Annotated in this window: 62 protein-coding genes (1 of these 62 running past the window's edge); 1 reads left to right on the top strand and 61 read right to left on the bottom strand. The window is 38.4% G+C overall.

Features of this window, described 5'->3' with window-relative positions:
- From tsf to smc, 61 genes are all read right to left on the bottom strand, one after another.
- Positions 1 to 466 carry the 5' portion of a translation elongation factor Ts gene (tsf, locus tag H514_RS0118595; protein ID WP_027448317.1) on the bottom strand. Its footprint begins 419 nt before the window's first position, so the window shows 466 of its 885 coding nt (coding positions 1-466); it begins with the start codon at positions 464 to 466; its stop codon lies beyond the left edge, outside the window.
- A gap of 164 nt (positions 467 to 630) precedes the next feature.
- Positions 631 to 1,362: a 30S ribosomal protein S2 gene (gene rpsB / locus H514_RS0118590; protein ID WP_027448316.1), complete on the bottom strand. Its 732-nt coding sequence runs from the start codon at positions 1,360 to 1,362 to the stop codon at positions 631 to 633.
- A gap of 149 nt (positions 1,363 to 1,511) precedes the next feature.
- A complete protein-coding gene (locus H514_RS0118585; RefSeq protein ID WP_027448315.1) occupies positions 1,512 to 2,057 on the bottom strand; it encodes a hypothetical protein in 546 nt (181 codons plus the stop codon).
- A gap of 11 nt (positions 2,058 to 2,068) precedes the next feature.
- Positions 2,069 to 2,371, bottom strand: coding sequence for a hypothetical protein (locus H514_RS25020; RefSeq protein ID WP_027448314.1), 303 nt, complete (start codon positions 2,369 to 2,371; stop codon positions 2,069 to 2,071).
- Between the two features lie 41 nt (positions 2,372 to 2,412).
- A complete protein-coding gene (locus H514_RS0118575; RefSeq protein ID WP_051255222.1) occupies positions 2,413 to 3,804 on the bottom strand; it encodes a DUF342 domain-containing protein in 1,392 nt (463 codons plus the stop codon).
- A 22-nt stretch (positions 3,805 to 3,826) separates the two neighbouring features.
- Positions 3,827 to 4,606 carry a FliA/WhiG family RNA polymerase sigma factor gene (locus tag H514_RS0118570; protein WP_036842099.1) on the bottom strand — a complete coding sequence of 260 codons (780 nt, stop codon included), beginning with the start codon at positions 4,604 to 4,606 and terminating at the stop codon, positions 3,827 to 3,829.
- Between the two features lie 40 nt (positions 4,607 to 4,646).
- Entirely contained in the window at positions 4,647 to 5,048 is a 402-nt protein-coding gene (locus H514_RS0118565; protein WP_027448311.1) for a hypothetical protein, read from the bottom strand.
- Positions 5,045 to 5,542 carry a chemotaxis protein CheD gene (locus H514_RS0118560; RefSeq protein ID WP_027448310.1) on the bottom strand — a complete coding sequence of 166 codons (498 nt, stop codon included), beginning with the start codon at positions 5,540 to 5,542 and terminating at the stop codon, positions 5,045 to 5,047. Before H514_RS0118560 ends, H514_RS0118565 begins: the two co-directional genes overlap by 4 nt.
- Positions 5,535 to 6,173, bottom strand: coding sequence for a chemotaxis protein CheC (locus H514_RS0118555; RefSeq protein ID WP_027448309.1), 639 nt, complete (start codon positions 6,171 to 6,173; stop codon positions 5,535 to 5,537). Before H514_RS0118555 ends, H514_RS0118560 begins: the two co-directional genes overlap by 8 nt.
- A gap of 4 nt (positions 6,174 to 6,177) precedes the next feature.
- Positions 6,178 to 6,648: a chemotaxis protein CheW gene (locus tag H514_RS0118550; protein ID WP_027448308.1), complete on the bottom strand. Its 471-nt coding sequence runs from the start codon at positions 6,646 to 6,648 to the stop codon at positions 6,178 to 6,180.
- Between the two features lie 15 nt (positions 6,649 to 6,663).
- The gene (locus tag H514_RS0118545; protein WP_027448307.1) at positions 6,664 to 8,757 is read right to left on the bottom strand and encodes a chemotaxis protein CheA; all 2,094 of its coding nucleotides are present in this window, start codon (positions 8,755 to 8,757) and stop codon (positions 6,664 to 6,666) included.
- 15 nt (positions 8,758 to 8,772) lie between these two features.
- Positions 8,773 to 9,840, bottom strand: a complete 1,068-nt coding sequence (locus H514_RS0118540; RefSeq protein WP_027448306.1) for a protein-glutamate methylesterase/protein-glutamine glutaminase — start codon at positions 9,838 to 9,840, stop codon at positions 8,773 to 8,775.
- Positions 9,841 to 9,847: 7 nt separating this feature from the next.
- Positions 9,848 to 10,723: a MinD/ParA family protein gene (locus H514_RS0118535; RefSeq protein WP_324604055.1), complete on the bottom strand. Its 876-nt coding sequence runs from the start codon at positions 10,721 to 10,723 to the stop codon at positions 9,848 to 9,850.
- Positions 10,704 to 11,870 carry a flagellar biosynthesis protein FlhF gene (flhF, locus tag H514_RS0118530; RefSeq protein WP_027448304.1) on the bottom strand — a complete coding sequence of 389 codons (1,167 nt, stop codon included), beginning with the start codon at positions 11,868 to 11,870 and terminating at the stop codon, positions 10,704 to 10,706. The genes H514_RS0118535 and flhF overlap by 20 nt, the downstream gene beginning before the upstream one ends.
- Positions 11,870 to 13,900: a flagellar biosynthesis protein FlhA gene (gene flhA, locus H514_RS0118525; protein WP_027448303.1), complete on the bottom strand. Its 2,031-nt coding sequence runs from the start codon at positions 13,898 to 13,900 to the stop codon at positions 11,870 to 11,872. The genes flhF and flhA overlap by 1 nt, the downstream gene beginning before the upstream one ends.
- Before the next feature lie 20 nt (positions 13,901 to 13,920).
- A complete protein-coding gene (flhB, locus tag H514_RS0118520; protein WP_027448302.1) occupies positions 13,921 to 15,003 on the bottom strand; it encodes a flagellar biosynthesis protein FlhB in 1,083 nt (360 codons plus the stop codon).
- Complete coding sequence (fliR, locus tag H514_RS0118515; protein WP_027448301.1) at positions 15,004 to 15,786, bottom strand: flagellar biosynthetic protein FliR; 783 nt, start codon at positions 15,784 to 15,786, stop codon at positions 15,004 to 15,006.
- Positions 15,787 to 15,789: 3 nt separating this feature from the next.
- Entirely contained in the window at positions 15,790 to 16,059 is a 270-nt protein-coding gene (gene fliQ, locus H514_RS0118510; RefSeq protein WP_027448300.1) for a flagellar biosynthesis protein FliQ, read from the bottom strand.
- Between the two features lie 13 nt (positions 16,060 to 16,072).
- Positions 16,073 to 16,738, bottom strand: coding sequence for a flagellar type III secretion system pore protein FliP (fliP, locus tag H514_RS0118505; protein ID WP_027448299.1), 666 nt, complete (start codon positions 16,736 to 16,738; stop codon positions 16,073 to 16,075).
- The gene (gene fliO, locus H514_RS0118500; protein ID WP_027448298.1) at positions 16,731 to 17,393 is read right to left on the bottom strand and encodes a flagellar biosynthetic protein FliO; all 663 of its coding nucleotides are present in this window, start codon (positions 17,391 to 17,393) and stop codon (positions 16,731 to 16,733) included. The genes fliP and fliO overlap by 8 nt, the downstream gene beginning before the upstream one ends.
- Positions 17,394 to 17,407: 14 nt before the next feature.
- The gene (locus H514_RS0118495) at positions 17,408 to 17,770 is read right to left on the bottom strand and encodes a response regulator (protein ID WP_027448297.1); all 363 of its coding nucleotides are present in this window, start codon (positions 17,768 to 17,770) and stop codon (positions 17,408 to 17,410) included.
- A 28-nt stretch (positions 17,771 to 17,798) separates the two neighbouring features.
- Positions 17,799 to 19,040 carry a flagellar motor switch phosphatase FliY gene (fliY, locus tag H514_RS0118490; RefSeq protein ID WP_197063070.1) on the bottom strand — a complete coding sequence of 414 codons (1,242 nt, stop codon included), beginning with the start codon at positions 19,038 to 19,040 and terminating at the stop codon, positions 17,799 to 17,801.
- Positions 19,033 to 20,031: a flagellar motor switch protein FliM gene (fliM, locus tag H514_RS0118485; RefSeq protein WP_027448295.1), complete on the bottom strand. Its 999-nt coding sequence runs from the start codon at positions 20,029 to 20,031 to the stop codon at positions 19,033 to 19,035. Before fliM ends, fliY begins: the two co-directional genes overlap by 8 nt.
- Positions 20,032 to 20,080: 49 nt before the next feature.
- Positions 20,081 to 20,503, bottom strand: coding sequence for a flagellar basal body-associated protein FliL (fliL, locus tag H514_RS0118480; protein WP_027448294.1), 423 nt, complete (start codon positions 20,501 to 20,503; stop codon positions 20,081 to 20,083).
- Positions 20,500 to 20,718, bottom strand: a complete 219-nt coding sequence (locus tag H514_RS0118475) for a flagellar FlbD family protein (RefSeq protein ID WP_027448293.1) — start codon at positions 20,716 to 20,718, stop codon at positions 20,500 to 20,502. The genes fliL and H514_RS0118475 overlap by 4 nt, the downstream gene beginning before the upstream one ends.
- 62 nt (positions 20,719 to 20,780) lie before the next feature.
- Positions 20,781 to 21,695: a flagellar basal body rod protein FlgG gene (flgG, locus tag H514_RS0118470; protein WP_027448292.1), complete on the bottom strand. Its 915-nt coding sequence runs from the start codon at positions 21,693 to 21,695 to the stop codon at positions 20,781 to 20,783.
- Positions 21,696 to 21,800: 105 nt separating this feature from the next.
- Positions 21,801 to 22,175 (bottom strand): TIGR02530 family flagellar biosynthesis protein, encoded by a 375-nt coding sequence (locus H514_RS0118465; protein WP_027448291.1) that lies wholly within the window; start codon positions 22,173 to 22,175, stop codon positions 21,801 to 21,803.
- A gap of 26 nt (positions 22,176 to 22,201) precedes the next feature.
- The gene (gene flgD / locus H514_RS0118460; protein WP_027448290.1) at positions 22,202 to 22,672 is read right to left on the bottom strand and encodes a flagellar hook assembly protein FlgD; all 471 of its coding nucleotides are present in this window, start codon (positions 22,670 to 22,672) and stop codon (positions 22,202 to 22,204) included.
- An 11-nt stretch (positions 22,673 to 22,683) separates the two neighbouring features.
- Positions 22,684 to 24,222, bottom strand: a complete 1,539-nt coding sequence (locus H514_RS0118455) for a flagellar hook-length control protein FliK (protein ID WP_027448289.1) — start codon at positions 24,220 to 24,222, stop codon at positions 22,684 to 22,686.
- Between the two features lie 31 nt (positions 24,223 to 24,253).
- On the bottom strand, positions 24,254 to 24,871 hold the full coding sequence (locus H514_RS23490; RefSeq protein WP_051255221.1) for a MotE family protein: 618 nt from the start codon (positions 24,869 to 24,871) through the stop codon (positions 24,254 to 24,256).
- A 10-nt stretch (positions 24,872 to 24,881) separates the two neighbouring features.
- Entirely contained in the window at positions 24,882 to 25,325 is a 444-nt protein-coding gene (gene fliJ / locus H514_RS0118445) for a flagellar export protein FliJ (protein WP_027448288.1), read from the bottom strand.
- Positions 25,325 to 26,644, bottom strand: coding sequence for a flagellar protein export ATPase FliI (gene fliI / locus H514_RS0118440; protein ID WP_027448287.1), 1,320 nt, complete (start codon positions 26,642 to 26,644; stop codon positions 25,325 to 25,327). The genes fliJ and fliI overlap by 1 nt, the downstream gene beginning before the upstream one ends.
- A gap of 4 nt (positions 26,645 to 26,648) precedes the next feature.
- Complete coding sequence (fliH, locus tag H514_RS0118435; protein ID WP_051255220.1) at positions 26,649 to 27,425, bottom strand: flagellar assembly protein FliH; 777 nt, start codon at positions 27,423 to 27,425, stop codon at positions 26,649 to 26,651.
- The gene (fliG, locus tag H514_RS0118430; protein ID WP_027448285.1) at positions 27,418 to 28,431 is read right to left on the bottom strand and encodes a flagellar motor switch protein FliG; all 1,014 of its coding nucleotides are present in this window, start codon (positions 28,429 to 28,431) and stop codon (positions 27,418 to 27,420) included. Before fliG ends, fliH begins: the two co-directional genes overlap by 8 nt.
- 13 nt (positions 28,432 to 28,444) lie before the next feature.
- Positions 28,445 to 30,046, bottom strand: coding sequence for a flagellar basal-body MS-ring/collar protein FliF (gene fliF / locus H514_RS0118425; protein ID WP_027448284.1), 1,602 nt, complete (start codon positions 30,044 to 30,046; stop codon positions 28,445 to 28,447).
- Positions 30,047 to 30,191: 145 nt separating this feature from the next.
- On the bottom strand, positions 30,192 to 30,500 hold the full coding sequence (gene fliE / locus H514_RS0118420) for a flagellar hook-basal body complex protein FliE (RefSeq protein ID WP_027448283.1): 309 nt from the start codon (positions 30,498 to 30,500) through the stop codon (positions 30,192 to 30,194).
- A gap of 22 nt (positions 30,501 to 30,522) precedes the next feature.
- Positions 30,523 to 30,978, bottom strand: a complete 456-nt coding sequence (flgC, locus tag H514_RS0118415; protein WP_027448282.1) for a flagellar basal body rod protein FlgC — start codon at positions 30,976 to 30,978, stop codon at positions 30,523 to 30,525.
- Positions 30,979 to 30,981: 3 nt separating this feature from the next.
- The gene (gene flgB, locus H514_RS0118410) at positions 30,982 to 31,380 is read right to left on the bottom strand and encodes a flagellar basal body rod protein FlgB (RefSeq protein WP_027448281.1); all 399 of its coding nucleotides are present in this window, start codon (positions 31,378 to 31,380) and stop codon (positions 30,982 to 30,984) included.
- Positions 31,381 to 31,876: 496 nt separating this feature from the next.
- Positions 31,877 to 32,656 (bottom strand): GTP-sensing pleiotropic transcriptional regulator CodY, encoded by a 780-nt coding sequence (gene codY / locus H514_RS0118405; RefSeq protein WP_027448280.1) that lies wholly within the window; start codon positions 32,654 to 32,656, stop codon positions 31,877 to 31,879.
- A 25-nt stretch (positions 32,657 to 32,681) separates the two neighbouring features.
- The gene (gene hslU / locus H514_RS0118400; RefSeq protein ID WP_027448279.1) at positions 32,682 to 34,076 is read right to left on the bottom strand and encodes an HslU--HslV peptidase ATPase subunit; all 1,395 of its coding nucleotides are present in this window, start codon (positions 34,074 to 34,076) and stop codon (positions 32,682 to 32,684) included.
- 16 nt (positions 34,077 to 34,092) lie between these two features.
- Entirely contained in the window at positions 34,093 to 34,641 is a 549-nt protein-coding gene (gene hslV / locus H514_RS0118395) for an ATP-dependent protease subunit HslV (RefSeq protein WP_027448278.1), read from the bottom strand.
- A gap of 31 nt (positions 34,642 to 34,672) precedes the next feature.
- The gene (gene xerC / locus H514_RS0118390; protein WP_027448277.1) at positions 34,673 to 35,575 is read right to left on the bottom strand and encodes a tyrosine recombinase XerC; all 903 of its coding nucleotides are present in this window, start codon (positions 35,573 to 35,575) and stop codon (positions 34,673 to 34,675) included.
- A gap of 913 nt (positions 35,576 to 36,488) precedes the next feature.
- Complete coding sequence (gene topA / locus H514_RS0118385) at positions 36,489 to 38,564, bottom strand: type I DNA topoisomerase (protein ID WP_027448276.1); 2,076 nt, start codon at positions 38,562 to 38,564, stop codon at positions 36,489 to 36,491.
- A 213-nt stretch (positions 38,565 to 38,777) separates the two neighbouring features.
- On the bottom strand, positions 38,778 to 39,695 hold the full coding sequence (gene dprA, locus H514_RS0118380) for a DNA-processing protein DprA (protein ID WP_027448275.1): 918 nt from the start codon (positions 39,693 to 39,695) through the stop codon (positions 38,778 to 38,780).
- Between the two features lie 64 nt (positions 39,696 to 39,759).
- The gene (gene sucD, locus H514_RS0118375) at positions 39,760 to 40,662 is read right to left on the bottom strand and encodes a succinate--CoA ligase subunit alpha (RefSeq protein WP_027448274.1); all 903 of its coding nucleotides are present in this window, start codon (positions 40,660 to 40,662) and stop codon (positions 39,760 to 39,762) included.
- A gap of 16 nt (positions 40,663 to 40,678) precedes the next feature.
- Positions 40,679 to 41,839 (bottom strand): ADP-forming succinate--CoA ligase subunit beta, encoded by a 1,161-nt coding sequence (gene sucC, locus H514_RS0118370; protein ID WP_027448273.1) that lies wholly within the window; start codon positions 41,837 to 41,839, stop codon positions 40,679 to 40,681.
- A 933-nt stretch (positions 41,840 to 42,772) separates the two neighbouring features.
- Positions 42,773 to 43,048, bottom strand: a complete 276-nt coding sequence (locus H514_RS0118365) for an EscU/YscU/HrcU family type III secretion system export apparatus switch protein (protein ID WP_027448272.1) — start codon at positions 43,046 to 43,048, stop codon at positions 42,773 to 42,775.
- Positions 43,045 to 44,955, bottom strand: coding sequence for a Vir family protein (locus tag H514_RS0118360; RefSeq protein WP_027448271.1), 1,911 nt, complete (start codon positions 44,953 to 44,955; stop codon positions 43,045 to 43,047). The genes H514_RS0118365 and H514_RS0118360 overlap by 4 nt, the downstream gene beginning before the upstream one ends.
- A gap of 20 nt (positions 44,956 to 44,975) precedes the next feature.
- Positions 44,976 to 45,758 carry a ribonuclease HII gene (locus tag H514_RS0118355; protein ID WP_036843379.1) on the bottom strand — a complete coding sequence of 261 codons (783 nt, stop codon included), beginning with the start codon at positions 45,756 to 45,758 and terminating at the stop codon, positions 44,976 to 44,978.
- 96 nt (positions 45,759 to 45,854) lie between these two features.
- Complete coding sequence (gene ylqF, locus H514_RS0118350) at positions 45,855 to 46,718, bottom strand: ribosome biogenesis GTPase YlqF (RefSeq protein ID WP_027448269.1); 864 nt, start codon at positions 46,716 to 46,718, stop codon at positions 45,855 to 45,857.
- A gap of 52 nt (positions 46,719 to 46,770) precedes the next feature.
- On the bottom strand, positions 46,771 to 47,325 hold the full coding sequence (lepB, locus tag H514_RS0118345) for a signal peptidase I (RefSeq protein ID WP_027448268.1): 555 nt from the start codon (positions 47,323 to 47,325) through the stop codon (positions 46,771 to 46,773).
- Positions 47,326 to 47,475: 150 nt separating this feature from the next.
- Complete coding sequence (gene rplS / locus H514_RS0118340; RefSeq protein WP_027448267.1) at positions 47,476 to 47,820, bottom strand: 50S ribosomal protein L19; 345 nt, start codon at positions 47,818 to 47,820, stop codon at positions 47,476 to 47,478.
- A gap of 132 nt (positions 47,821 to 47,952) precedes the next feature.
- A complete protein-coding gene (gene trmD, locus H514_RS0118335; RefSeq protein WP_027448266.1) occupies positions 47,953 to 48,690 on the bottom strand; it encodes a tRNA (guanosine(37)-N1)-methyltransferase TrmD in 738 nt (245 codons plus the stop codon).
- Positions 48,690 to 49,208 (bottom strand): ribosome maturation factor RimM, encoded by a 519-nt coding sequence (gene rimM / locus H514_RS0118330; RefSeq protein WP_027448265.1) that lies wholly within the window; start codon positions 49,206 to 49,208, stop codon positions 48,690 to 48,692. Before rimM ends, trmD begins: the two co-directional genes overlap by 1 nt.
- A gap of 5 nt (positions 49,209 to 49,213) precedes the next feature.
- On the bottom strand, positions 49,214 to 49,603 hold the full coding sequence (locus H514_RS0118325) for a YlqD family protein (RefSeq protein WP_027448264.1): 390 nt from the start codon (positions 49,601 to 49,603) through the stop codon (positions 49,214 to 49,216).
- A gap of 63 nt (positions 49,604 to 49,666) precedes the next feature.
- Positions 49,667 to 49,894: a KH domain-containing protein gene (locus tag H514_RS0118320; protein WP_027448263.1), complete on the bottom strand. Its 228-nt coding sequence runs from the start codon at positions 49,892 to 49,894 to the stop codon at positions 49,667 to 49,669.
- A 14-nt stretch (positions 49,895 to 49,908) separates the two neighbouring features.
- Positions 49,909 to 50,181: a 30S ribosomal protein S16 gene (gene rpsP, locus H514_RS0118315; protein WP_027448262.1), complete on the bottom strand. Its 273-nt coding sequence runs from the start codon at positions 50,179 to 50,181 to the stop codon at positions 49,909 to 49,911.
- A 396-nt stretch (positions 50,182 to 50,577) separates the two neighbouring features.
- Entirely contained in the window at positions 50,578 to 51,924 is a 1,347-nt protein-coding gene (ffh, locus tag H514_RS0118310; RefSeq protein ID WP_027448261.1) for a signal recognition particle protein, read from the bottom strand.
- A 14-nt stretch (positions 51,925 to 51,938) separates the two neighbouring features.
- Entirely contained in the window at positions 51,939 to 52,262 is a 324-nt protein-coding gene (locus H514_RS0118305) for a putative DNA-binding protein (RefSeq protein WP_027448260.1), read from the bottom strand.
- Positions 52,263 to 52,409: 147 nt separating this feature from the next.
- On the bottom strand, positions 52,410 to 53,477 hold the full coding sequence (ftsY, locus tag H514_RS0118300) for a signal recognition particle-docking protein FtsY (RefSeq protein ID WP_027448259.1): 1,068 nt from the start codon (positions 53,475 to 53,477) through the stop codon (positions 52,410 to 52,412).
- A 15-nt stretch (positions 53,478 to 53,492) separates the two neighbouring features.
- Positions 53,493 to 57,062: a chromosome segregation protein SMC gene (gene smc, locus H514_RS0118295; RefSeq protein WP_027448258.1), complete on the bottom strand. Its 3,570-nt coding sequence runs from the start codon at positions 57,060 to 57,062 to the stop codon at positions 53,493 to 53,495.
- Positions 57,063 to 57,198: 136 nt separating this feature from the next.
- Between smc and H514_RS0118290 the strand changes: the two genes are divergently transcribed.
- Entirely contained in the window at positions 57,199 to 57,423 is a 225-nt protein-coding gene (locus H514_RS0118290; RefSeq protein WP_027448257.1) for a DUF1128 domain-containing protein, read from the top strand.
- Positions 57,424 to 57,671: the final 248 nt, after the last annotated feature.

Genomic DNA, 57,671 nt, shown 5'->3' with positions numbered 1-57,671 from the left:
AAGCACCAAATGCATCATTATCGCCTTTTTCTACAATTGCAAGACGACGAAGGGAGATTTTTTCTCCGATTTTAGCGATCATAGATGTGATGTAGTCACCAACGCGTTGGCCATCACCATGAAGGTTTTGCTCAATTGCAGCATCTGCAGATTCTGGTTTCTGCTTAACGATGTGCTTACCAAGCTCGCTCACAAGCTCTTTGAAAAGATCGTTCTTCGTTACGAAGTCCGTCTCAGCGTTCACTTCGATAATTGCAGCAGTGTTACCATCTACTTCGATATGAGTTGTACCTTCAGCTGCGATACGGTCAGCTTTCTTAGCTGCTTTAGAGATCCCTTTTTCACGTAACCATTCAACAGCTTTCTCCATGTTACCATCTGTTTCAGTTAGTGCTTTTTTACAATCCATCATTCCTGCACCAGTTGTTTCGCGAAGTTCTTTAACCATCTTTGCTGTTACAGCCATTGTATATTCCTCCTTTAAATGTTTGCCCTTTTCTTAACGAACAAAAGATAATCTTGTCCTACTTAAAATTCATGTATGAGCCTTGCGGTTTTGTATGTTCAAGGACTTAAATCCTTAAAAAAGGTGATAAAAGGTATATCCCCCTTATCACCTTTCAACCTTTCTTACTCTGTAGCAGCTTCTGCTTCTTCTGCTGCAGCTTCTTCTGTCTCTTCGCCTTGCTTAGCTTCAAGAACAGCGTCTGCCATTTTAGAAGTTAGAAGTTTTACAGCACGAATCGCGTCATCGTTCGCAGGGATAACATAGTCGATTTCGTCTGGGTCACAGTTTGTGTCAACAACACCGACAATTGGAATGTTTAATTTGTGAGCTTCTGCTACTGCAATGCGCTCTTTACGTGGGTCAATTACGAACATTACGTCCGGAAGACTTTCCATATTTTTAATACCGCCTAGGAATTTAACAAGACGTTCTTTTTCTTTAAGAAGGTCTACTGTTTCTTTCTTAGGAAGTACTTCGAATGTGCCATCTTCTTCCATGCGCTCAATGTCTTTAAGACGGTTGATACGCTTACGGATTGTTTCAAAGTTTGTAAGTGTTCCACCTAACCAACGTTGGTTGATGTAGTACATACCTGCACGAGTTGCTTCTTCTTTAACAGACTCTTGTGCTTGTTTCTTTGTACCAACGAAAAGTACGTTTCCGCCTTCAGCAGCAACGCTCTTCACGTAGTTAAATGCTTCATCTACCTTTTTAACTGTTTTCTGTAGGTCGATGATGTAGATACCGTTACGCTCCGTGAAAATGTACTTTTTCATTTTCGGGTTCCAACGGCGAGTTTGGTGTCCGAAATGAACACCAGCTTCTAAAAGCTGTTTCATTGAGATTACTGACATGTTAATTCCTCCTAATGGTTTTTTGCCTCCGATCATCTCATCTTTAACGCAGAACTCATCATAGATGAGCACCAACTCCGTTAAATCGACAATCGTGTGTATTAACACCAAAAGTAACTATATCATAGGAAGATATAGCAATCAAGTATTTATTGTTTCATTTTCGGATGAATTTTGAGCATTAATTCTACTTCAGTCTTTCCACAATCTAACCGTTTTGCAATTTGCTCTGTATTGTATCCTTGATCATAGAGCTGAAACACACTTGATTGAACAGATGGTTGGTAGGATTCTTCCTTATCATATTCGAGAGGAATATCATAGGAAGACTGTGATTCTTTATTCTGATTCGATGTTACGTTAGGAGCTTCTGAAGCTTCCTTCTTCACAATAGGACCAGGAGGTTCTTGATCCCGAGATTCTCTTTGTGGTTCAGGGGGTGTAACATCACTTCCTGTGCTATTCTTTTCTGCTACATCAGTCTGACCATTTTGCTCCAAGATATTCATTAACCGCTCATTTTCCTCTTTAATTTCTAGCAAGTAAGCTGTAAACGTTTCCTCTACTTGACGTGCAACTTTCTCTTGCTTTAATTCTAGCTCCTTCGTCTTGGACACACGAATAGATAGAATAACGATGGCAATGAGCATGATAAAATGAAGCAAAAAGCTAATAACTAACAAAAACGTGATCATGTAATCCCTTCTTAGCCGCTATAATCAATTTCGTTCCCTAAATAAGGATGAACGATATTTAGTTCTTTTGGATGATTAGCTAGAGTCTTTGAAGAAGAATGTAAAGATTGTTCACCTTCATCATTTCTTGCCCTTACATTATTTTCAGACTCCATGCGATTTACCTGAGTCCGCTTCAAATCATCTTGTAATTTCGTTTCTTCGGATAAGGTTTGCTGTACTTGAGGCCCGCGCTGTTGCATTTGCTCTTGAAGTTTCCCAACATCTTGGGATCTAGGCAGGGCAATTTGCATTTCAATTGCTCTCCAGCTCATGAAACCATTCCCCCTCTATAAAAGATGCAAATACTCAAAAGCTAAGACTGTGAAACAACCGTTATTTCACCATTATCATAATATACCTTCACATTTTTATGCGTTTGATTCATCTTTCTCTTATACTTCCCAAAGGTTACATCCGTGTTCGTGTAAAGTGTACCATTTACAGAAAGATACGTCTCGTTTAATTCTGTATATGCCTGCTTTAAATCAGTCAAAGTAGCTTCTATTTCTTTTAACTCCTGTTCACTCTGTTGGTAAGAATTGCGTTGTCTTAGCAAGGTAACACGTTCTTGCCCTGAAAGAGTCCCAGACTGTTGTTGTTTTTGACGTAACTTTTTCCCAATAAGTTCAAGCTTTTGAAGGGAATCTGTTAAGCTTTCTTTTCTAGATTCAAGTGCTTTTTCTTTTTCGTAAACTTTTTTATTTACACCAAAATATAATTCCGTGGGAGTATTCATACGGTTCCCAATATCTTTTGCTTCTATGGTAAGTCCAGCTGACAAAGCTCCTCCAATGACGTTCCCATTTTGACAATAAATATGTTCCCTTGCGACACATTGGCTATGAACGATGGAATTTTCAATAAGAATATCTCGACCTGCTTCAACGTTTGCTTGATTTAAGTAACCCGCTCGAACATCTAAGCCAGCATAAATACCACCTTTATGAGTTGCAGCTACTCCCTCGGATATATGTACAGATCCATCAGCTATAATAGAAGCTCCTTCTACTAAGCCGTATACTTTAACGTCACCTTTAGCTTTGATCGTGTACCCCGAAGGAACGTTACCTCTAATAACAATGGTCCCGACAAAATCAAGGTTACCAACGCTCATGTCAATGTCCCCAGTAACCTCGTATTCCGGATAGATATGAATCACTTGTTCACCTAAAGATATTTGACCATTAATGTCTGCATACATGGATTGATCTTCAGCACTCCACTTCACATTCGTTCCAGCACGGAGTTTAACTGGCTTCCCTGGGGAAGGTTGAACAACTTCTCCACATACATTTAAACCAGGTGTACCTTGTTGAGGCTTTTTAATTTCAAGAAGTTTATCACCCTCATGTACGGTGGGGATACGCATAACATCCCTGAAGTTGATTTGTTCTTGATCATCTCTTTGCAATGAAGTGCTTAATTCTTTAACATAATGGACTTCTCCATCTTTTCCTTTTTGGGGAAGTTCACCTCTTGCCACAACAACAGGGAATCCTTCCTCTGGTAAGCCTGAGGCAATGAGTGCCAAAGAGCCCTCATCCCATCCACTTTGAATCTGGTATTGATATAATTCATCCTTTAAGTCTTGCACATCGAATGAAAGCTCTAAATGATACTCTTGCTTCAAATGGAGAGAAGCTGTCATTTTATCTTTAGATAGATCTACATCAAAGAAATCAGAAAACCCATCAATCCTCCCCATACACTTTATCCCCCTTAACTTGTTACTCTACTGTAGCAAGGTTCTCTAGTATTTTCCGCAATTTAAATAAAGCTCGAGCATGTATTTGGGAAATTCTCGAAGTGGTTAATTCAAGTACTTGTCCAATTTCAGTTAAAGTGAGTTCTTCATTATAAAATAAACTAATGACTAATTGTTCTTTTTCATTTAATTGTTTAATCCCTTCAGCTAACTCCTTATAGTCCTCACCTTTCATCATTTGGAAATCAGGGTTTTTAGAGGAGTTATCAGGAATGGAATATCCAATCCCTTCTTTGTGTTCACTCTTCGTGTCTTTAGGCTTTTCCTCCATAGAGAGCACATTGGCAAAAAGGGTATCTTTCATCACCTGCTCAACTTCTTGTTCTGTAGAATCAATTTCATTAGCGATCTCTTCAGAAGTTGGTGCACGCTGAAGGCGTTGCTCTAGCATCTCAGCAGTGGTTTCAATCTTTTTAGATTTATCTCGTACAGACCTAGGCAACCAATCTTCTTTCCTTAATCCATCAATAATTGCGCCTCGAATTCTAAATGAGGCGTAGGTATCAAACTTCAAATCACGTGACAAATCAAATTTTTCGATTGCATCATAAAGTCCAATTAAACCTAAGCTTTTGATATCTTCTTTATTTACATTTTGAGGTAAATGGGCAGAAATACGATGCACATGATAGTGAACAAGGTGCATGTAATTACGTACTAGTTCATTCGCTGTTTCACTATCACGCTCTTGTTCCCATTTTTCCCATAGCTGTTGTTCCTGAGGAGCTGAATGATTGGTCATATGGATCCTCCTCGTTGATTGTCCTGTTGTTTTCTATGCTTTATTCATCATCATCTAATAAAGAACGAATCATCTCTGAGGTTTTCTTTGCTTCTTCCTCTGATAACTCGTTTTGTGATTCTGTTTCCCCATCTGATTGATTATTTAACATTTGTTCATCTGAGGTGAATGTATGGGCAGCTGCATCAGATGTTTCTGGGTTGAGCTCACTTTCAGATACAGTCTCTTCCCTTTCAGAACCTTGAACAACTTCATAACGATTCTCTGAAGCGTAACCTATTGCCCAGCGAAAAAAGAAAAGTAATAAAAAAAATAGTATAAAAGTGCCTGAAGATCTTATTGCAGTGGTTGATAAAGTATTCTCTCCAATGGAAAGGATGTAGACCATTAATGCTCCCATTAAAGCAAACACTAAATTCCACCATAATTTCCCTACCATCAAATTTCTGATACTCCTTTATTTACTGTTCTGACTTGTAAAATACCCGTATCTGGATGAAACTCAATCGTTCTACCACTGTTACCTCCACAATCTTCCGCAACGATTGGGATTCTCAACTGTTGAAGAGAATCTTTTACTGCTTCTACATTTCGAGGTCCAATGCGCATCATTTCATTGGATGTGGAGAAAGGGAACATTTGAGCCCCACCCGCAATTTTTGCTTTTAAGGAGTACGGTTGAACACCTTTATATTTTAAGGTTTTATATAACTCTGGAATAGCTGTGTCAGCATATTTCGCAGTATTTTTAGGTGTTTCTTTGGACATACTCGAATCTGGTAACATGACATGTGCCATTCCTACAATTTGTGTCTTAAGATCATAAACAACTACTCCAACACATGAACCTAATCCTGAAGTTCGGATACTACGAGGAGCAGTTGCATAATTTATATCAGCAATCCCTACCTTGACAACAGATGCAACACTACTCATGATCTTGTACCCCAAGAGCTTTAAAAATAATCGGAAATGAACCAGGATCTGGTAGTAGGAAAAAGTGACCTCGAACCTCTCCACTATTTATACTATTATCCTTAATACAAGTATCGATCACGATTGCATGGTCACTCACTTGAGATAATTCAAGTAAGCCAAAGCTTAGGACAGCTCCTATCATATCAATAGAGACAGACGGTACAGATGGTTGAATCGATAAATTCGTAAAATCTGAAAGAGCTGATAAATAGGAACCTGATAAAATATTACCTAATTCATTAATTGCAGAAACACCCATTTCCGAATAAGGGGGTGAGGAAAAATTAATCTTCTCATCCCCAGTCATTTGGAATGCCATACGATTTGCTTGTTCGGGAGGAAGCACAAAAAACATGCTCCCTGAAACATCACCCTCTAGTCGTAAAAAGACTGAGACGAGCACTTGTTCAGCACCACCTGCTATATCCATCATTTCATTAAAGCTCACAAGTCTTACATCAGGAATATTCATATCAATCTTTCGGTCTAAGAGCTTTGATAAAGACGTTGCAGCATGACCTGCACCAATATTTCCAACCTCTTTTAAAACATCCAAATGATCTTGTGAAAATTGATTCATAAAGGGCATAGGCTTAACCTTCTATCGTTTTAAGTTCTCTTACTTCTTCTGAGGAAAATACTTTTTGCAAATCTAATAAGATTAATAGACGTCGTTCTAACTTTGCCACACCTTGAATGTATTCCGCTTCAACAGTACCAACGACTTCTGGAGGTGGCTCAATAGCTTCTTTCGGAATATCAATAACATCATTAGCTGAATCTACAATTAAGCCAACTTCCATATCATTATAATGTACAATGATAATCCTTGTACTTTCATCATGTTCCTTTGAATGCAGGTCAAATCGAGTACGTAGATCAATAATTGGTGTCACAACACCTCTTAAATTGATAACACCTTTAACGAAATCTGGCGTGCTTGGCACTCGTGTAATATGTTGCATTCTCTCAATTGAACCAACTTGTTGAACAGGTACACCAAACTCTTCATCTTTTAATTGAAACACAATAATCTTTTCATCTTGTCCATTTAATTCAGACATGCAATCTCCTCCCACTTATTTAATTAATGCATTACTATCTACAATAAGAGCGACTTGGCCATCTCCTAAAATTGTGGCACCAGAAACAGCGAAAACATTAGATAAATAGTTTCCAAGCGCCTTAAGCACTACCTCTTGCTGTCCAATAAATGAATCAACAATTAAGCCTGCCATTTTATCTCCCTTACGAACAATAACGACAGAATAATGAGTTTCTTCTTCTTGTTCCCCTGGCACTTCAAATACATCCTTTAAGGAGACTAAAGGAACGATTTTACCTCTAAAATCAATGACCTTCTTGTTGTGCGCTTTCATAATTTCTTCTTTTTTGATGATGGCTGTTTCTATAATAGATGAAAGTGGGATTGCATATTTTTCATCTTCCACTTCAACTAACATAACCGAAATGATTGATAAGGTTAATGGAAGTTGGATCGAAAATACCGAACCTTCATAAAGTTTTGAATCAATGGTGATTGATCCACCCAATGACTCAATTGTGTTTTTCACTACATCCAACCCAACACCACGGCCAGAAACATCTGATATTTTATCGGCTGTAGAGAAACCACTTTCCATAATTAATTCATAGATTTGTTGGTCATCAAGAGAAGCGCCTTGTTCAGGTGTGATAACACTATTATCAATGGCTTTTTGTAGTACCTTATCTCTGTTGATTCCCCCGCCATCATCCGAGATTTCAATAAATACATGATTCCCAGATTGATAAGCTTTAAGATGTAACGTTCCTTCTTCAGGTTTCCCTTGTGCTACACGTTCTTCAGGGGTTTCGATACCATGATCTAAAGCGTTTCGTATCAAGTGAACCAGCGGATCTCCGATTTCATCAATAACGGTTCGATCAAGCTCCGTATCAGCACCAGAGATTTCTAGGTTGATCTTCTTATGTAAGTCTCTAGCAAGCTGACGTACCATACGAGGGAATCGATTGAAGACCTGTTCTACTTGTACCATTCTCATATTCAAAATGATGTTCTGTAAATCACCTGAAATACGTGACATTCGTTCTACAGTTTCATTCAATTCATTATGGTTTAAATCGCTTGAGATCTGTTCTAAACGCCCACGGTCAATAACAAGCTCTTCGAACAAATTCATCAAGACATCTAGGCGTTCAATATTAACCCGAATGGTCTTGTTTTGAGCTTGCTGCTGTTTAGGTTCTTGAGCATTTTCATTCTGATTTGTAGGAGCAGGAGTATTTTCTTGTTTCGTTTCGGTGTGTACTGCTTCTGCCTTAGCTTCTTTTTCGTTTTGGACTTGTTCTTGTTCTTTCTGTTGCTCTTGTTGATTTATTTTATATTCATCGATAGAAAACGTTTCGACAACAACCTTATCTAATTCAGAAACCTTCATAACGCGACTTTCAATCTCTGACAGATCTTCTTGAGTTACAAGGAGGACATGGAATTGATTATCAAAATCTTCCTCTTCAAGTTGATCGACAGAAGGTGTCGATTTAATTACTTCACCAATTTGTTCAAGTACTTCAAATACCATATAGACTCTTGCAGCTTTAAGGAGACAATCCTCACGTAAATAGACAGAAAGCTGTACATTCTGGAAGCCTCTTTCATTGGACTCTTGTAGAACTGTCAACTCGAATTCATCTAAACCTTGAATACCATTTACTTCTGTTTCTGCAGGTGCAGTGGTAGCTGCGGTCTCTTTAACTGTATCATTACTTTGCTGAACATCTGCAGGCTTTTCTCCTTGAGCAATTCGATTTAACTTTTCAACAATACTTTCAACGTCGCGCTGGCCATCTCCACCTGAAGCAATATCTGTTACCATTGCTTCTAGATCTTCTAGTGAATCAAATACAATATCTAATAGATCTGTATCAACTTCAACTTGTTGATTTCGAACAGCGTCTAACACGTTTTCTATCTTGTGTGTTAAATTCGCTAAATCCTGATAGCCCATTGTTGCTGACATTCCTTTTAATGTGTGGGCAGCACGAAAGATCTCACTCACTAGATCCAAGTTTGAGGGATCCTTCTCTAGTTGTAATAAGGAATCATTAACTGTCTGTAAGTTCTCTTTACTTTCTTCAATAAATACTTCTAAATACTGATTAACTTCCATTTCCCTCCACCTCTCTTATTCCCCTATTAATTTCATAACTGTGTTCGTTACATCGTTTAAATGAACCACATGATCTACCTGATTCGTTTGGAAAGCTGCTTTTGGCATTCCGTAAACAACCGATGACTCACTGGACTCTGCTAAAGCTACAACGTGTTCAGATTTCTTCTTTAACATCTCCAAACCTCTCGCTCCATCAGACCCCATCCCGGTTAACACAATGGCGTAGGTTTCATAATTATTTAAGCCTAATAGCGACTCAAACATGACATCTACTGAAGGACGGTGCCCCAATCTCTCAGGAGTTTGAGATAACTGAATGGCAAGTGACATTCCAACTTTTCTAACAGTCATGTGAAAATCACCTGGTGCAATATAAACTGTACCTTTTTGAAGAACTTCACCATTTTCCGCTTCTTTCACGTGTACTTGACACAGAGTATTTAAGCGGTTTGCCAACGATTTCGTAAAACCCTGAGGCATATGTTGCACAATAAGCACTGGAGCAGGGAGGTCTTCAGGTAGTTGCATTAAAACCTTTTGTAACGCTCTAGGTCCACCTGTCGACGCCCCAATTGCAATAAGTTTCTTCAATGATTTTTGTTGTAAAAGTTTGGTCTTCTTGGGTGTAAAAGGAATCGTTGAAGTCTCTTCTTTATGCTGGGTTATCAACCGTTCAACATTTACATTTGCTGCTTCAAATACTTTCTTGGTAATCTCCTCTTGGATGGTTTCAATATCTAAAGAAATGGCACCAGAAGGTTTCTGGATAAAATCAATGGCTCCATACTCCATTGCTTTCATTGTGCTTTCTGCACCCTGCGCCGTTAAACTTGATAACATAACTACTGGTAGCGGAGTGTCCTTCATGATTTGTTGTAAACAATCCAGACCATCCATAATAGGCATTTCAATATCAAGTGTCACAACATCAGGGGAGAGTTCACGTATTTTGCGTAAACCATCTTCACCATTTCGGGCTGTCCCAATAACAGTTAACCTGGAATCTTCATCTAAGATGTCTGTAATCATCTTTCTCATAAAGGCAGAGTCGTCGATCACTAACACGCGTATTCCTTTCATAATCGACCTACCTTTCTAGCATAAATTGCTTAAGCTTAGACACAAATCGGAATGGCACCTTTTTGTGAATATCAATGTTTTGTTCTAAGTACTGATTTGTCATATGAGTAAGAGCTTGACTTATTTTAGCTTTTTCATCGTATGATAAAAAAGGTACTTGTCTTGTTACAGCTTTCGTAACCACTCGATCATCAGGCAAAATCCCCAGAGGTTCTATAGATTTATTTAAAAATTGCGACACCACATCTTGCATTCGCTCCATCGTTTTCTCGCCAGCTCTCTGTGAAAAGGCCTTATTTACTACAAGAAATAGTGGTAAATCAAATTGCTTTTGCGTAATATGCTTAATCATTGCGTAGCCATCTGTTAAAGCAGTTGGTTCTGGGGTTGTAACAACAAAACACTCATTTGCTGCTAAGATGAAATGCAAACTATCATTTGTTACTCCAGCTCCCATATCAAATAAAATATAGTCATAGGATTGAACTAGATTTTGCAACTGTTGATAGAAATAATCTAGTTTCTCTTCACTAAAATGAAATATATCTGATAATCCAGATCCAGCTGCTATATATGATAATGATTGTGGACCTTCTTCAATAATATCATCAATTGGAATGTCTTGTTCGAACATATCAACTATGGATCGTTCAGGGGTAAGCCCGAGTAAAATATCAATATTTCCCATTCCGATATCCAGGTCAAATAATAAAACTTTCTTATTGTTCTTTGCTAAAGATAGGGCGAAGTTCAAGGCGAAATTTGATTTCCCCACTCCGCCTTTCCCACTAATCACGGCAATCGTTTTTGCTTCAGATGTATTTCGTAGCTGATTTAATTTTTCACGGAGCTTCTGTGCCTGATCATGTTTCACCTGTTTCACCAACTATCCTTCTTATCATTTTCTCAACCGAAGCTTCACTTATATCATCTGGTACATTTTGACCATCCGTCAAGTAAGCAACACCTATTTTATGCTGTAAAACCATATTGAGCATTGCACCACTGTACGAGGTTTCATCGACCTTAGTGAATATAAGTTTTTGAATAGGTACGTTTGAAAACTGTTGGTAAATAGCATCCATATCAGAATATTTACTTGTTAATGATAAAGCTAGGTACGTCTCAAGTTCAGCTTCAAAATCAATAATCTTTTTTAGTTCTTCAACATACTGCTGATCTCTGAAGTTTCGTCCTGCTGTATCCACTAGAACATGATCATAATCACTAAACTTTTCTTTGGCTTGTTTATAATCCTCTAAGTTGTATGCTATTTCAATTGGTATATCTAAGATTTTAGCATAAGTTTTTAATTGGTCGATGGCTGCAATACGAAACGTATCTGTTGTAATAAAAGCTACTTTCTTCTTGTGTTTAATGACACTCTCTGCAGCTAATTTTGCAATCGTGGTTGTCTTCCCAACCCCTGTTGGACCAACTAGATGAATGAATTGCTTCTCAAACGATAAACCTTCGAATGGGATGTCTTGGACCTGATGTCGAATTTCATCTATAAGCCATTCCTTTACCATCTCTTCATTCACGTTACTCTTTGTTGTATAAAACGTTTCAATAAGCGGCTGCATCAACTGATGACTAATCTCCTCTGAAACTTCTTGCTTGATCAGGTTTTGATAAACTTCTTGTAAAACATCAGGATATGCCACCGTTGAGCTCATTGGCTGGTGCTGCATAAGTTCTTTTAATTCTCTTATCTCTTTTAAGACATTTTCATCTTGTTTTGGCTTTGGTTCATCTTGTTGGGCATAAGAGATAGGTGGTGCTTTAGGTACACTAGGTTGTATTGGTTTTTCCTGTCTCTCTGGTTTTTTAGGCGATGCTTTTTGTTCAACTTTTGGTTGAGGATCAATCGCAGCAATGACTTCAATATTTTTTTTACGAAAGAATCCTAAAAATCCACCCTGGTTAATTTCTTTTGAATTAAGAATTACAGCATCATGACCAAGTTCTTTCCGTATCTTATTCATGGCCTCTGGCATGGTTGGTGCTACATATTTTTTTACTTTCATTAGATATTCACCACCCCAACACTTTGTACTTCGACACTTGGCTCTAACTCGTTATAAGAGAGTACAGCCACTTGTGGAAGGAATCTTTCTAATAATTGTTTGATATACATTCGAACAGCTGGTGAACATAATACAATTGGCGTATCCTCTTGAAGGGACAATTGCTCTACTTGCTGGGCTACGGATTGAACGATAGCTTGCTGTGAATCTGGGTCGAGCGCTAAATAACTACCATGTTCCGTTTGTTGAATATGTTCAGCCACTGTTTTTTCAACTTTACCTGATACCGTTAATACCTTAAGTGAGTCACGATCTTGAACAAACTGGTTTGTAATTTGAGTGGATAAGGATTGCCTTACATATTCCGCTAATAATTCTGTATCGTTTGTCATCTTGCCAAAGTCTGCTAAGGTTTCGAAAATAACAGGTAGATTCTTAATGGAAACATTTTCGCGTAAAAGCTTCGCTAAGACCTTTTGAATCTCTCCAGTATTTAATGGGTCTGGTGTAACTTCTTCTACTAAAATTGGATAGGATTCTTGCAAATGATCAATTAACTGTTTCGTTTCTTGACGCCCTAATAACATGTGTGCGTGTTGCTTAATAATTTCGGTAATATGAGTGGACACAACCGATGGAGGATCAACCACTGTGTATCCAAACATTTCAGCGTCTTCTTTTGTTTCCTCCGTAATCCATTTAGCAGGTAATCCAAATGCTGGTTCTTGCGTATCTATACCTTCAATAGCATCATCTTCTCCACCTGGACTCATCGCTAAATAATGGTCAAGAAGTAACTCACCAGAAGCCACTTGATTCCCTTTTACTTTTAAACGATACTCATTAGGGTTTAATTGAATATTGTCCCGAATGCGTACTACTGGTATGACAAGGCCAAGCTCAATAGCTAGTTGCCTACGGATCATAACAATTCGATCTAGCAAATCCCCACCTTGATTAGCATCGGCTAGTGGAATTAGCGCATATCCAAATTCAAATTCGATTGGATCTGTACTAATTAAATTCACCACATTTTCAGGGGATTGCATATCTGAGCTTTCCATTTCTTCCTCTTCATCAGCAACCGTTTCTTCAATGGTCTCTTCTGAACGAGACATCGCGTAACCTGCACCGATCATCGCTAATCCAATAAATGTGGTTATGAAAATCGGTATAGGAGTTAACCCCAAGAGAAGCATTGTAGCTCCTGCAATATATAAAAGTTTAGGATAACGGAATAATTGCTTCGTAACATCAGATCCTAGGTTTCCTTCAGAATTCACTCTCGTAACGACAATACCAGTGGCCGTCGAGATTAATAGTGCGGGAATTTGACTTGTAAGGCCATCTCCTACTGTTAATTTGGTGTATGTATTAATGGCTTCACCAAACCCCATCCCTTTTTGGGTCATACCAATAATCAAACCAAAAATAATGTTTATCAACACAATGATAATCCCAGCAATAGCGTCACCTTTAACGAATTTACTGGCACCATCCATGGCACCGTGAAAATCCGCTTCATTTTCAATTTTTTCTCTGCGTTCTTTCGCTTGCACCTCAGAAATAAGCCCAGCGTTTAAGTCCGCATCAATAGACATTTGCTTACCTGGCATGGCATCTAAAGTAAATCGTGCCGCAACTTCGGAAACACGTTCTGCACCTTTGGTAATAACTAAAAATTGAATGATAACTAAAATAGCAAAAATAACAAAACCGACAAGCGGGCTGTTTCCTGTTACAAACGTTCCGAATGTCGAGACAACTCCACCAGCTTCCGCTTCTGATAAGATCGAACGAGTTGTTGAAACATTCAACCCTAAACGAAACAGCGTCAACAAAAGTAAGAGTGAAGGGAATATGGAGAACTCTAAAGCATCCGTTGTATTCATGGCGACTAACGCGACCATTAATGCCAATGATATGTTAACTAATATGAATAAACTTAATAGGACGGGTGGCATTGGTATAACTAGCATCACAATAATTAAAATGACGCCCACCAATACCGATAAATCTCTAGCTGCCATGGTATACGCTCCCTACTTTCCTACGCTTTTTTCTGAATGCGGTAGACGTAGGCTAAAATTTCAGCTACCGCTTGATAAAACTCTTCCCCAATCGCATTTTCAACTTCAACCTCATCGTATAAGGCTCTTGCTAAAGGTCGATTTTCTACGGTGACTACATCATGTTGTTTGGCTATTTCTTTAATTTTCTGAGCAACATAATCGACACCTTTTGCAACAACATACGGGGCTTGTGATTTTTCCTCATCGTACTTAATCGCAATGGCATAGTGCGTTGGGTTAGTGATGACAACGTCTGCTTCTGGAACTTCACTCATCATACGTTGTTGGGACATTTGTCTTTGTCTTTCTTTAATCTTAGATTTAATTTGAGGGTCACCTTCCATGTTTTTGTTCTCATCTTTTACATCCTGCTTTGACATTCGAATGTTTTTCTCATGATCATACTTTTGATAGGTGTAGTCAATAACAGATAAGATCAATAAAAGCAAAGAAGCTGAGGTTCCCATAATAATGGTTGTTTGTCCAAAAAAAGCAATCGCACTTTCCAAGCTTTTTTGAGACATCTCCAACATATCTCCTTTTCTCCACCAAAGAATAGAAAAGGTTACGGTTCCTACAAACCCTATTTTCAGTAAGGATTTAAATAGTTCTACAAGGGCTCGAGCTGAGAAAACTTTTTTAGCTCCTTGTATGGGATCAAGCTTTTTAAGATCCATCTTTAATGGTTCTCCTGTAAACATAACGCCTACCTGCAACAGGTTAGAAGCAAGTCCTGCTACAATAGCCATTCCTGCTATAGGGGCTAATGTCTTGGTCATTTCAAAACTAGCTTCAACGAAGATTTGTTGTACATTGTGTTGTGTCAAATCCCAGGTTAAGTACTCTTGGAATGTATTTTTAAACAAACCTGTAAACTGGTCTCGCAGGAAACCTCCAATAACAAAAAGTAACAAGAAGACAGCAAATAATAGAATCGCTGTATTAACATCCTGACTCTTTGGAACCTGACCTTTTTTTCGTGTGTCTTCACGCTTTTTCGGAGTCGCTTCTTCAGTTTTTTCACCTTGGAAAAATTGCAGGTCTAAACGTAATAATTCCATTTAAGCGCCCCCCATTAGTTGCATAAGGCTTCTCATTGACACAAGCATAAGCTCAAATAATTGATGAACTAACATCGTAAACATCCCAAAAGATATAAATATAACAATAAAACTTACTAAAATTTTCAAAGGAAGTCCTACTACAAATACGTTTAACTGGGGTACAGTTCTCGCAATAATCCCTAATGCTACATCCACTAAGAACAAACACCCTACAATTGGAATCGCCATTTGAAAGGCAATAACGAACATTTTATTAAAAGTCTGTAACACATAATCCATCATGTCTGGGTTAGAGAACGGTACATATAGTTGTTCCATTGGTATAACTTCATAACTATAAAAAACGCCATCTATTAGTAAATGGTGGCCATTAACAGCTAATAAAAATAAAAGTGTAAATGTGTATAGATATTGACCGATTAAAGGACTTTGAGCTCCCGTTTGAGGATCAATAACATTCGCAATCGCAAAACCCATTTGAAAATCAATAAAGCCGCCTGCCACTTGAATAGCCGAGATAATTAAATAGGCTATGAAACCTACCATCAGTCCAACTAAAGCTTCTTTAATAATTAATAAGTAAAACGTTTCATTTAATAACACAACTGGTATATCTATAGTAAAGTACATAATCCATGTTAAGAAAAAGCTAAAACCCACTTTGTGCTGGGATGGCACATTTCGATAAGAGAAAATGGGTAATGTTACAAAGAATGCTGTCACTCTCATGAAGATTAATAGAAATGCTGGCACGGTACTCAAGTTGATTATATCTAACATGATTTACCCTACAAATTGATTTAGATTCATAAAAATATCACGAGCAAATTCAACCATCATCGACAACATCCAAGGGCCGAAGAACACAAGGCCAGCTAATACTGCCACGATCTTAGGTATAAACGCTAGTGTTTGCTCTTGAATCTGTGTTGTTGCCTGGAATATCGATACGAGCAATCCAACTGATAAAGCCAGCAAAAGGAGAGGTCCTGTTACAGTAAGGACAGTATAAATTCCTTTTTCAGCTAGTGAAATAACAAATTGACTGTTCATCATTCAGACCTCCCTAAAACCCTTGAAGTAATGACTGTGTAATGAGATACCATCCATCCACAAGAACAAACAATAATATTTTAAATGGTAATGAAATCATAACTGGTGGAAGCATCATCATACCCATCGACATTAATACACTGGCAACAGCCATATCAATGACTAGAAATGGGATAAAGATCATAAAGCCCATTTGGAAAGCCGTCTTCAGCTCACTTATTGCGAATGCGGGAACGAGAGTTGTAAGTGGGACATCTTGTATTGTACTAGGACGCTCCATACCTGCATAATTCATAAATAAAGCTAAGTCTTTTTCCCTTGTATGCTTAGCCATAAAATCTTTCATGGGAATGCTTGCTTGTTCATAGGCTTCTTCTAGAGTGATTTCTTCATTAAAGAGCGGTGTCAATGCTTCTTGATTAACTTCTTGTAACGTAGGTGCCATCACAAAGAAAGTGATAAACAAGGCTAAACCAATTAGCACTTGGTTAGGTGGCATCGTTTGTGTTGCTAGTGAAGTACGTACAAACGATAGTACAATTAAAATCCGAGTAAAGCTTGTCATTAAGATTAATATACTTGGTGCTAGAGAAAGAATCGTTAATAACAACAAAAGCTTGATGGATGTTGAAATATTGGTTGGGTCTGAATTTGAAAAAATGTCTATAAATTCATTCATCTGAATCCTCTTTCTTTTGTTGTTGCTTTTCTATTACTTTCTCTCTTTTTTGTTTTAATGACTTTAGCTCTGACTGGAATAACTGCTGAAACTGAATGGATGAGTCAGATTCTTGAGATGCTTGTTTCTTGTTTTTTGATATAAGTGATGCTAAACGTGCACCAGGATTATATGCTTCACCTTCTGAAGAATGTGATAATTCTTGAATGGTTTTCTCATCTTCTATTTCTGTTAAAAGTTCTACATTATCGCCTACACCAACGACATAATAACGGTCACCTATTCTGACTAGTTGCATAGATTTATGTTGACCTAAAGATATACCTCCTAGGTTTTGCATGGCACGGACATTACTGAACATTTGGTTCCGCTTATTTACAAACTTAAGAAGTCCATAGATAAGGACGATAATAAAAGCAAGAGCTAAAACGAGCTTCACGATGTTCCAAGCTAATGATGGTGAGTCTTCTTGAGCTGATTGGTTTAAAGGAGAAGAAGATCCTTGGTCCTCTTCTCCATCATTACACCCCGGCTTTTCAGGATTCTCTATACATTCTTTTGCACTTGGATCTGTAGTCGAGGCCTCGGATGTATGTAATGGAAGAAAGCACAACATAAGTAGTACAGTTATCCATAATACAATCTGTTTTTTCATAAACCTTGTACTCTTTATCCTAAAGCTTTATTAATAGCTTCAAGTACTCGATCAGCCTGGAACGGTTTTACGATAAAGTCTTTAGCACCCGCTTGAATTGCATCAATAACCATAGCTTGTTGTCCCATCGCAGAACACATAATAACCTTTGCTTCAGGATTTGTGCTTTTAATCTCTTTCAATGCTGTAATTCCATCCATCTCAGGCATTGTGATATCTAGTGTTACGAGATCAGGCTCAAGCTCTTTATACTTTTCAATAGCTTGGTTACCATCCTGTGCTTCACCTACTACTTCAAAACCATTCTTCGTTAAAATGTCCTTGATCATCATACGCATAAATGCAGCGTCGTCTACAATTAAAATTTTACTAGCCATAAATTATCCTCCTCGAAACTTCTCTTGTTTATTGTAATTTTTTGAGTCGCTCTTGCTGACTTAAAATATCTGTAACGCGTACACCGAAGTTTTCATCGATGACGACAACCTCACCCTTAGCAATAAGCTTCTCATTGACATGAATATCAACAGGTTCACCAGCTAATTTATCTAGCTCCACAATAGACCCTGAAGATAGTTCTAAAATTTCTTTAATCGTACGTTTTGTTCGGCCTAATTCTACAGTTACGCGTAATGGAATATCTAGTAACATATCCAAATTACGTTGTTCATTTTTAGGTAATTCTACTTGATTAAAGCTTGAGAACTCAGCTGCTTGCACGTCTGCATTTTGAGCATCACCCATACCACCAATATGTTGGGGCTGCCTTGGTTGCTGTGGCTGTGTTTGAGCACTCGCTTGTGGTGATTGCTGTGTTGGTTGTTGTGTTGGTTGTTGCTGTGTCGCTTGTGCACTTTGTTGCGGCTGTTGTTGTGCTTGATTTGATGTTGCTTGTTGAGCTACCTGTTCTTGCTGTTGTGGTGGTGCTTGTGGTGCACTTTCTTCCTCTGCTTCTTGTTCAGGAGGATTTAATAATTGATTCACTAATTCTTTTGCGAAGTTGAGTGGTAACACTTGCATAATCGTTGAATCGATTAAGTCTCCAATTCTTAACTGAAACGATACCTTTACTAATATTTGATTGTCTGGAATCGTTTCAGTCCCTTCACCTTCTTTAACATTTAATAGATCAATAGAAGGCGGTGATATATCCACTCGTTTATTAAATACAGTAGACATACTAGTTGCTGCTGAACCCATCATTTGATTCATCGCTTCTTGCACAGCACTTAAATGAATATCGTTTAACTCCTCATCCGGAGATGTACCATCTCCTCCTAGCATAAGGTCTGCAATGATCGCTGCATCCTTTTGCTGGATGACTAATAGGTTCATACCAGAGAAACCTTCTGTGTATGTTACCTGAATAGCAACATTGGGTTGTGGGAATTCATCTGGTAATTGAGACTGCTCAATTACAGAAATCGTAGGCGTTGTAATATCCACCTTTTGATTTAATAGACTTGATAAAGCTGTAGCTGAACTCCCAAAAGAGATATTGCCAATTTCACCTAAAGCGTCTTGTTCTAATGTAGAAAGGTTTCCTTCTTCCGGGGACTCTTGTTGTCCTTCTTGCTCATCATCTTCATCAGCTGTCCCTCTTAATAGCGCGTCGATTTCATCTTGTGAAAGCATATCATCACTCATCACCTGCGTCCCCCCTTCGGTATTCTTCCATAACTTGCACGGCCACTTTCTTTTTCATTTTGCCTGGTTGTACATAGAATTTTGTCTCTTGATCTACTTTCATCTTTAATGGATCTTGAATATTTTGATCTAGTTGGATGACATCACCTTGTCCTAGTTGAAGGAATTGATCAATTGTCATACTAGATTCACCTAGCATAGCACTAACATCTACTTCTGCTTTTTGAACCCCTTTGGCTAATGCTTCATATTCTTCAGGCTCTCGCTCAGACGTTTGTGTCTGCATCCAATAATGGACGGATAACTTCGGAATAATCGGTTCTAATACAACATGAGGTATACAGATATTGATCATGCCACTCGCTTCACCAATCTCCGTATTTAATGAGATAACCACAACAGTCTCATTCGGTGATACCATTTGCAAGAACTGTGGGTTAACTTCAAATTCTTCAAGCTCGGGTTCAATATCAACGACTGAACTCCAGGCTTCTTGTAAATTATCTATAGCTTTCTCAAACAGCTGAGACATAATTTTTGTCTCGATTTCTGTAAGGTTTTCTACTTTATTCACTGAGACCCCTTTACCACCAAGTATTCGATCCATCATGGCATATGCAATATTGGGGTTGATTTCTAGTAAAACTCGACCATCTAATGGTTCTACTGAATAAATGTTCAAAATGGTTTTCTTCGGGATCGATCGAATAAACTCTTCATAAGGTATCTGGTCAACAGACGCTACTGAAATATTAATATAAGTCCGAAGTTGAGCAGAAAAGTAAGTCGTCAATAAACGCGCAAAGTTCTCGTGAATACGAGATAAACTTCGAATTTGGTCTTTTGAGAAACGAAGGGCACGTTTAAAATCATATACTCTTACCTTTTTTTGTTTTTCTTCTTTTTTTAAATCATCAGCATCCATCTCTCCAGTAGATATTGCTGATAGTAAGGCATCAATCTCATTCTGCGAGAGAACCTCTTCAGCCACAAACGTCACCTCCGTTCAGGTGCAAAAAGAACTTAAAGGTTAGAGTCTTTTATTGTAAAACCTTTTTAATGGTATAAACATCTATAACTTTGCCCTCTACCATTAGTTCGTTTAAGCGTGTTTTTAACATGTTTTCTAAGTTGTCGACACCTGTTTTAAATTCATCTTGATTCATTTTCGAGAGTTCTTTAATTAAAATATTTTTTAACTGAAAGTCTCGTTTTTGCAGCTCTTCTTTAGCATCTTTACTATTCGTTACAATTCGAAATTGAATTCGAACAAAGCGATCATTTTTCAAATCTGTGGTTAACTCTTCTGTTTCTAAGGAGTTCTCGACTACCTCATCAATGGAAGGTTTTCCATCTTCTTTTTCCTTGCCAGAAATCGTCATGACCATTACTAAAGCTACAACTCCAATAACGGTTATAACAATTAATATTGCAAGCATCGTTTTAAATACTTTTTGATTCATGAGGAATCCCCCTCTTTTTCAACTTGAACCCCCACAAGACCAACCTGTTGATAGAATTGTTTAATAAGAGAAATGACTTCTTCATGCGACTCTTTGACAACAAGTTTCTTTCCGTTATGGAGTGTTAAAGTCGTATCTGGAAATGACTGCACTTGTTCTATGTAAATAGCGTTTAAAGTGAATGAATCACCATTTAGACGGGTAAGATTTATCATATTATAAATGGTGGAGAAGGAAGCAGATTCAGTCAACTTCCTTCTCCTAGCCCTCCCTTATATTAACGTTTTAGGTTAACAAGCTCTTGAAGGATTTCATCTGATGTTGTGATGATTCTAGTATTAGCTTGGAAACCACGCTGTGCTGTAATCATCTCTGTGAACTCTTCGGAAAGGTCAACGTTCGACATTTCTAATGCCCCTGAAACAACAGATGCAGCACCGTTTTGTCCTGGAGTATAAAGCGCATTAATAACTCCATCAACGTTATCACCTTCAACAGGACCAGTTAATCCAGCATTATCTGTCATTTCAAACTCGTTACCTCCAACTTTGTTCAAACCAGATGGGTTGGAAAACTTAGCGAGTTTAATCGTACCAGCTGTAACTTGGGAACCTGTGCTGTCGATATAGTTAACAGAACCGTCACTAGCAATACTAAAGCTTTTAGCGTTATCTGGAATTTGTAAACGAGCAAACCCATCTGGAGCCTCGGCTGAGGATCCAACTAAATACTTACCGCTAGAGTTTACAATATAACCTTCTTGGTCCAAATAAAAATTACCTGAACGTGTGAAAGTGTTATTGGAATCATTAATAAAAATATCACTTCCACTGATTGGAGAATTTGTGTTATTTCCTTCAGCTAACATAAACATTCCATCGCCTTCTAATGCTAAATCTAGTGGGCGGTTAGTCGTTTGACGATTTCCTTGTGTGTGAATGTTATCAATAGAGCCTACTTGTGAACCTAATCCAACTTGAGAAGGGTTTTTACCTCCGCGTAGCGGCATTCCTGCTTGGTCTTGTGCCGGACCTTCCGCAACAGATAAAGATTGACTCATCATATCTTGGAACGTCACACGACCTTTTTTGTAACCATACGTATTAACGTTTGAAATATTGTTTCCGATAACATCTAATTTCGTTTGAAAGCCTTTCATTCCTGAAATTCCTGAATACATTGAACGTAGCATCTAGGCTTCATCCTTTCGATTTATAAGTTTTACCTCTTAAACAAGATAAACATTTCAAAGCTGCTTCAATCGGTCCACAGCTTTCAGGCCTCCCGTAGGTCCAGCCTAATCTTCCATCACAATTGTGCCATTAATGTTTGTGAAAATTTGTGATGTTGCTTCTTGCCTTCCCATCGCTGTAATAACGGTTTGATTTTTCGTACTAACAACTAATGCCGCATCTTTCGTAATCACAAGTGAATCTGTAACCCCTTTAGATTTAGCTTCTGATACTTTTGACGAAATATCTTGCCACTGCTTGTCTTGTATATGAATATTACGTTCTTGTAATCTCGTTTCAGCATGTTTGCTTAGTTTTAAGCCTTGAACTTGCTGGTTCAATACTTGTTGGAATGACTGTTTTGGTTGTGCAGCAGGTGATTTTTTCGTTTTAGGCAAATGTAAGGGTTGATGTTGCAGTTGATGGATTCTTGGATCCATAACATCCCTACTTTCTTATTTCTCATCTACTGAGCTGTATTTTGTTCAGTATCTACTCCTTCACTAACGCGCCTAATTTGATCCGTTGAGATGCTTGTTCCATTAGCAAGTTCTAACACAATAGAATTTTGCCTCTTCGATACCGCTTCAACTTGACTAGTTTCAGCACCTGTAACATTCCCGTTCTCATCTAAAACTTCATAAGACACGTCTTTTCCTATCATTGAACTATACTTAACTACTGGAGCAAATGACTGAGCTTGTGTTAAATCTTCAATTGCCGTAGACATGTTTGTCATTTGTTCTAGCATTGAGAAGTTTGTCATCTGTGATACAAACTCTTTATCTTTCATTGGATTGGTGGGATCTTGGTTTTTTAATTGTGTCATTAGAATTTTCAAAAATTCATCTTTACCAAGAGAAGGCCCTGTTGATCCTGAAACCGTTTGAGTTTGTTGCTGTGACTTTATATAAAGCGAAGGATCTATACTTGTCATACTTTTTCCACCTACACTTTCTCATTCATTAATAACTCATGAAAATCTAGCGACTCAGTTTCTTCATCGTGTTGTTCGTGTTCATTATCTTCTTGAGTAGATTGTGGATCATGTTGCTCTTCAGAGTATTCATCTTGTTCTTTTTGAAAGTGCATGTTTTGTTGAGAGTTCACATTGAGATCTTGTTTTTCTACCACAACCTGGTTAGGAGAGAACATATGTCTTAATTGTTGCAAGTTCCCTTCAAGCATCTCCTTGGTCGTTTGAGATGTAACCATAATCTTTACCATCATTTCCCCATTTTGCTGAGTCATTCTCACCATCATCTCTCCTAGATTACCAGGTTTGAGCTTAATGGATAGTTGCTGACCATTCTGATTAGATAAGAAACGGCTTCTGTTCATTACTTTTTGGAATTGATCAATTAATTGCCTTTGTGTATTTGCTTCTTGCTGATTTGTATTCATCTTAATCACATATTGCTCTTGTTTAGACATCGGCATGGTATCTAAAGATGCTGTAATGGATTGTTGAGTAGAAACATCTTGTTTGGATTGAGATGTTGCATTCATGTTTTTCCAAGCATTCTGCATCCACTTACTAAACTCTTTGTATGTTACCTTTGCATCTGTACCGTAATGGTTCATGCTCGAAAATGTTTGACGCTTTTGTAAGTTGGTAAGGACTTTATCCCATATTTGACTACCTTTCTGGGATATGCCTTGCTCTTTCAAAGCCTGAAGCAATTGTGACCGATCTTTAGCAGACACATTCGATTGTTTTTCTAGCTGAAGCCATTGTTTAGCAAGCTCAAACATTTGCTTTTCTAGCTTTGTGATTTCTGAAGAGTGTGGTTGACTGAGTTGTGACATCTTTTCAAAAGTTGTTTGAAGCTTCATAGCCATTTCACGTAACTGATTCTTTTGTTGATCAGTTAGTTGGACTCCTTCAGATGTAATGGTTGATTTAGTTTCTTGCGTGAAGAAGATAGCTTGCTTCCACCCATGAACCGGTTGATTGTCCTTTTTAGCTGAAAGGTCCATAGATTGAATGAGTTGCTTCATTTCTGATGATAATTGCTGAGCTTGTAAATTCTTTGTTTCTTGTAAATTTGACGTTTGAAACCATGCAAAAAGGGCTAACATGTTTTGTGGAACTTTTAAATCAGATTCTTTTTGAATGAGCTCATTGATGGTTGTCTCACCATTAAACAATTGTTTCATTGAGTCTTTTAAATCTTGTGATAACTTCTCCCATAGCCCGCTTTGCTCGAGAGAAGTGAGCATTGATTCTTCAAGTTTCAATACATCCTTTGGAAGGGATTGAAGCAATTGTTTTAATGAGCCAAACAAATCTTTTAACTTATTGAGGAATTCTCCTTCACCCATTTTTGTGGAAAGTGCATTCCCCACAGGACCTGATTGGTTTACAAGACTTTGTAATTGTTCACCAAATGCCCCTAGCTTTGAACTACTTTCTGCTGAGTTCAACGTCTGTAAGATCTTTTTGGAATTACTCATATTCGAGCTCATTAACGCACCTAGATTCATATTTTCACCCCCTTTCAAGTAATAGTTTTAACTATTCTTCTGATGAATTTGACTCTTCTGGAGCATTTGTGCTTTCGACAAACGCACTTGTTAAATTAGCAGCCTGTTCTGGATTCATTTCAGCAAAAATCAAGCCTCTCTCTTCATCTGGTAAACTTTCCAAAAGAGCTATAGCAACATTCTGGTCTAAGTTTGCAACAATAGGCGCTGCTTGCTCAGCATCCATTTCTTTAAATGAGGTAGAGATTTTTTTCAAAAGTTGATCTCGTTCTTTTTTCGATTCATTTTTAGCTGCTAGTTGATTTGTTAAGTCAGTAATCTCTTTGTTTAATTCTTCAATCGTCTTATCTTTAGAGGTTAGTTCATTTTGTAATGATTGAATTTGAGCTTTTTTATCTTCTAGTTCTGCTTTTAGCTCAGGTGACCCAGCCTCAGAGCTTTCCTTTTCATCTTGATCCGGAATGATAGAGGATATAACAGGGATTTGACTAGAGTATTTTTGAGCTGCTTCAAATACATTCACACCAGCTATAGTGGCTACGATTAAACTCAACATGATAGCGAAGATTAATGGAATTAAAATAACAAGCACAAACCATTGAAACCTCCCTGTCTTTTCCTCCTCATTTTTATACTCATTTGCGGCCATGTCCGTTCACCTAACTTCCTTGACTAATAAATTGTTGCATAGAGATCTCATCCATTTCTTTCTTTTCGTGCTCTATTTCAGATACTCTATGGAATTCTTCTTTACGTTCTATAATTTTCTCGTATTTTTTCATTTCTACATGGGCCGAGGAAAGAACTTCTTGTTTTTGCTCCATATTTCCTCGAGCTTGTTGGACTGATGGTTGAAGCTGACCAATTTGTTGATCTAATCGAGCGATGTATTGTTGGTTTAGGTGTAGTGTACTGACATTTGTCGTTGACTCTAGTGCTTGATGATATTTCGCTTCTGCATCCTCTTTTTGTTTTAATAAGTGATAGAGTTTAGTTGCAATCTCTTCAAATTGATCAACAGAATCTTGATAATCTTTTTGAGCTAGATTCTTCTCTGTCTCTTTTAAGTCTAACAACTTATAAAACGTAGCAACCTCTGCCATTAAGTATCACCTCTGCCTAATAACTCAACTAGTTGTTGTATAGCTTCCTCTTGTTGAACTGCATCATGGACGCCCTGTTTCAGAAAAGAAAGGATATGAGGGTAGTATTGAATCGCCTCATCCACTTCTCGAGATGACCCCTTCTTATAAGCACCTATTTGTATAAGTTCTTGGTTCTCTTCATATGTAGCTAACAGAGAACGAAAATGCTCTGCTGCTTCTTGGTGAGCTTCACTTGTAATTTGGTTCATCACACGGCTGATTGATTTTAAAACATTGATTGCAGGAAACTGTCCTTGTTCAGCAAGCCTTCGTTCTAATACGAAGTGTCCATCTAGAATACCTCGGACCGTATCTGCAATAGGTTCATTTAAATCATCACCATCAACTAATACTGTGTAAAAGGCTGTAATCGTTCCTGATTGATTCGTGCCAGTTCGCTCTAGTAGTTTAGGTAGTATGGCAAAAACAGAAGGCGTGTACCCTTTCGTAGTTGGCGGCTCTCCTGTAGCTAACCCTACTTCACGTTGTGCCATGGCAACCCTTGTTACCGAGTCCATCATTAAGTTCACATCGTAACCTATATCTCGAAAATACTCACTAATAGCTGTGGCGGTGTATGCGCCTTTTATTCTCATTAAAGCAGGCTGATCAGAGGTTGCTACAACCACAATCGATTTTTTCAAACCTTCTTCGCCTAAGTCTTTTTCAATAAATTCTCGAACCTCTCGTCCTCGTTCTCCAATAAGTGCGATCACATTAATATCTGCACCACTATTTCGTGCAATCATTCCCATAAGCGTACTTTTTCCCACACCACTACCTGCAAAAATCCCAACCCGTTGCCCTTTTCCTGTCGTAAGTAATGTATCAATGGAACGGACACCGACCTGAATAGGTTCTTGAATTCTCGGCCTAGATAATGGATTTGGAGGTGATTGTTCAGTAGGATATGGCGTTAAACCTTTCGGAAGAGGATCTTCAAAAAGCGAATTCCCTAATGAGTCAATAACTTGTCCTACCAATCCACGCCCCACTTTCACTTGCAGTGGGTTTCCTGTTGCCTCTACTAAACAACCAGGTGCAATGTGGTTAATTTCGGCATATGGCATAAGTAAAACATTTTCGTTATGAAACCCTACAACTTCAGCTAGGATCTTTTCGCCCTTTTTAGGGCTGGAATGAATGACACATACTTCACCAACACTTGCTTCAGGGCCCTTGGACTCGATCATGAGCCCGACAACACGGTGGATTTTACCGTAGCGTTTGAAGGTATCTAGTTGTTCGATATCCTCTAAAAGTTCATTTACTTTCAAAACGCTATGCCTCCCTCAGCATGTTAAACAATTTTGTTCTTATTTCTTCTAATTGGCTATCAATGCTGGCATCTACACGTCCGAACGAAGATTCAATATAACATTGGTAAGGTTTTAGACCATTCTTCGGATAAATTGAAAGATCTGCATGGTGATCTACAATGAGATCTAGTTCACTCTTTTGATCAATAACGATTGCGTATTGATCAGGGTGAACATATAGTGCAAGCTGCTCAAGCTCTTTAACTTCCTGTATTACTGAATGAACAATAGATAAAAATGATGAAGGATCATCTTCTAGCTTTTTCCCGAGAATTTTTTCAGCTATTTTAAGCCCAAGGTTTAGGATGGTTTCTTCACTTTTTTCAACTTTATCATAATAATCACCTTGTGCTGTCTCTACAATTCGCCTAGCTTCTTCTATTAATTCTTCATATTCTCGAAAGGCGTCGTTTTTTCCTTGTTTATGTCCTTCATCATAAGCGTTTTTTGTCGTTTCTTCGATTAATTGTTGCTTTTCTTGTTCCCATTGTTCTCTTTCCAGTTGAATTTGCTCTTGTGCTTGTTTAAGTGCCTGGTCTGCTTGTTCATTTGCTTCTGCTAACTTGGATTCAGCGTACTTTAATTTTTCATCAGCTTCCTGCTGCATTTGGAGAACTTTATGTTCTTGGTTAACTGTTTTTTCTTCAACTTCCTTCGTTTCAGCTTCTGCTGCTTGTTGTTGAAAAAAAGGCTTGATACCAATAACACGCTTACCAGATGAGCTTTGGTGGTTAGACAATGATATCGTCACCTCCACCTCTTGCTATCACAATCTCCCCAACATCTTCTAATCGCCGAATAACCGCAACAATACGTGTTTGAGATTCCTCTACATCTCTTAAGCGAACAGGACCCATGAATTCCATCTCTTCTCGAAATGTTTCAGACATTCGATTTGACATATTTTTAAAGACAACCTCTTTAACTTCTTCACTAGCCACTTTAAGAGACAACATAAGATCCTCGTTTTCAACTTCTCGAATAACTCTTTGTATGGCACGGTTATCCAATGTGACGATGTCTTCGAATACAAACATTCGTTTCTTAATTTCTTCAGCTAGCTCTGGATCTTGAATCTCAAGTGAATCTAAAATGGTTCTCTCTGTACTTCGATCTACTCCATTTAACACTTCAACAACAGCTTCAATACCACCAGTTTGCGTGTAATCTTGAGTAACTGTAGTTGATAATTTTCTTTCTAATATTTGTTCAACCTCACTAATGATCTCAGGTGAAGTTGAATCCATAATCGCTATTCTTCTCGCAATGTCTGCCTGTGTATCTTGAGGTAGTTCAGACAAGATTTGAGCTGATTGTTCTGAATCTAGGTAAGATAAAATTAATGCAATGGTTTGTGGATGCTCATTTTGTATAAAATTTAAGATTTGGGAAGGATCAGCCTTTCGAGCAAAATCAAATGGGCGCACCTGTAAAGATGATGTTAATCGATTAATAATATTACTCGCTTCATTTTCGCCTAGAGCTTTCTCAAGAACGGTTTTGGCATAGCCAATACCACCTTGTGAAATGTAATCCTGCGCTAATGCGATTTGATGGAATTGCTCGATGATTTCTTCTTTTTGTTGAGATTCTACTTTTTTCACAGATGAAATTTCTAATGTTAGTTTCTCGATTTCTTCTTCGGTCAAATGCTTATATACTTGTGCAGATACATCAGGCCCAAGAGAAATGAGGAGTACAGCTGCTCGCTGTCTCCCAGTCAGTTCTCCTTTTTGCTTCGCCATATTTGCCTTCCCCCTAATCTTCAGCGATCCATGTTCTTAGAAGCTTAGCAAAATCTTCAGGCTTATCTTTTGCCATTCGTTCCAATTGCTTTCTTCGTAATGATTCTTCTGTTTCTTGTTCTTCATCAATATCTGGAACTGATACAGGAGATTGTTGACGTTCAACATATTCTTCCTGTACTTCTTCTCGTTTATTTCTTCTAGCAAGCATCCAAATGAGTGCAACGATTATAACAAGTAATACGCCACCTACAGCATATAACCACATCGGTATAACAGGTGTAGATGATGTAGGGAATTGAGGTTTCCCGTTGAACTCTTGGAACTCAACAGCAATCTTTTCAGTTGGAGTAACAGGACCATATTCTTTATCGATTGAAGTTTGAATAATAGAACTTAAGATAGATTGGATGCTTTCTTCAACAGTTTGTTGCTCTTGAGCTGTTAGCTTAAGTGTATTTCCTTCGCCGTCAGTTCCATTTTTATTTTCATCTACGGCTACTTGAATTCCTAAGTCTCTTAACTTATATGGACTCTCAACAATAGAACGTTGAATACGATTATATTCGTTATTAATGGTTTCACGTTCCATTTCATAGGACCCATCATTTTCTCCGTCAGTCGTGTCATAGTTTGGTACATCTTCTTCTCCAGTACCAGGTGTACCTCCAACTGGTGGATTTCCAGAGTATGTTTCAGTTATACGCTCTACACTTACTGGCAGTCCTTCATCTCCTTCAGGGCCAGAAGGCTGCACTAAATTCTCCGTTCTATTTTCTTTTGTGAAATCAACATCTGCTGTTACTGAGACAATGACATTTTCTTGCCCCACCATCATTCCTAGCATTTGTTGAACTCTACGTTGAATATCTCTTTCAATATTATTACGAATTTGTTGCTGTTGTTCATATGAGCCCATATGACTAGCAGTAGAATTTGAATTTTTTAGATCAAAATACTCAAAATTTTGATTCATAATGACGATATTATCTGTAGGAAGATTTGGAACGGATTTTGAAACCAAATGATAGAGAGAACTTATCTGGCTTTCCTTTAGATTTACGCCATAAGGAGTATTAATGACAACAGAAGCAGAAGCTGCCTGTGCTTTCTCTCCAATAAAGATCGATTCCTCAGGTTTGTTAATCATAACCTTAGCGTCCTCGATCCCTTCAATACTTTTAATTAAATTAGATAATTCCGTTTGCATCGCATCTAGTTTAATGACATCAAATTCATTATCCGTCATCCCCCAAGAAGTGTTCGCGCTAAAAAAGGAATAATCAATGTTTCCACTATTCGGCAATCCTTGAGAAGCCAAACCAACTTTTAATGAATCAACATGCTCTTGAGGAACTAATACGGTACGCCCTCCATCACTTAACTCATGCTTGATACCTCTACTATCAAGTTCTGTTGTGATCTGGCCTACTTCTTGCAATGACAAGTTGCTATATAGTGGTTCCATTTTGGGGTTTGATGCGAAGGCACTCACGCCAATGATTAAGATGAATAATCCTATAATTGCACCTATGAATATACTTTTTTGGGCGAGAGTTCGGCCTTTCCAAAACTCCGTTACTTTTTCTTTATAAAATTGTAGCTTTTCTCTCATAATTGCCCCCGTGGTCCAGAACTAATTCTACGATGTAATTTGTGATCACCCTATTAAGTAACCTAACATTTTTGATACCTTTTAAATTTTTAGGAATCTAGTTTTAAGATTTTTACAAAAGGGGTATCATTCCACTATATTACAACTACACTTGCATACGCATAACTTCTTTATAAGCATCTACAACTTTTCCTTGCACTTGTACAGCCGTTTGAAGTGTAATACTAGCTTTTTTCGCTGTAATCATTACATCATGTAAGTTATCAATTTCACCTTTAGCCAGTTGTTCTGTTTTTTTATTAGATTCAACCTGAGCTTCATTAACATTATTAATTGCATTTTTTAGACTTTCTGCAAAAACAGAATGAGCTTCTTTGGGTGTTATTTTTTTAGGTTGAGTTACTGCACTTGGCTGAAGTGCGTTAATGGAATTTGGGTTATAACCACCTGTCATCCCTATCACACCTTTCTATCTATTATCTACCAATCTCTAAAGCTTTCATAAGCATGCTTTTACTTGCATTAACAGCAGTTACGTTAGCTTCATATGAACGAGTAGCACTCATTAAGTCAACCATTTCTTTCAAAGGGTCAACGTTTGGCATCGCTACATATCCATCACCATTTGCATCAGGATGATTTGGGTTAAATACCATTTTGAATGGTTCATCATCTTCTTGGATTTCAGTAACTTTAACGCCTCCACCTGGAGATGAGGTTTCACCTTTTGCATGAGATAGATAAGATTGGAATGATTGTCCTTTCGGTTCAATGTTGACCATTTTTCTACGATATGGCTGCCATTCCCCATTTTCATTTACTGTTGCTCTAGTCGTTTGTGCATTCGCTATGTTGGATGAGATAACATCCATGCGTAGTCGTTGCGCTGTCAATGCGCTTGCAGAAGCATTAAATGATGAAAAAATACTCATGAATTATCTCCCTCCTTTGATTACGGATTCTAGACTTCTAAATTTCCCATTTAATCGATCAACTAAGGATTGGTAATAAATTTGGTTTTTAGCTAGATCGGACATCTCTTTATCAATATCCACGTTGTTACCATTGTGGTTGTAAGATGTGTTGGATTTTGTTGTGACGTTAAAGGAGCGGATATGATTTTGTGATGTAAACGGAATATGCTTTTCATGTGTACGTTTGCTCTCAAATGATGGTGATAGCTCTTGGTTTAAAACGTCTTTAAACACAACTTCTTTTGATTTGTATCCTGGTGTGTCGACATTTGCAATATTATTAGCAATTGTGCGATTTTTTAGGGATGAATAATCTAATGAATGCTCTAAAGTTTGGATTGTTTTCCCGAACAGTGTCATATTCCCCCTCCTTTTTCACTAATTTTTTAAGTAGTGAGACCTATATCATACGGTTATTGTAGAAAAAAGTAGACTGGATGTCTATGAGATTTAATCCCTATTTATGTAGGGGTGTTAAAAATTTCTTATACACTCATGACTATTGATTTAGTAAAGTGGAATTATATGGATCATTATGGCGTTTCGACAAATTTCGCTACAATAATAGACAATTTATTATCTCTTTCTTATTATGACATAGTAAAGAAGGAAATTAAATGTCGAAACTGTTAAAATTACCATCAGTTCCAATCCATTGGGATTCTTTCAATTTGATTACTTTTCTATAAAAGGAACAACGGGTTTTCTTTAATAGATCATCACTTCTTTTTAAACATTGTCGACCAGCTTTTATCCATCAAGTTGGTATTTTTTCATTTCTGAGTACATAAAAAAATCCTACAATCTTCCTTTTAAAGGAGACGATTGTAGGATTTGTTAAGATTAAGTTAATTTATTAATTTAAACGCATGTTTTGAAGCTCATAAAGGAACTTATCATTTAATACTTTGATATAGGTTCCTTTCATTCCTAGAGAACGAGACTCAATAACACCAGCACTTTCTAATTTACGCAAAGCGTTTACAATTACAGAACGTGTAATCCCTACACGATCAGCGATCTTACTTGCAACAAGTAAGCCTTCCTTACCTTCTAACTCTTCAAAAATGTGCTCAATAGCTTCTAGTTCACTGTAGGATAAAGAACTAATTGCCATTTGAACAACTGCTTTACTTCGAGCTTCTTGTTCAATTTCTTCAGTTTTCTCATGAAGGATTTCCATTCCAACTACCGTTGCACCATATTCAGCAAGAAGTAGGTCATCATCATTAAAACTTTCTGTAATACGACTTAATACTAATGTGCCCAGTCGCTCACCACCGCCGATAATCGGAACGATCGTTGTAAGTCCATTTTTAAATAGGTCACGGTTTTCTACTGGAAATGCAGTAAAATCACTATTAATATCAATGTTTGGAGTGGTTTCTTGGATAGTAAATAGATTTCTTGTATATTCTTCAGGAAATTGTCGCTCAGAAAGCATATTTTTCATACGCTCGTTCTCAATTTCCTGTTTGATCGCAAAGCCAAGTAGCTTACCTCTGCGGCTCAAGATGAAAATGTTTGCTCCTATTGTGTCACGTAGTGTTTGGGACATGTCGTTAAAGTTAACCGATTTACCTGTTGTTTTCTGAAGCATAGAGTTAATGTTTCGTGCACGATCTAATAATTTCATAACGATCCTCCTGTTCCTTTCATTCCTATAATATAAATTGGCTTAAATCTTTATTTTTTGCAATTGAAGATAACTTATCGTCTACATATGCTTTTGTAATCTCAATCGTTTCCATATTAATATCTGGGGCTTCAAAGGATAAATCCTCTAACAGCTTTTCTAAGATTGTGTGTAATCGACGAGCTCCAATATTATCGGTCTCTTGATTCACTTCAAATGCAACTTCTGCGAGTCTATTTACAGCTTCGTCAGAAAATTCTACATTTATACCTTCTGTTTCTAATAATGCCTTATATTGCTTTAATAAAGCGTTTGACGGCTCTGTGAGAATGTTCACGAAATCTTCAACTGTTAATTTATCAAGCTCAACACGGATTGGGAAACGACCTTGTAATTCCGGGATAAGGTCTGAAGGTTTTGCCATGTGAAAAGCACCTGCAGCAACGAATAAAATATGATCTGTTTTAACAGGTCCATATTTTGTTACAATCGTTGACCCTTCCACAATCGGAAGAATATCTCTCTGTACACCTTCCCGCGACACGTTTGATGAAGATTGATCATTACCGCCAGTTACCTTATCAATTTCATCAACAAAGATCATACCAGATTGCTCTGCCTTTGTTACAGCCTCTTGTGATACTTCATCCATATCAATTAACTTTTGAGCTTCGTCCTGTGTTAACACTTTTCGTGCTTCAGCCACTGTTAGACGACGCTTCTTAGACTTTTTAGGCATGAATTGGCTAAAAGCATCTTGCATGTTCATCCCCATTTGTTCCATTCCCGAACCTTGTAGCATATCAAACATAGAAGGTTGCTGGTCATCTAGTTCAACTGTCACCATGTGATCTTCTAATTCACCCATGGCTAACTGGTGAGCTACACGCTTTCGCTTTTGTTCAACATTGTCTTCTTCTTGTTGTTCTGTTGTATCTTCTTCTGTTTGTTGCTGGTTAAAGAACATTTCTAGTGGATTTTTCATATTTGTTTGCTTTTTCTTTTTTGGAACCATTAATTCAACAATACGTTCATTAGCCAGTTTCTCAGCTCGTTCTTTCACACCTTCCATTTTTTCTTCTTTCACAATACGAACTGACGTTTCAACTAAATCACGTACCATTGACTCAACATCACGACCAACATAACCCACCTCAGTGAATTTTGTTGCTTCAACTTTCACAAATGGTGCCCCCACTAGTTTAGCTAAGCGTCTAGCAATTTCAGTTTTACCTACACCAGTAGGACCGATCATCAAGATGTTTTTGGGAACAATTTCATCCTTTAATTTATCAGAAAGATTCATACGTCGGTACCGATTCCTCAATGCAACTGCAACGGCCTTTTTAGCTTCTCTTTGTCCGATAATATAACGGTCTAATTGTTCCACAATCTGTCTTGGCGTTAAGTTATTCGCCATACATGAACAACCTCCTTTAGTCCTCCAACACCTCTAAGACAATTTCGTTATTTGTGTACACACAAATTTCTCCAGCAATCTCTAATGCAGCATGTGCAATTTCACTTGCTGTTTTGTCTTGTGAATGACGCTTTAACGCTCTTCCCGCACTTAATGCATAATGGCCACCTGAACCGATAGCTAAAATGCCATCGTCTGGCTCGATGACTTCACCAGTACCTGAAACAAGATACATATGCTCTTTGTTCATAACAATCAGCATAGCTTCCAAGCGTCTCAACACTTTATCGCTTCTCCATTCTTTTGCCAGTTCAACAGCTGCTCTAGCTAAATTCCCGTTATATGTCTCAAGTTTTCCTTCAAACTTTTCAAATAGTGTAAATGCATCTGCTACTGAACCTGCGAATCCAGCTAACACTTGGCCTTTATATAATGTACGAACTTTCTTTGCCTTGTGTTTCATGACAACTGCATTTCCAAAGGTTACTTGACCATCGCCGCTCATCGCACATTGACCATTGTGTTGAACTGCAAAAATCGTAGTAGCATGAAAAGGGTGTTCCATTCATTCCACCTCATTCCTTAATATTTAACCATTATGCCCTTGGGTGACTATTCATATAAATATTACGTAAATGATCCTTGGTTACATGAGTATAAATTTGAGTTGAGCTTAAATGTTCATGTCCTAAAAGCTCTTGCACAGAGCGTAAGTCCGCTCCCTCATTAAGTAAATGTGTAGCAAATGTGTGTCTTAACATATGGGGAGTAACATGTATCGTTAATGCTGCATTCTTAACCATTTGCTCTAGTATTGTTGAAATCCCTCTTGGGGTCAAAGGTGCGCCTCTTGCATTTAAAAAAACTGTATCATTGGTTTGGTTTGATTTTTGTAATAACGAGTTTCTTCCATTATTAATGTAAGCTTCTAATGCTTCTTGCGCAAAACGGCCGAATGGTACATATCTTTCTTTGCGACCTTTACCATGAATTAATACTGTACCTAGCGAAAAATCAATATCTTGCAGGGTTAATTTTTTACATTCACTAACACGCATTCCTGTAGCATATAAGATCTCTAATAGAGCTTGGTTGCGTTCTCCAAGAGGAGTACTAGTGTCACTAACATGAAACAGTTTCTCCAATTCCTCCTGGTATAAGAAATCAGGGATTGGTTTATCCATTTTAGGTAGGGATACAGAGATAAAAGGATTACTTGTTACGATCTCTTCTCTTTCTAAGAACCGATAAAATGTTCGAAGACTTGATAATTTGCGTGACACCGTTCTTCTAGAAAGCTTTTGATCATATTGCTCCGTTAAAAAAACTCTAATAACGGCATAATCCACTTCTCCCAATTGAATAATTCCTTCTTTGTTCAAAAACTCAAAGAAGGATTCAATATCCCTTTGGTAAAAGTGGATGGTATATGGAGACGCGTTCTTTTCAATTTGTAAATATTCTGTAAACGCTTTGCGTTCTTCGACAAACTTTTCCATACAATCCCCCCACATAAGGCGTTTAAATACTAACACAAGACAAACCCCTTATGCAATGGATTTTACAAAATTGTAACAAAATTCTGAATTGTTTCCCATAAGTGCAAATTTAAATCTAACATGAATTAGTTCTTTTAGCTCAGATAAGTGTACAGAACGTTCACATGACCATCATGGCCAATCTTGGAAGGTGTTATACGTTTCCGTCAAGCAAATTTCCTTACCATCCGTAGATTATAGCTTGAACGATTTTGAGTGTCAATTAAGTCGGGATGAAATTGTTTTTATGTAGATATTTCATAAGGTAATCGTTTATTCGACTAAAGCCCCCTATTGTTGAAGACTTGGAATCGAGATAAAGTGCGTATGGTTCCGTTGCTTTTGTGCAGATAGGCGGGCTGTGGAACGGGTTGCTTTCCTGCGGACGAAGCGCCGAGCCTCCTCATTCGCAAGCTCTCTGCGGGGTCTCGTCACTCCGTTCTTCCGCTGGAGTCAACCCGTTCCACATCCCACCTTTGCCGAATGGTGACTAACGGAACCGCTCATGACAAGGGTCTGAGCAACTTCTCTGAATATGATTTCCAATCAATTTGAGATGGGAAAGTCCAAATTATGGTCCGTTAGTCTCCATAATCGCGTGGAGGGAAGGAAACGGCAAACTGTCGTGGTAACAAAGGGAAGACGAGACCCCGCAGGCACGAGGAGGCTCGGCTTTTCTTCCACAACAGGCTTTCCGTTTCACTGACCGGAACAAATTCCTCAACAGTAACGGACTTCTCCCAACCAATATCTCGGAATCAAGTCTTCAACAATCCTGCCATTTAACGGAATAAAGTTTACTGAGTTTTGTTTATCTAGAAAATAAAAAAGAGCATTGAACTGTGTTGCTATTCAATGCTCTCTAACTATTCGATTACTGGGCTTCTTCTTTGTAGTCGCATTCTGTACATTGTACCTGTACTTTTTTCTTGGATTTTTTCTCCACCATTAACGAGCTACATTTCGGACATGGTCTGCTGATTGGTTTATCCCAAGAGATAAAGTCACATTCAGGATAACGATCACAACCATAGAAAGTGCGGTTTTTCTTACTCTTCCGTTCAACAATGTTTCCTTCTTTACACTTCGGACAATCTACACCGATTTCTTTTAAAATTGGTTTTGTGTTACGACAATCTGGGAAGTTTGAGCATGCCATAAACTTTCCATAGCGTCCCATTTTATAAACCATTTCATGTCCGCATTCTTCACAATCCTCACCAGCAGGTTCATCTTTAATTTCGATTTCTTCCATTTCTTTCTCTGCTTTATCAAGGCGTTTTTCGAAACCTTGATAAAATTCATCAATGACTTGAACCCACTGTTTTTTCCCTTCTTCAATTGCGTCCAGATTTTCTTCCATCTCAACAGTAAAATCAACGTTGATGATCTCAGGGAAATATTCTTTTAAGATATCAATGACAATCTCACCCAACTCAGTTGGCACAAACCGTTTACTATCTAGACTTACATAGCCACGTCGTTGGATAGTATCAAGCGTTGGTGCGTATGTGGAAGGGCGTCCAATCCCCATCTCTTCAAGCGTCCGTACTAAGCGGGCTTCTGTGTAGCGGGGAGGTGGCTGTGTAAAGTGTTGATTCGGTTCAATGGATTCAGCCTTTACTGTCATGCCTTCTTCTAATTCCGGAAGCAGTTTATCCTCTTCCTTTTTATTATCATCACGACCCTCTACATATAACTTCATGAAGCCTTTGAACTTAACTTTTGAACCTGTGGCTCTAAATTCAATTCCTTCATTTAATAAGTGAACCGTCATAGTATCCATCACAGCAGGTGCCATTTGACTTGCCACAAAACGCTCCCAAATTAATTTATATAAGCGATATTGGTCTCGTGATAAATACTGTTTCATCGTTTTAGGATCTCGAATGGTTGATGTAGGTCGAACCGCTTCGTGAGCATCCTGTGCATTTTGAGATTTTTTCCCTTTGTTACCACCGTAACCTAAGAAGTTCTTTCCGTATTTTTCTTCGACATATTGCGCAGCTTCTTTTTTGGCTGTATCCGAAACACGTGTAGAGTCCGTTCTCATATACGTAATTAAACCCACAGTACCATCTTTCTTACTCAATTCAATTCCTTCATATAATTGTTGAGCTAGCATCATCGTCTTTTTCGCTTTGAAATTCAATTTACGTGCTGCTTCTTGCTGTAAAGAAGATGTTGTAAAAGGAGCTGCTGGATTACGTTTACGTTCTCGTTTATTCACTTTATCTACATTGAAGTCTTTGCCTTTCATTTGAGATAAAATCTTATCAACCTCTTCTTTGGAGCCAAGCTTTTGCTTTTTACCTTGCACTCCATAAAAGGCTCCTTCGAACTTTTCCTGATCTTTCGCAAACATACCGTCGATAGACCAGTATTCTTCAGGTTGGAAGTTTTTAATCTCATTCTCACGATCATTAATTAATTTAACGGCTACAGATTGAACACGACCAGCACTTAAACCTTTTTTAACTTTCTTCCACAATAAAGGACTAATATTATATCCCACTAAACGATCAAGAACACGTCTTGCTTGTTGTGCATCAACAAGATCCATGTCAATTTTACGTGGTTGTTTAAAAGATTCTTTGATCGCATCTTTAGTAATTTCGTTAAAAACAACACGGCATTCTGATGTTTCATCAATGTTTAAACCGTGTGCTAAGTGCCAAGCAATGGCCTCCCCTTCACGATCGGGGTCGGCTGCAAGATAAACTTTCTTCGCTTTTTTGGCTGCTGTTTTTAATTCTTTTAATACAGGTCCTTTACCTCTGATCGTAATGTATTTAGGTTCGTAATTCTCTTCAACATTTACCCCCATTTGACTTTTGGGTAAGTCAATCACGTGACCCATAGAAGCTTTTACACTATATTTTTTTCCTAAATAACGTTCTATTGTTTTTGCTTTCGCTGGTGATTCCACTATCACTAAATAATCTGACATATATGTTCCTCCCAAAACGAGGTTTGAATCGCTTTATAATACGTGTTCAAAAGGGATGCAGTGATTCAACTGCAATATTTATGAGTCTTTTGAACAACCTCATATCTTCAATCATTTATGAAAACGTTTATTTTATTTTAAAATCTTCCCTATTATTAAATATTTCTTCTCACTTTGTCAAACACCATTTTCTTATTTTTCCCGAATTGACGGTTAGGAAGATGGATTATTTGACATGAATCGACACCAGTTTGCTCTTAATTCTTCCCAATCTTCAGATAAATCATAGGTATTTTGAACTAATTTCGCTCCCATTTGAATTAAAGTGTGACATCCTTTTGAACGGTTATCAAGTATCGAATCAGGAATAGCATAAACTTCCCTTCCTTGTTCTAACGCTTGATCTGCTGTGATAAGCGAACCGCTCCGTTCCTTTGCTTCTACCACAAGAGTGCCATAACTTAAACCACTTATAAGACGATTACGTTCTGGAAAATGCCATTTTTGAGGTGATATATGAGGGGGATACTCAGAGATTAGAAGATGGTTATGAGCTAGTTTCTTCATTAATTCTCTATTTTGTTTAGGATAACAATGTTCGAAACCAAACGCTAAAACTCCTATTGTAGTTCCTCCTTCTTCAATAGCAAGCTGATGTGCAAATGAGTCTATTCCCTTAGCCAATCCACTCACAATATTCCATCCTTCTTTAATCAGAGGAGTGAGTATGTGGTTCATTTTTCTTTTCGCTTGAATGGTACAATGCCTAGTTCCTACAACGCTTATAGAGGGTAATCGTTTGAGAAGATCTTTATGACCAGTAATATAGATTACTGGTGGTGCATCAGGTATAGATAGAAGCTGTGGTGGGTAATCCAGGTCATAAAAGGTGATGGGGGTAAATTGTTCTATATAGACTCTTGTTTTGTCCCAGGATTCGATGGAATGAAGATGCTGAAATAGTTGTGAAGATTTTTGTAAAGATAGATGATATGTCTTTTGTAAGATCTCTGGGGATTGTTGAAAGAGGAGTTTTAGTGTAGGATCCTTTTGAAGAATAGAACGAATCAGACCTCTTGATCCGTAAGTTAGGGTGTGTAAATGGATTAATCGACTTTTTACATCTTGCAATCGTATCGTCTCCCTTTTTAATTTGGAATAAAAGCCCCTGAAATAAATCAGGGGCTTGTCTCAATTAATGTGTTTTACATTTTTCATAGATTCCGTTATTTTTCAGTACGTTAATAAGTGTTTCGCCCATAACTGCTGGTGTGTCAGCCACTTCAATACCGCACTCATTCATAACTTTTATCTTTTCTTCTGCTGTACCTTTACCACCAGAAATAATAGCGCCTGCGTGGCCCATACGTTTTCCTGGAGGTGCTGTACGTCCACCGATAAAGCCAACTACAGGTTTGCTTAGGTTGTCTTTAACGTATTCCGCAGCTTCTTCTTCCGCTGTACCACCAATTTCACCGATCATGATTACACCATACGTATCCGGATCTTCTTCAAACGCTTTAAGTGCATCGATGAAATCTGTACCGTTTACAGGGTCTCCACCGATACCAACAGCTGTTGATTGGCCGATACCTGCCTCAGATAATTGATGAACTGCTTCATAAGTAAGTGTACCACTACGAGAAACAACGCCAATATGACCTTTTTTATGAATGTAACCTGGCATGATACCAATTTTACATTCTTCAGGCGTAATAACACCTGGGCAGTTTGGTCCAACAAGACGTGTTTTCTTACCTTCCATGTAGCGTTTCACTTTAACCATGTCCACAACAGGGATATGCTCAGTGATACAGATTACCATATCCATATCTGCATCTGTTGCTTCCATAATCGCATCAGCTGCGAATGGAGCTGGTACATAGACAACGGATACGTTAGCGCCTGTTTCTTGTACAGCTTCTTCAACTGTATTAAATACAGGTACGCCTTCTACTTCTGTACCACCTTTTTTAGGTGTTACACCGCCAACAATTTTTGTACCGTACTCTAGCATTTGTTTTGTATGGAAAAGAGCTGTAGAGCCTGTAATACCTTGAACAATTACTTTTGTATCTTTATTAATATATACACTCATTTTCGTCCGTCCTTTCTTATTTTACTAATTCTACGATTTTCTCAGCTGCTTCAGCCATGGATTCTGAAGCTGTAATGTTTAAGCCTGACTCATCAAGAATCTTCTTCCCTTGCTCAACGTTTGTACCTTCAAGACGTACAACAAGAGGGATTTCAAGACCGACTTGCTTCGTTGCCGCTACGACACCTTCAGCAATAACGTCACATTTCATGATTCCACCGAAGATATTGACGAGAATACCTTTAACACTGGAGTCGGACAAAATGATTTTGAATGCTTCTGTAACTTTTTCAGTAGTAGCTCCTCCACCAACGTCAAGGAAGTTCGCAGGTTCGCCACCATAGTGCTTGATCGTATCCATTGTTGCCATTGCAAGTCCAGCACCGTTAACCATACAACCAATGTTACCATCTAGTGCGATGTAGCTTAGGTCGTATTTAGAAGCTTCGATTTCTTTTGGATCTTCTTCGTCAAGGTCACGTAGTTCTTGTACGTCTTTTTGACGGAATAGAGCGTTATCATCAAAGTTTAATTTTGCATCAAGCGCTAGAACTTCCCCTTCACCTGTTGTTACAAGTGGGTTAATTTCAGCAATTGAGCAGTCTTTTTCAACAAATGCTGTGTAAAGGTTCATCATGAACTTAACAGCTTTTCCTAGCATTTCATCTGGAATGTTAATGTTGAACGCTAAACGACGAGCCTGGAATGGCATAAGACCAGTAACAGGATCGATTACTTCTTTGAAAATTTTCTCTGGAGTTTCTGCGGCTACTTCTTCAATTTCAGTACCGCCTTCTTCAGACGCCATCATTGTAACGCGGGATGTAGCACGATCCAGAACAATACCTACGTAATATTCTTTTTGGATGTCGCATCCTTCTTCGATGAGTAAGCGCTTTACTTCTTTGCCTTCAGGACCTGTTTGATGAGTTACAAGTGTTTTGCCTAAAATTTCATCGGCATATGTACGCACTTCATCTAAATCCTTTGCAACTTTAACACCACCGGCTTTACCGCGGCCTCCAGCATGGATTTGTGCTTTTACTACCGATACATTTGAACCTAACTTTTTAGCTGCAGATACAGCCTCATCTACGGTATAGGCTACGTGGCCATTGGGAACGGCAACGCCGTAATTTCTTAAAATGTCTTTCCCTTGATACTCGTGAATGTTCATCTTCCATCCTCCCATCAATTTTCACTGCATGACCATTGTATAAAAAATCTATACAAATTGTCCACAAATTCAAAAAAGAAGTACAAAAAGTTTGTCAAAATTTCTTGATAATTAGCTAAATAAAAGAAGAATATTCCGGAATTGTAGGCATTTGTGAACATTAAGGATTTTATTCAGTAATATGGCAGTAATGTTGAATAAGCTGGTGTGGGGGAGTTCCGTTGCTCTTGTGGAGTGCGGCGGGCTGTGGAACGGGTTGCTTTCCTGCTGCCCCACACGACGTGGGGTAGTTCGGTGTTGCTACAGGAAGTAGCGGTTTTAACCGAACTTCATTGTTAACTTTAAAGCCTCCTCAGTCACTCTGTTCCCTGCGGGGTCTCGCTAGCCCGTTTGACCGCTGGAGTCAACCCGTTCCACAGCCCACCTTAGCCGAATGGTGATGAACGGAACCGCAGCAAACGTAAGGTATTCTGATTTAGAATAGAAGTTAAATTTCACATGCATCAAAGTGATCTAAAGCCTTATATGTAGAGCTAGAATACAGTTTCCTTAAGCAAGAGATAAAATGATCTCAGCCATGGGTCCGTTAACTTTCATATCAGCAAAGGGTGAGGGAAACGGCAAACTCCCGCGGTAGAAAGGGCGGACGAGATCCCGCAGAGAGCTTGCGAACGAGGAAGCTGAAAGTAAACAGGGAAGATCGACTAAGACCGCCACATCGTGTGGCAACTTCGACCTACCCCACGTCGTGTGGGGCAGCAGGAGTATTGCCGTTTCACCGATCCCTTACTCTCACAAAAGTAACGGACCTCCACCACACTTTATCTCGAAACCAAGTATTCAACAATAGGGCGCTTTTGCCGAATAAGACAATAATAATTTACATACTAAAAAACCTAGTCTAAACAACTAGGTTTTCTTCACATTTACTGTCTATTTCTTCGCCTGCTTATCAATGTTATAGACAAAAGCAAATACCTCAGCCACGGCCTGGTAGAGCTCCTCAGGGATGGTTTCATTGATATCTAGTTCACCTAATAAATTGACCAAGGTAGGGTCCTCTTGTATGGGAACGGCGTTTTCTTTTGCTTTCTCAATAATATTGGTTGCGACATCCCCTTTACCCTTTGCCACAACTTTAGGTGCTTGTTCCGCTTCTGCATCATAATTTAAAGCAACTGCTTCTCTTCGTTTTTCCTCATTACTCATATGCGAAAATCTACCCCTCCTTGAGAATAAGGGCTGGAATACCTTTGTTTTGCTGCCATATCACTTGATTTTGCTTCAGTCTCTAAGGATCGATGTCTAACGGTAGAGAGTTTATAATCAAGCTTTTCTAGCCCCTCTTCTAGCATTGGTTTAAACGACTTTATTAGATTTTCTGCTTGATCATTGTCTGTGTATAGCGAAAGCTGAACAATTCTCTTTTGAATCCGCATATCTATAACAGTTTCATCCAGTGACTGTAACTGCAAATAAAATAGAATGTGGCAGTAATCAGGATCAATCTCATCCTGCTCGTTTTTCCGTCCTTCTAAGTCCATGATTAAATCTTGTTCAATCCCAAACCAATTTCCAGGTAGTTGTAAGTTCATTTGGAGCGTTTGGTCTGAATCTTGCACAGATAAAACCATGCCATTTAGATGGTTCAGTATCGAGGATAACTTATCTGATACTTGTGATGGCAGTGAGTCATGCAGGCTCTGTAAAATAGATCCCTTTAACGTATGTTCACTCTTAGCTAGTTCTACTCCATCTTGCTGGTTAATCATTTGATGTTCATAGTTTAATCCACTTTGTTGCATCACGCTTTTCAATTGAGTTAGAAAATAATCTTTCCCAGTTGGAAGCATTGCAGAATGTTCCTGTTGAACAGATGATAGTAATGGCATAAGGGTTCTTGATTCATGTTTAGTAAGCTGGCTATTCGTTACGTCTTGCACTGCCTGAAAAACTTGTTGTAGACGTCCTAACGTTTGTTTAGCTTGATCAACTGACTGAACGTTTTGAAGTTGACTAAAAAAATTCCTTAGAACTTCTTTTGTTACACCTTGTTGCTCAAGCTGTGAGGATAATTTATTCAACATTCCTTCCTGTTGGAACATTGTAGAAGTCTGCCTTACCTGATGTAGCGCCTGTGACTGTTTTTGGCTAGAGGTATGTGTTCCTTCAATGATATGAGCGAGATTTTGTGAAAACGTTCTTAGTTGTTGTTGGTTCCCTTTTGCGATTGGTAGTTGTTTTTGAAATAGTTCAACCAAACGCCTCGCAATGGCTTCTTCATTTGTCTGAGATAATGGTGCGTTTTGGAGATGTGTTGCAGATCCTTTTACATCAGTAGAGTTAAGCCAACTTTTAACTTGTTCGCTCCAATTTACTTGATTTTTATTGTTAGGAATTAGCTGAGCTTTTTGTAAAAGGGAATAGGTTGTCTGATTCTGTACCTCTGAACTTCTTCCCATTAAACTCGTTAACTGTTGGCTAAATGATTGGTTCGATTGACTTAAGGTAGACTTTGATATCGATTGAGATCCTTCAGTATTCGAAGCCTCTAATCCATTTAAAGACTGTAAGGATGATGTTAGCGTTGGGCTATTTCCCATTCGTTCACGTAAGGCTAAAAAGATGGATTCTTTCAAGGGTAGCTTCTTATTCATCATCTCAAGTAATACATTTTTCGTTTCTGGAGATGCATTATACTTCTCTAGAAGTGGAAATGCTTGCTTCAGATCACTTTGTGAAAAAGGGATATTTTGTTTTATAAGTTGTTGGACTAGCGAAGCCCTATCCTTTTGATAAGTCATCCCCAATTGAGATAAAAGAGAGGAAACACTCCTATCACCTTGACCAGCAGGGGAATCACCAAGAACCTTCAGGTGAACAAGGTCTTCCGCTGATTCTACCTGAAACATGTACTGTCCATGCAGGTTTAAAGCAGCTTGTAATTGAGCACTCATTTGTTTAGTACCAATCTGTATGAGTGCTTTCTGGCCAGGAAATAGTTTTAACACCTTCCCTGTTACCATTTGACCTGGCTTCAAAGAAGCTTGTTTAGTAGATTGTGTTGAGGTTGTTCGTAGGGATTCCATTACTTGAGAAGCCAAGTTTGCATTCAAAAAGCTCATCTCCTTTTATCTCATGAGGTTGACTGTAACACCTTTTTCACAGGAGCAAATGAACAACGGTGATAAGGAGTTGCTCCATGTTCTGTGAGGGCATCCATATGTTTTTTGGTTCCATATCCCATATTGCTACCGAAATCATAGGTTGGATATTCATTATGAATTTGTTTCATATATCGATCCCTTGTCACTTTCGCTAAAACACTTGCTGCAGCTATAGAAATACTTCGTTGATCACCTTTTACAATCGCCTCAAAAGGTACCGTGGATTCGTGCAATTGGACAGCATCAATGAGCAATTGATCTGGTTTAGGTTCTAGCTGAGAGATTGCTCTTTTCATAGCCGTTTTCGTTGCTTCATAAATGTTTAATTCATCAATTTCATCATTGTGAACAATCCCGATTCCATAGCTCAGAGAATGTGTTTGAATATAATCAAAAAAGCGATCTCTTTGTTCTTCTTTTAGTTCTTTAGAATCGTATAAGCCTTCTAAATAAAAAGATTCATCTAGAATGACTGCAGCAGCTACAACAGGGCCAGCTAAGGGGCCTCTGCCTGCTTCATCAATTCCTGCTATGTACTGTTTCCCTTCCTGCCTATAGGTATCTTCAAACACGCTCATATCCTGAAACTTTTGTTTAAGACTTGCTTTACGTTCAAGTTCCTTTTCGTATCGGTTTATAAGCTGTTGAACACCTTTACGTTTATCACTTTTAAATGTATCTATCTGTTCTTCTGTACATGTTTCCTGAAATAAAATTTGCTTGATCTCTTTTATCGTTTTTTTATCGCTCACGGTTCTCCCCCATTTGTTCTTCTATCGGCTCATTTTATATAATTCTGAATTAAGCTCAGAAAAAACCTACCACAATGGAGCGTGGTAGGTTTTCTATCACTCATTATCTTCTATCATTTCAGGTGTTTCAAGCGTCAATTGACCTAGCTTGCCTCCACGTAAATCACGAATGATGACTTCAGCTACTTTATCATAATTGATACGTCCGCCACTTTCTAAACAGCCACGTTTTTTACCAATCCGATCAAACACTTCTTCCATATCTTCAATGTCCGGAGTTAAATCATACCGTTCTTCTAACACTTCTGGATAGTGTTCTTGAGCAAACCGAATGAAATAGGCTGCTACATCTGGAATGGGTAATATATTATCTTTAATTGTCCCAAGTGCTGCAAGACGATATCCAACGTTTTGATCTTCAAACTTCGGCCATAGAATTCCCGGTGTATCCAATAGCTCAAAATCTTTCTTCACTTTAATCCATTGCTGAGCCGTTGTAACACCTGGTTTATCACCTGTCTTGGCAATCTTCTTTTTCGCTACACGATTAATTAACGTTGACTTACCGACATTAGGGATACCAATGATCATCGCACGTGCCGCTCTTGGACGCAAACCTTTATTAATCTGCTTTTGCACCTTTTCTTGCCCCAACTCTTTAGCGGTTTGAATGACTTTTTGAATATCCTTTTGATTTTGAGCATTAATTGCAATCGCTCTAATCCCTTGGCTTTCATACCAATGAATCCAAGCATCTGTGCGGCTCTGATCTGCTAAGTCCTTTTTCATCATCAATACCATCTTTTGTTTTTGGTTTAACACTTGATGAAGCATTGGATTTTGAGATGAATAAGGAGATCTAGCATCAACTAACTCAATAACAAAATCAACGAGTTTTAACTTCTCTTGAACTTCTCTTTTGGCTTTAGCCATGTGTCCTGGAAACCACTGTATTGTCATTTGTAATCACCTTCTTTTATGCGTTAGACAATGTGGAACTTAAGATTATAGATTATTCTCCTACAAAACCGAAACGATCTAATGGCCAGGCAATTAATTGCGCCTTTCCCACAAGCTCGTCCACAGGAATTAATCCAAGTCTTCTACTATCTTTTGAGTTCGTGCGGTTATCCCCTAATACCAGTACATGTCCGTCCGGTATCTTCTCGAAATTACCCGGTAGATTTTCTAAAGTGAAATCATGAGTGTATGTTCCTGAAAAGGATTCCACCCGTTCTTCTAGATATGGTTCTTTGACAGGCTCATCATTTATATATAATGTTTCATTTTCATATTTAACATGTTCCCCTGGTAACCCTATAACACGCTTAATATAGTCTCTAGATTCAGTGGCATGAAAAACAACAACATCAAAACGATCTGGCTCACCTAGTATGTAACTAATTTTATTGACGATTAAAAAGTCTCCGTTTTGTAAGTTAGGTTGCATGGATGGACCATCTACTATAACCGGAGAAAATAGAAACAAACGTATGACAATTGCTAAGATGGCAGCAATCCCAAACGCTTTTATCCAATCAAACCATTCACTTCGCTTTTCAGCCACCTTGATCCCCCTAATCTTCTCAGAAAAACACGGTTATCTACCAAAATGGCGAAACCGATGTATTTTCTTATCTTAAAGTGTAAAAAATTTCTTATGAAAGAACAAAAAGGAGCCTGGCAAAAGCAAGCTCCTTTTCGATAATTACATCTCTTAGCGGATTTCTTTGATACGCGCTGCTTTTCCACGAAGGTTACGTAGATAGTAAAGCTTAGCACGACGTACTTTACCGCGACGAGTAACTTCAATTTTATCGATGCGTGGTGAATGTACTGGGAATGTACGTTCAATACCTACGCCGTAAGAAATCTTACGTACGGTAAATGTCTCAGAGATTCCTCCGCCACGGCGCTTGATTACAACACCTTCAAAAACCTGGATACGTTCACGGTTACCCTCAACAACTTTAACGTGTACCTTTACCGTATCACCAGCTTTGAATGTCGGAAGATCTTGTTTTAGTTGTTCCTGAGTAATTTCTTGGATTAAGTTTTGCATCCTTGTTTCACTCCTTCTCCACCAATGCTCTTACCTGGATTCACCTGGTAGCGGAACATTGTTAATTCACTTAAGTATCGACTTAAGCACAAGGTTTAATATACCATATTCTTATTGGATCTGCAATAATGTTTATTGATTCTTCCATTTTTCTATCCATTTTAATTCTTTATCGGAAAATGGATAGTCTTCTAATAAATCCTTACGTCTTTCAAATGTTCTTTTTAAGGATTGATAATGTCTCCACTCATCAATTTTCGCATGATTCCCTGATAACAATACTTCTGGTACTTGCATACCTCTAAAATCACGGGGTTTGGTGTAATGAGGATGCTCTAGTAGCCCATTTGAAAAAGAATCTTCTGGCGCAGAAGTCTCATTTCCTAACACGCCAGGTAATAGGCGAACGACACTGTCCATTACAACCATTGCTCCAAGTTCTCCACCGGTTAACACATAATCACCAATAGAGATCTCATCAGTCACCAGATGTGTACGAATGCGTTCATCATACCCCTCATAATGTCCACATAGAAAAATTAAATGGTCCTCTTGGGAAAGTTCCTCAGCTTTTTCTTGTGTATGTGGTTCACCCTGTGGGCACATTAATATGACCCTCGGCTTTTTATCAGAGGATTGTTTCTCTATCGTTGATTCAACAGCATCAAATATAGGTTGTGGTGAAAGGACCATCCCTGCTCCACCACCATATGGCGTATCGTCTACTTTTTTATGCTTACTTTCTGTATGTTCCCGAAAGTTCACAGTGTTATAGGAAAATGCGTTCATGTCCTGAGCTCGCTTCATGATAGAAGTGTTTAACACACCCTCAAACATTTCAGGAAACAGGGTTAGTACATCTATATGCATTACTCTAGCAGCCCTTCCATAGGTTCAATGATTATCTTTTCGTTCTCTGGGTCAACTTGTTTAACGACTTGTTCAATGTAAGGAATTAAAACATCTTTTTGTTGCGGTCTTTGAATTACCCAAACATCATTTGCACCAGGAGATAAAATTTCCTTCACCTTTCCTATGGTGCTTCCATCCGTTGTCTCCACATGACACCCTATAATTTCATGATAATAAAATTCTCCTTCATCCAAAGGGGTCTGCTGCTCTTTTGTTATCGCTAGTGTGCCACCTTTGAAGCGTTCAACATCATTGATATTGTCATACCCCTGAAAATGAAGAAGATGAAAATTCTTGTGAGTACGATAGGCATCAATCGTAAGGGGAACTTGTTCTTGATTATCAGGTGAAACCCAATATACTTCATTTCCTACTACAAAACGATCGTCAAAATCAGTCACTTGAATAACGCGAATTTCTCCTCGAACCCCATGGGTGTTGACCACTTTTCCAATCGTAAACATGTTTTTATTCATCTTTATCACCTATCTATTCGTATCACTTTACCATCTTGAACAATTATAGCTCCTGTGCTACTAACATCATTCCAAATGTCTCCTTCTTCTACATGGACGATCGTTTCTACTTCGTCTTCAGTGATTTCACTGCCTAAAGGAAGTACATCAAGTTGTTCAAGCTGATAGTCAATCCAACGAATTTTTTCTTTACGTTTATCAATTTCCTTTTGAAACCTCTTCGATACGTCTTCTTTAGAAATATTCTGCTTGGCTTCTATTTTGCGTTTTTCAAAAGAGAGTTGCTGACATTCTTGATCTAGTTGAGATTTACGCTTATCAAACTGCTCCTGCATGGAAGCTTTGCTTGATTCGGTTAATACCTGCTTAACGGGTACTTTTTTTATAATCTGCATTGATCATGCCCCTCACATACTCTTTGAATATGTAAAAAGGGAAAGGGTTATCCCCTCTCCCTTTTACATAATATCCAAATAGATTCGCTTTTTGGAATTTGATCCGGCTGCATAAACAACGGTTCGAATTGCTTTAGCAATACGGCCGTGTTTACCGATCACCTTTCCGACATCATCTTTATGAACTGAAAGATGATACGTAATTTTACGTTCTTCTTCTTGCTCATTCACAACGACTTCATCTGGGTAATCGACAAGCGGACGTACAATTGTTTCAATTAAGGCTTTCACGATATCACACTACTTTACTTTTGAGTTTTTTGTGCGTGAAACTTCTCCATGATGCCTTGAGTTGAGAATAGGTTGCGTACTGTGTCAGAAGGCTTAGCACCTTTAGTCATCCAATCTAATGCTTTCTCTTCGTTAAGAGTAACCTCTGTTGGTTGAGCTGTTGGATTGTATGTTCCGATTTCTTCGATAAAACGTCCGTCACGAGGAGAACGTGAATCTGCAACTACTACACGATAGAATGGGTTACGTTTACTACCCATGCGCTTTAGGCGAATTTTTACTGCCATTGTTAAATACCTCCATATTTCTATTGCTTTAATTAATAGCTTTACACAAGTTTAGATTGTAGCAGAGAAGTTCAAGTGTGTAAAGGGTTTTTACATTACATAGCTAAAATTTAGTGCAGAGACGACCGTTTGGGGGCGTACGAATAAGCAAGATCACCCGAAAAATAGGGGGAGATTGCTTATTTGCTAGCCTCTGGGAGTCGGAGCCGGATATCACATCATGGAATAAACCAAGATTAGCCCAGTGCTATAAAAAACTTATTCGCTGAAGTGATGTCTAGCTCCGGCAGCTAGGGCCTAGCGTCATAAGCAACCTTTATTCCAGTGGCTAATCGCCACTTCCAGAAATTTTGCTTATGCGTACGGCACTGAGCAAGCTGCCTCCGCATTTCGTTTTTACATAAACGGTAAATTAAAGCCGCCTTTTTTACCCTTTTTACCTTTTTGATTTGTCATCTGCTTCATCATTTTCTTCATATCACTAAACTGTTTTAAAAGACGATTTACCTCAGATACGTTACGTCCGGATCCTTTGGCAATACGTTTTTTACGACTTGCGTTCATGATACTAGGGTCTTCACGCTCTTTTTTCGTCATAGACTGAATGATCGCTTCAATATGATTGAGCTGATTCTCATCAATCTGAGCATTTTTCAACCCTTTCATTTTGTCAGCTCCTGGGATCATACCGATGAGCTCATCAAGTGGCCCCATGTTGCGGACTTGCCCCATTTGCTCAAGAAAGTCATCCAATGTAAAGGATGCGTCTTTCATTTTTTGCTCAAGTTCCTTAGCCTGGTCCTCATCAACTTCAGCTTGCGCTTTTTCGATAAGAGTTAAAACATCTCCCATGCCAAGAATACGTTGAGCCATACGCTCAGGATGGAATGGTTCTAGCTGATCTAGTTTCTCACCCATACCAGCAAACTTAATTGGTTTCTCTGTGACAGCTTTAATAGATAGTGCAGCACCACCACGAGTGTCACCATCAAGCTTCGTTAAAACAACACCTGTTACATCTAATTGTTCATTAAATGTTTCAGCAACATTAACCGCATCCTGACCTGTCATCGCATCAACTACGAGGAATGTCTCGTTCGGATTAACGGTAGAACGAATTTGTTGAAGCTCATCCATAAGGTGTTCATCAACATGTAGACGTCCAGCTGTATCAATAATGACATAATCATTATGATTTTCTTTAGCCTGCTGGATTGCTTCCTGAGCAATATCAACAGGATTTGCTTCTGTGCCTTTTGAGAAAACAGGCATACTTAGTTGATTACCTAGTGTTTCAAGTTGATTGATCGCTGCAGGACGATACACGTCTGCGGCAACAAGTAGCGGGCTTTTATTGTGTTCTTTGCGTAAATGATTAGCAAGCTTACCAGTTGTAGTGGTTTTACCTGCACCTTGCAGACCAACCATCATGATAACTGTTGGGGGACGATTAGCTACAGCAATTTTGCTTTGCTCGCCACCCATTAAGTCTGTAAGCTCTTCTTTTACAACTTTAATGACTTGTTGTCCCGGGGTTAAGCTTTGCATAACCTCCTGGCCAACTGCGCGTTCTTTCACTCGCTTAACAAAGTCTTTTACAACTTTAAAGTTTACGTCTGCCTCAAGTAGAGCCAGGCGAACTTCACGCGTCATTTCCTTAACATCAGCTTCCGTTACTTTACCTTTGCCTTTAATTTTCTGTATCGAATTCTGCAGTCGGTCGGCTAAACCTTCAAATGCCATAAAAAGCCGCCCTCCTAATCTAAATTCTCAAGAGACGTGAGTATGCCTTGAACATTCTCATCATCACTTTGAATGGATTGTTTTAATTGATTCAGAAGCTCTTGTCGCTTTAAAAAGCGATCATATAAGTGCAGCTTGCTTTCATATTCTTCAAGCATGGACTCTGTCCGTCTAATATTATCATAAACGGCTTGCCTACTGACCTCAAAAGTATCAGAGATTTCACCTAATGAATAATCCTCTAAATAGTACAGTTCCATGTAACTTCGTTGCTTATTCGTAAGCAATTCTTGATAAAAATCAAACAAATAATTCATTCGAGTTGTTTTTTCTAGCAAAGCAAGCACTCCTTGTTAAGTGAAATGCCTTTACATACAAATAGTACAGAATGAAAGGCAGGTGTGTCAAGGCGTCAGCCTAATTTCCATTAAAAGAATGGGTGGTTATTCCTTCCACCCACTCTTTCCAAAAATAGACCTAACCCTTTAGTCTTCTTTTTCTTCGCTTTCTTCAAGCATATCAGCAAACAATCCGTAAACAAACGCATGTGCGTCAAATGCTTGTAGGTCGGTTACTTTCTCTCCAAGTCCAACAAATTTCACTGGAATATCAAGCTCTTTACGGATTGCCATGACAATTCCACCCTTAGCTGTTCCATCTAGCTTTGTTAGAACAATACCACTAAGATTTGTTGCTTCAGAGAAGATTTTAGCTTGACTAAGTGCATTTTGACCCGTTGTAGAATCTAACACCAATAAGGATTCATGTGGTGCATCTGGAATTTCGCGCTCAATAACCTTATTTACCTTAGAAAGTTCATTCATGAGGTTTACTTTGTTTTGAAGACGACCTGCTGTATCGCAGATTAAGACATCTGCCCCTTTAGATTTAGCAGATTGAATCCCGTCATAAACAACGGCTGCGGGGTCGCTTCCCTCACTGTGTTTAATAACGGGTACACCCACACGTTCCCCCCAGATCTCTAATTGTTCAATCGCACCAGCACGGAACGTATCTCCAGCTGCTAAGACGACGTTTTTTCCTTGTTCTTTTAGCCGATGAGCTAGCTTACCAATTGTTGTTGTTTTCCCAACTCCATTAACACCAACGACAAGAAATACGGTTAAGCCGTCTTCGTTAAAGGTAAGCTCTTCAACTTCTTCGTTGTCATCACCATAATAGATGTCGACAAGCTTTTCTGAAATGACTTCTTTTACTTCGTAAGTCTCCTTAATGTTACGTCTTTTTACTTCGAACTTTAACTCATCAATTAAATCCATAACTGTATTCACGCCAACGTCAGCCGTGATAAGAATTTCCTCTAATTCTTCGAAGAAATCTTCATCAACAGTACGATAGCGAGCAACAAGGTCGTTTACCTTGCCTGAAAACGAATCACGCGTTTTAGAAAGTCCTTGTTTAAACTTTTCCGATAGACTCTCTTTTTCTTCTTCCTCTTCTTCACTTGAATCCGAGTCAGTTTCTACGATTTGTTCTTCATATTCTTCTTCTTTTTTTGTGATTTTTTCTTTTAATTTCTTAAAAAAGCTCATATACTCTCTTCCTTTCTAAGTTCCATGTACAAGTTCTTTTGTTTCTTCTAATCGAACGGATACTAGCTTGGACACTCCAGATTCCTGCATGGTAACACCATAGAGGACATCCGCTTCTTCCATTGTACCTTTACGGTGAGTAATCACAATAAATTGGGTATCCTTACTGAATTCTTTCAGGAACTGAGCGAAACGGTTCACATTCGCCTCATCTAGCGCTGCTTCTACTTCATCCAATACACAGAACGGCACAGGACGTACACGTAGAATAGCAAACAATAAAGCAATTGCTGTTAAAGCACGTTCGCCTCCTGATAGTAAACCAAGATGTTGAAGCTTCTTACCTGGGGGCTGTGCCACAATATCAATACCCGTTTCTAAGATATTGTTCGGATCAGTCATCCGAAGATCTGCATTACCGCCACCGAATAATTCTTTAAATACCACTGTAAATTCTTCACGGATTTGAGTGAATGTATGCTCAAAACGACGTTGCATTTCGCCATCCATTTCTGAAATAACATCGAACAGCGTTGATTTCGCTTCAAGTAAATCGTTCTGTTGGTCAGTTAAAAAGGCATGACGTTCCTGAATGCGATCAAATTCTTCAATAGCTCCGATATTTACAGTGCCGAGATCTTCAATGGCACGTTTAATTAATTTTACGCGCTTTTGTGCCTCTTCCATATTTTCTGTTTTTGGATAGGTTGCCCTCGCTTTTTCAAAAGTGAGCATATATTCCGCTCTAAGTTGTTCTAGGCGGTTTTCTAACTCTACATCCAAGCGATTTGCTTTAACTTCTTTATCCTGAATTTCTTGTGTTATGGAATGATGCTGACGCTTCATCTCTTTGAGTTCACGTTCAATATCCTGGATCGATTGAGAGCGATTGCTACGATTCTCACGTCTTGTTCGAATTAATTCCGTATTGTTTTCTTTTTGCTTACGCTTCTCTTCAATCTGAGTATCGAGCTCCTCAGGTGATTCGGAGCTGTTATTGATATCATCCAGATTGTTAAGATCTTCTTCATAGCGATTTATGCTAGCATTCAATTCATCTAACTGTTCCTGAACACTTTTTGTCTTTTCTTTTTGGTTTTGAACTTGAGCGTCCTGTTCTGCAAGCTTCACTTGTAAGCTGTTCAGTTCTTGTTGTAGATGCTCTTGGCTTGTTTTTTGAGAATGTTGTTGAGCAGACAGTTCATCAATCGATGATTGAATAGATTGAAGCGTTTGTTCGATATTCTCCAGATCTTCTTTTAGTGTCTGGCTCTTTTTCTGTAGTTCAGTCTGGTCCTCATCATATTGAGCCTTATCTTGGTCATAAAGCTTCAAATGTTCATTTGCATTTTTCTCTTGTAGCTCTACTTCACGCAAGCGACCCTTACTGTCTTGTTCTTTATAACGGGCCTGTTCAACCTTTTCTTGCACTTCTGAACGTTGTTGTTGTTTTTCTTGTATTTCTTCTTTTTGCTTTTTCACGCGTTCTTCATATTGCGCTGTTCTTGTTTCAAAGTCTTGTAGTTTACTTTGAAGATCCTGTAATTCTTTTTCTCTTGTGAATAAGGATTGCTTATTACTCTTTTGTGCGCCACCTGTCATAGAGCCACCAGGATTTACGACATCCCCTTCAAGGGTTACGATTCTGAACCTTCTTCCCGTTGAATTTGCGATGTCGTTGGCATCTTTGAGCGTCTTTGTAATGATAATGTTGCCTAGCAAATGACGAATGACTTTATCATAAGACGATTCATACTCAATCAAATCTGCTGCAATTCCTACAAATCCTTCGTGCCCTTTTGCAACAGATAAGCGATCTTGAGGAATATATTTGGATTGTATAGACGGTAACGGCAAGAAAGTTGCACGACCGTTATTGGTTTTCTTTAACCAGTTAATAGCTCCTCTGGCCTGGGATTCATTGTCCATGACAACATGCTGTGCTTGTGCACCAAGAGCTGTTTCAATACCTGTCACATATTCTTTAGGAATATCGATTAGTTCAGCTACAGCACCGTGCACACCTTCGAGATTACCACTTTCTCTTGCTTTTAATACCGCTTTTACACCATGAAAGAATCCTGCGAAATCTTCTTTCATGTCTTCTAGCATTTCTTTTTTCGACTTTAGCTTCTCTAGATGCTGATAACCTTGATAGAGCTTTGTTTGTTGCTCTTGGAAATCAGCTTCTTCATGCTCAAGTTCCGTATTTATGCGTTGAAGTTGCTGCTCTAATTCTTGACGTTCTTTGCTAACTTCCTGAACTTCTTGTTCAATACTAGACTTCTGTTCATGCAAGCCCGTTCTTTCCTCAAGCAAGTTTTTAAACTTGTCTTGTAATCGTGACTTTTTCAACTCAATTTGTTCGAGTTGTTGTCCAACTGACTGCTTCTCATTACGTTTGGCTGCTTGAGAATTGAGTTGCTCAATATATTCACTCTTTAACTCTTCAATCTTCTCTTCATTGTTTTCCTGAGAAGCTTCTAATTTAGCTTTCACCTCTTTTAATTTATCATTTGTTTCTTTACGTTTTTGCTCAAATTCAGTTAAACGAGCAGACTCTTGCTTGTATTGCTCCTCTAACTCATTTTTTCGAACACGTTGTTGCTCAAGGTCTTCTTCGAGCTTAGAGCGATTTTGAGCATAGTGCTTGTTACGTTCAGATAAAAGCTCTTTTTTTCCTTCAAGGTTTTCGAGTTCTTGTGTTAATACGAGTAAGGACTCTTGCAATTCCTCGATCGAATCATCCAGTGCTTGGATATGACCACGTTCTTCCTCAACTTTTGCTTCCTCATTTTGAATTTTCGTGTTGAGATTAACTTCTTGGTCTTTTTGCTTTTCAAGTTCTTGCTTTAACTCTTCCCACTGACCATGAAGAGATTCTATTTCTGCTACGAGTAAAGAAACTTCATGGTGTTCGAGTTCTTCTTTTTTCTCTAAATAATCTTTCGCCACAGCGGCTTGTTCCTTAAGTGGCTCTAATTGGTTTTCGATTTCATAAATAATATCTTCTACACGATGTAAGTTCTCTTGCGTTTCAGCAAGCTTATACTCAGCCTTTTGTTTGCGCTGTTTATATTTCAGTACACCTGCCGCTTCTTCAAATATGGAACGTCGCTCTTCTGCCTTGGAGCTTAATATTTCCTCAACTTTCCCCTGACTAATAATGGAGAAAGCCTCCCGCCCAAGTCCAGAGTCCATAAATAAGTCGATAATATCTTTCAAGCGACACGTTTGCTTATTTATATAAAACTCACTTTCACCAGAACGGTAAACACGGCGTGTAACTGAGACTTCTTGATAGTCTATTGGGAGTGCGTGATCTTCGTTATCTAATACAAGTGATACTTCTGCAAAGTTTAGGGCATTTCTTGAATCACTACCAGAAAAGATAATATCCTGCATCTTTCCTCCACGCAGTGATTTCGCTGATTGTTCACCAAGAACCCAACGAATAGCGTCTGTAATGTTACTTTTCCCGCTACCGTTCGGACCTACGACAGCTGTTACTCCTGGCACAAAATCTACCGTAATCCGTTCGGCAAACGATTTAAATCCTACTGTCTCTAAACGTTTGAGGAACATTTAACTTCCTCCTATGTATAATCTTTTTGTCGAAATTCTTGTTGTGTAGTTTTCATTTTCAACTGTTTTATTTTATCATAAAGTAAGGAGTCTTAGAAGAAAGCATTGAAGCTTTAATGAAACGAGGAGTGTGAACATGAATTTAAATGAACCAACTAACGAAAATTTACGTTACATGATTAACCATCTTGCTGATCAATTGCAGGTTGTTAACCGTGGACTTATGGATCCAGAAGATTATGATCTTAAGCATTATGAAGATATTAAAGATATCTATGACATGACCCAAATGAGAGGCCAGATGAGCGTTTCCGAAATCCAGGCTGTTGTTGGGGAGTTAGGAAAGTTCCGTAAAAAATAGAAGAACACATAGGTTTGTGTAGGTTCTATATCATAGTAGATCGTTTGAAAGCTCAGAGTATTTTGCTCAGAGCTTTTGTTTTGAGTTCAATATATTCATTATTTTTATTCAGTATTATGGCAGTTATGTTGAAGACTTGAAACTGAGAGGAGTCCGTTGCATTTATGCAGTGCTGGGGGCTATGTTCATTCCCTTGGGTAAGCGACGGAATCGCTCGGGTAGGCGACAGATTCGCTCGGGTAAGCGAC

It is taken from the genome of Pontibacillus marinus BH030004 = DSM 16465 (assembly GCF_000425225.1).
Lineage (GTDB): Bacteria > Bacillota > Bacilli > Bacillales > BH030062 > Pontibacillus > Pontibacillus marinus.
This window is presented reverse-complemented; position numbering and strand designations above follow the sequence as displayed.

Excerpts from the sequence above, each read along its gene's own strand:
- rpsB (WP_027448316.1), bottom strand. The coding sequence starts at position 1,362 with ATGTCAGTAATCTCAATGAAACAGCTTTTAGAAGCTGGTGTTCATTTC.
- H514_RS0118585 (WP_027448315.1), bottom strand. The coding sequence starts at position 2,057 with ATGATCACGTTTTTGTTAGTTATTAGCTTTTTGCTTCATTTTATCATG.
- H514_RS25020 (WP_027448314.1), bottom strand. The coding sequence starts at position 2,371 with ATGAGCTGGAGAGCAATTGAAATGCAAATTGCCCTGCCTAGATCCCAA.
- H514_RS0118575 (WP_051255222.1), bottom strand. The coding sequence starts at position 3,804 with ATGGGGAGGATTGATGGGTTTTCTGATTTCTTTGATGTAGATCTATCT.
- H514_RS0118570 (WP_036842099.1), bottom strand. The coding sequence starts at position 4,606 with ATGACCAATCATTCAGCTCCTCAGGAACAACAGCTATGGGAAAAATGG.
- H514_RS0118560 (WP_027448310.1), bottom strand. The coding sequence starts at position 5,542 with ATGAGTAGTGTTGCATCTGTTGTCAAGGTAGGGATTGCTGATATAAAT.
- H514_RS0118555 (WP_027448309.1), bottom strand. The coding sequence starts at position 6,173 with ATGCCCTTTATGAATCAATTTTCACAAGATCATTTGGATGTTTTAAAA.
- H514_RS0118550 (WP_027448308.1), bottom strand. The coding sequence starts at position 6,648 with ATGTCTGAATTAAATGGACAAGATGAAAAGATTATTGTGTTTCAATTA.
- H514_RS0118545 (WP_027448307.1), bottom strand. The coding sequence starts at position 8,757 with ATGGAAGTTAATCAGTATTTAGAAGTATTTATTGAAGAAAGTAAAGAG.
- H514_RS0118540 (WP_027448306.1), bottom strand. The coding sequence starts at position 9,840 with ATGAAAGGAATACGCGTGTTAGTGATCGACGACTCTGCCTTTATGAGA.
- flhF (WP_027448304.1), bottom strand. The coding sequence starts at position 11,870 with ATGAAAGTAAAAAAATATGTAGCACCAACCATGCCAGAGGCCATGAAT.
- flhA (WP_027448303.1), bottom strand. The coding sequence starts at position 13,900 with ATGGCAGCTAGAGATTTATCGGTATTGGTGGGCGTCATTTTAATTATT.
- flhB (WP_027448302.1), bottom strand. The coding sequence starts at position 15,003 with ATGGAATTATTACGTTTAGACCTGCAATTTTTCCAAGGTGAAAAAACT.
- fliR (WP_027448301.1), bottom strand. The coding sequence starts at position 15,786 with ATGTTAGATATAATCAACTTGAGTACCGTGCCAGCATTTCTATTAATC.
- fliQ (WP_027448300.1), bottom strand. The coding sequence starts at position 16,059 with ATGAACAGTCAATTTGTTATTTCACTAGCTGAAAAAGGAATTTATACT.
- fliP (WP_027448299.1), bottom strand. The coding sequence starts at position 16,738 with ATGAATGAATTTATAGACATTTTTTCAAATTCAGACCCAACCAATATT.
- fliO (WP_027448298.1), bottom strand. The coding sequence starts at position 17,393 with ATGAAAAAACAGATTGTATTATGGATAACTGTACTACTTATGTTGTGC.
- H514_RS0118495 (WP_027448297.1), bottom strand. The coding sequence starts at position 17,770 with ATGGCTAGTAAAATTTTAATTGTAGACGACGCTGCATTTATGCGTATG.
- fliY (WP_197063070.1), bottom strand. The coding sequence starts at position 19,040 with ATGAGTGATGATATGCTTTCACAAGATGAAATCGACGCGCTATTAAGA.
- fliL (WP_027448294.1), bottom strand. The coding sequence starts at position 20,503 with ATGAATCAAAAAGTATTTAAAACGATGCTTGCAATATTAATTGTTATA.
- H514_RS0118475 (WP_027448293.1), bottom strand. The coding sequence starts at position 20,718 with ATGATAAATCTTACCCGTCTAAATGGTGATTCATTCACTTTAAACGCT.
- flgG (WP_027448292.1), bottom strand. The coding sequence starts at position 21,695 with ATGCTACGTTCAATGTATTCAGGAATTTCAGGAATGAAAGGCTTTCAA.
- H514_RS0118465 (WP_027448291.1), bottom strand. The coding sequence starts at position 22,175 with ATGGATCCAAGAATCCATCAACTGCAACATCAACCCTTACATTTGCCT.
- flgD (WP_027448290.1), bottom strand. The coding sequence starts at position 22,672 with ATGACAAGTATAGATCCTTCGCTTTATATAAAGTCACAGCAACAAACT.
- H514_RS0118455 (WP_027448289.1), bottom strand. The coding sequence starts at position 24,222 with ATGAATCTAGGTGCGTTAATGAGCTCGAATATGAGTAATTCCAAAAAG.
- H514_RS23490 (WP_051255221.1), bottom strand. The coding sequence starts at position 24,871 with ATGGCCGCAAATGAGTATAAAAATGAGGAGGAAAAGACAGGGAGGTTT.
- fliJ (WP_027448288.1), bottom strand. The coding sequence starts at position 25,325 with ATGGCAGAGGTTGCTACGTTTTATAAGTTGTTAGACTTAAAAGAGACA.
- fliG (WP_027448285.1), bottom strand. The coding sequence starts at position 28,431 with ATGGCGAAGCAAAAAGGAGAACTGACTGGGAGACAGCGAGCAGCTGTA.
- fliF (WP_027448284.1), bottom strand. The coding sequence starts at position 30,046 with ATGAGAGAAAAGCTACAATTTTATAAAGAAAAAGTAACGGAGTTTTGG.
- fliE (WP_027448283.1), bottom strand. The coding sequence starts at position 30,500 with ATGACAGGTGGTTATAACCCAAATTCCATTAACGCACTTCAGCCAAGT.
- flgC (WP_027448282.1), bottom strand. The coding sequence starts at position 30,978 with ATGAGTATTTTTTCATCATTTAATGCTTCTGCAAGCGCATTGACAGCG.
- flgB (WP_027448281.1), bottom strand. The coding sequence starts at position 31,380 with ATGACACTGTTCGGGAAAACAATCCAAACTTTAGAGCATTCATTAGAT.
- codY (WP_027448280.1), bottom strand. The coding sequence starts at position 32,656 with ATGAAATTATTAGATCGTGCACGAAACATTAACTCTATGCTTCAGAAA.
- hslU (WP_027448279.1), bottom strand. The coding sequence starts at position 34,076 with ATGGCGAATAACTTAACGCCAAGACAGATTGTGGAACAATTAGACCGT.
- hslV (WP_027448278.1), bottom strand. The coding sequence starts at position 34,641 with ATGGAACACCCTTTTCATGCTACTACGATTTTTGCAGTTCAACACAAT.
- xerC (WP_027448277.1), bottom strand. The coding sequence starts at position 35,575 with ATGGAAAAGTTTGTCGAAGAACGCAAAGCGTTTACAGAATATTTACAA.
- topA (WP_027448276.1), bottom strand. The coding sequence starts at position 38,564 with ATGTCAGATTATTTAGTGATAGTGGAATCACCAGCGAAAGCAAAAACA.
- sucD (WP_027448274.1), bottom strand. The coding sequence starts at position 40,662 with ATGAGTGTATATATTAATAAAGATACAAAAGTAATTGTTCAAGGTATT.
- sucC (WP_027448273.1), bottom strand. The coding sequence starts at position 41,839 with ATGAACATTCACGAGTATCAAGGGAAAGACATTTTAAGAAATTACGGC.
- H514_RS0118365 (WP_027448272.1), bottom strand. The coding sequence starts at position 43,048 with ATGAGTAATGAGGAAAAACGAAGAGAAGCAGTTGCTTTAAATTATGAT.
- ylqF (WP_027448269.1), bottom strand. The coding sequence starts at position 46,718 with ATGACAATACAGTGGTTTCCAGGACACATGGCTAAAGCCAAAAGAGAA.
- rplS (WP_027448267.1), bottom strand. The coding sequence starts at position 47,820 with ATGCAAAACTTAATCCAAGAAATTACTCAGGAACAACTAAAACAAGAT.
- trmD (WP_027448266.1), bottom strand. The coding sequence starts at position 48,690 with ATGCATATAGATGTACTAACCCTGTTTCCTGAAATGTTTGAGGGTGTG.
- rimM (WP_027448265.1), bottom strand. The coding sequence starts at position 49,208 with ATGAATAAAAACATGTTTACGATTGGAAAAGTGGTCAACACCCATGGG.
- H514_RS0118325 (WP_027448264.1), bottom strand. The coding sequence starts at position 49,603 with ATGCAGATTATAAAAAAAGTACCCGTTAAGCAGGTATTAACCGAATCA.
- rpsP (WP_027448262.1), bottom strand. The coding sequence starts at position 50,181 with ATGGCAGTAAAAATTCGCCTAAAGCGCATGGGTAGTAAACGTAACCCA.
- ffh (WP_027448261.1), bottom strand. The coding sequence starts at position 51,924 with ATGGCATTTGAAGGTTTAGCCGACCGACTGCAGAATTCGATACAGAAA.
- ftsY (WP_027448259.1), bottom strand. The coding sequence starts at position 53,477 with ATGAGCTTTTTTAAGAAATTAAAAGAAAAAATCACAAAAAAAGAAGAA.
- smc (WP_027448258.1), bottom strand. The coding sequence starts at position 57,062 with ATGTTCCTCAAACGTTTAGAGACAGTAGGATTTAAATCGTTTGCCGAA.
- H514_RS0118290 (WP_027448257.1), top strand. The coding sequence starts at position 57,199 with ATGAATTTAAATGAACCAACTAACGAAAATTTACGTTACATGATTAAC.